This window comes from Grimontia sp. SpTr1, assembly GCF_947387585.1.
Taxonomy (GTDB): domain Bacteria; phylum Pseudomonadota; class Gammaproteobacteria; order Enterobacterales; family Vibrionaceae; genus Enterovibrio; species Enterovibrio indicus.
Map to the genome: position 1 here is coordinate 115,344 of NZ_CANDOD010000003.1, position 57,671 is coordinate 173,014.

The 57,671-nt window shown below is 48.0% G+C and carries 48 protein-coding genes (2 of these 48 cut by a window edge); 31 read left to right on the plus strand and 17 right to left on the minus strand.

Going from position 1 to position 57,671, the window contains the following annotated elements:
• Together rluC and QL223_RS07270 are read left to right on the plus strand one after the other, a co-directional pair.
• Positions 1-897, plus strand: the 3' portion of a protein-coding gene (gene rluC, locus QL223_RS07265; protein ID WP_002540121.1) for a 23S rRNA pseudouridine(955/2504/2580) synthase RluC. It extends 60 nt beyond the left edge of the window; the window shows 897 of its 957 coding nt (coding positions 61-957); its start codon lies off the left edge, out of view; it ends in the stop codon at positions 895-897.
• Positions 887-1,528, plus strand: a complete 642-nt coding sequence (locus QL223_RS07270; RefSeq protein ID WP_002540120.1) for an HAD-IA family hydrolase — start codon at positions 887-889, stop codon at positions 1,526-1,528. Before rluC ends, QL223_RS07270 begins: the two co-directional genes overlap by 11 nt.
• A gap of 320 nt (positions 1,529-1,848) precedes the next feature.
• On the opposite strand, the gene QL223_RS07275 is transcribed toward QL223_RS07270, so the two are convergent.
• The gene (locus QL223_RS07275) at positions 1,849-2,433 is read right to left on the minus strand and encodes a nucleoside triphosphate pyrophosphatase (protein ID WP_002541717.1); all 585 of its coding nucleotides are present in this window, start codon (positions 2,431-2,433) and stop codon (positions 1,849-1,851) included.
• A gap of 244 nt (positions 2,434-2,677) precedes the next feature.
• On the opposite strand from QL223_RS07275, the gene yceD reads away from it, so the two are divergent.
• The 13 genes from yceD to QL223_RS07340 all read left to right on the plus strand — a co-directional run bounded on the left by yceD (position 2,678) and on the right by QL223_RS07340 (position 13,222).
• Positions 2,678-3,208: a 23S rRNA accumulation protein YceD gene (gene yceD / locus QL223_RS07280; protein ID WP_002541719.1), complete on the plus strand. Its 531-nt coding sequence runs from the start codon at positions 2,678-2,680 to the stop codon at positions 3,206-3,208.
• Between the two features lie 5 nt (positions 3,209-3,213).
• The gene (gene rpmF, locus QL223_RS07285) at positions 3,214-3,384 is read left to right on the plus strand and encodes a 50S ribosomal protein L32 (RefSeq protein ID WP_002541721.1); all 171 of its coding nucleotides are present in this window, start codon (positions 3,214-3,216) and stop codon (positions 3,382-3,384) included.
• Between the two features lie 9 nt (positions 3,385-3,393).
• Positions 3,394-4,419, plus strand: coding sequence for a phosphate acyltransferase PlsX (gene plsX, locus QL223_RS07290; protein ID WP_002541722.1), 1,026 nt, complete (start codon positions 3,394-3,396; stop codon positions 4,417-4,419).
• Positions 4,420-4,424: 5 nt separating this feature from the next.
• On the plus strand, positions 4,425-5,390 hold the full coding sequence (locus tag QL223_RS07295; protein ID WP_281544329.1) for a beta-ketoacyl-ACP synthase III: 966 nt from the start codon (positions 4,425-4,427) through the stop codon (positions 5,388-5,390).
• Positions 5,391-5,403: 13 nt separating this feature from the next.
• The gene (gene fabD / locus QL223_RS07300; protein ID WP_002541725.1) at positions 5,404-6,327 is read left to right on the plus strand and encodes an ACP S-malonyltransferase; all 924 of its coding nucleotides are present in this window, start codon (positions 5,404-5,406) and stop codon (positions 6,325-6,327) included.
• Between the two features lie 58 nt (positions 6,328-6,385).
• Positions 6,386-7,120, plus strand: a complete 735-nt coding sequence (fabG, locus tag QL223_RS07305; RefSeq protein WP_281544330.1) for a 3-oxoacyl-ACP reductase FabG — start codon at positions 6,386-6,388, stop codon at positions 7,118-7,120.
• A 157-nt stretch (positions 7,121-7,277) separates the two neighbouring features.
• Positions 7,278-7,514: an acyl carrier protein gene (gene acpP, locus QL223_RS07310; protein ID WP_002541727.1), complete on the plus strand. Its 237-nt coding sequence runs from the start codon at positions 7,278-7,280 to the stop codon at positions 7,512-7,514.
• Positions 7,515-7,612: 98 nt separating this feature from the next.
• Positions 7,613-8,851, plus strand: coding sequence for a beta-ketoacyl-ACP synthase II (gene fabF, locus QL223_RS07315; protein WP_046305623.1), 1,239 nt, complete (start codon positions 7,613-7,615; stop codon positions 8,849-8,851).
• A 103-nt stretch (positions 8,852-8,954) separates the two neighbouring features.
• Positions 8,955-9,764 (plus strand): aminodeoxychorismate lyase, encoded by an 810-nt coding sequence (gene pabC, locus QL223_RS07320; protein ID WP_002541729.1) that lies wholly within the window; start codon positions 8,955-8,957, stop codon positions 9,762-9,764.
• Entirely contained in the window at positions 9,761-10,774 is a 1,014-nt protein-coding gene (mltG, locus tag QL223_RS07325; RefSeq protein ID WP_281544331.1) for an endolytic transglycosylase MltG, read from the plus strand. Before pabC ends, mltG begins: the two co-directional genes overlap by 4 nt.
• Positions 10,771-11,406, plus strand: coding sequence for a dTMP kinase (gene tmk, locus QL223_RS07330; RefSeq protein ID WP_281544332.1), 636 nt, complete (start codon positions 10,771-10,773; stop codon positions 11,404-11,406). The genes mltG and tmk overlap by 4 nt, the downstream gene beginning before the upstream one ends.
• A complete protein-coding gene (gene holB, locus QL223_RS07335) occupies positions 11,396-12,364 on the plus strand; it encodes a DNA polymerase III subunit delta' (protein ID WP_002541734.1) in 969 nt (322 codons plus the stop codon). Before tmk ends, holB begins: the two co-directional genes overlap by 11 nt.
• 81 nt (positions 12,365-12,445) lie before the next feature.
• A complete protein-coding gene (locus QL223_RS07340) occupies positions 12,446-13,222 on the plus strand; it encodes a YchF/TatD family DNA exonuclease (RefSeq protein WP_002541735.1) in 777 nt (258 codons plus the stop codon).
• Between the two features lie 54 nt (positions 13,223-13,276).
• Here QL223_RS07340 and QL223_RS07345 read toward each other — a convergent pair whose 3' ends face one another.
• Positions 13,277-16,057, minus strand: coding sequence for a M16 family metallopeptidase (locus QL223_RS07345; protein WP_002541736.1), 2,781 nt, complete (start codon positions 16,055-16,057; stop codon positions 13,277-13,279).
• A 479-nt stretch (positions 16,058-16,536) separates the two neighbouring features.
• Here QL223_RS07345 and ptsG point away from each other — a divergent pair, with 479 nt between their 5' ends.
• Positions 16,537-17,970, plus strand: a complete 1,434-nt coding sequence (ptsG, locus tag QL223_RS07350) for a PTS glucose transporter subunit IIBC (protein WP_281544333.1) — start codon at positions 16,537-16,539, stop codon at positions 17,968-17,970.
• 81 nt (positions 17,971-18,051) lie between these two features.
• Here the strand turns inward: ptsG and QL223_RS07355 are convergent, their stop codons facing one another.
• Together QL223_RS07355 and QL223_RS07360 are read right to left on the minus strand one after the other, a co-directional pair.
• Complete coding sequence (locus QL223_RS07355; RefSeq protein ID WP_281544334.1) at positions 18,052-18,951, minus strand: lysine exporter LysO family protein; 900 nt, start codon at positions 18,949-18,951, stop codon at positions 18,052-18,054.
• Positions 18,952-19,070: 119 nt separating this feature from the next.
• Positions 19,071-19,991, minus strand: a complete 921-nt coding sequence (locus QL223_RS07360) for an HDOD domain-containing protein (protein WP_281544335.1) — start codon at positions 19,989-19,991, stop codon at positions 19,071-19,073.
• A 454-nt stretch (positions 19,992-20,445) separates the two neighbouring features.
• On the opposite strand from QL223_RS07360, the gene QL223_RS07365 reads away from it, so the two are divergent.
• From QL223_RS07365 to QL223_RS07380, 4 genes are all read left to right on the plus strand, one after another.
• On the plus strand, positions 20,446-21,030 hold the full coding sequence (locus tag QL223_RS07365; protein WP_002541741.1) for a TfoX/Sxy family DNA transformation protein: 585 nt from the start codon (positions 20,446-20,448) through the stop codon (positions 21,028-21,030).
• A 132-nt stretch (positions 21,031-21,162) separates the two neighbouring features.
• On the plus strand, positions 21,163-22,134 hold the full coding sequence (gene dsdC / locus QL223_RS07370; RefSeq protein WP_002541742.1) for a DNA-binding transcriptional regulator DsdC: 972 nt from the start codon (positions 21,163-21,165) through the stop codon (positions 22,132-22,134).
• A 233-nt stretch (positions 22,135-22,367) separates the two neighbouring features.
• On the plus strand, positions 22,368-22,817 hold the full coding sequence (locus QL223_RS07375; protein ID WP_002541743.1) for a TetR family transcriptional regulator: 450 nt from the start codon (positions 22,368-22,370) through the stop codon (positions 22,815-22,817).
• 19 nt (positions 22,818-22,836) lie between these two features.
• Positions 22,837-23,214 (plus strand): hypothetical protein, encoded by a 378-nt coding sequence (locus QL223_RS07380; RefSeq protein ID WP_002541745.1) that lies wholly within the window; start codon positions 22,837-22,839, stop codon positions 23,212-23,214.
• Positions 23,215-23,288: 74 nt separating this feature from the next.
• Here the strand turns inward: QL223_RS07380 and QL223_RS07385 are convergent, their stop codons facing one another.
• The 3 genes from QL223_RS07385 to QL223_RS07395 form a co-directional block, all read right to left on the minus strand.
• Positions 23,289-23,846, minus strand: a complete 558-nt coding sequence (locus QL223_RS07385) for an outer membrane beta-barrel protein (protein WP_002541746.1) — start codon at positions 23,844-23,846, stop codon at positions 23,289-23,291.
• A 181-nt stretch (positions 23,847-24,027) separates the two neighbouring features.
• Positions 24,028-24,528, minus strand: coding sequence for a response regulator (locus QL223_RS07390; protein ID WP_046305613.1), 501 nt, complete (start codon positions 24,526-24,528; stop codon positions 24,028-24,030).
• On the minus strand, positions 24,525-26,480 hold the full coding sequence (locus tag QL223_RS07395; protein ID WP_281544336.1) for an ATP-binding protein: 1,956 nt from the start codon (positions 26,478-26,480) through the stop codon (positions 24,525-24,527). Before QL223_RS07395 ends, QL223_RS07390 begins: the two co-directional genes overlap by 4 nt.
• Before the next feature lie 174 nt (positions 26,481-26,654).
• Here QL223_RS07395 and QL223_RS07400 point away from each other — a divergent pair, with 174 nt between their 5' ends.
• The 7 genes from QL223_RS07400 to udp all read left to right on the plus strand — a co-directional run bounded on the left by QL223_RS07400 (position 26,655) and on the right by udp (position 35,744).
• Positions 26,655-27,968, plus strand: a complete 1,314-nt coding sequence (locus QL223_RS07400) for a DUF945 family protein (protein WP_281544337.1) — start codon at positions 26,655-26,657, stop codon at positions 27,966-27,968.
• Between the two features lie 220 nt (positions 27,969-28,188).
• Positions 28,189-28,608: a CBS domain-containing protein gene (locus QL223_RS07405; RefSeq protein WP_002541752.1), complete on the plus strand. Its 420-nt coding sequence runs from the start codon at positions 28,189-28,191 to the stop codon at positions 28,606-28,608.
• A gap of 121 nt (positions 28,609-28,729) precedes the next feature.
• Positions 28,730-30,205, plus strand: a complete 1,476-nt coding sequence (locus QL223_RS07410) for an MATE family efflux transporter (protein WP_281544338.1) — start codon at positions 28,730-28,732, stop codon at positions 30,203-30,205.
• A 204-nt stretch (positions 30,206-30,409) separates the two neighbouring features.
• Positions 30,410-31,825: an SLC13 family permease gene (locus QL223_RS07415; RefSeq protein WP_281544339.1), complete on the plus strand. Its 1,416-nt coding sequence runs from the start codon at positions 30,410-30,412 to the stop codon at positions 31,823-31,825.
• A 12-nt stretch (positions 31,826-31,837) separates the two neighbouring features.
• The gene (locus QL223_RS07420) at positions 31,838-32,311 is read left to right on the plus strand and encodes a response regulator (RefSeq protein ID WP_002541755.1); all 474 of its coding nucleotides are present in this window, start codon (positions 31,838-31,840) and stop codon (positions 32,309-32,311) included.
• A gap of 78 nt (positions 32,312-32,389) precedes the next feature.
• The gene (locus QL223_RS07425) at positions 32,390-34,729 is read left to right on the plus strand and encodes a zinc/cadmium/mercury/lead-transporting ATPase (RefSeq protein ID WP_281544340.1); all 2,340 of its coding nucleotides are present in this window, start codon (positions 32,390-32,392) and stop codon (positions 34,727-34,729) included.
• A 247-nt stretch (positions 34,730-34,976) separates the two neighbouring features.
• A complete protein-coding gene (gene udp / locus QL223_RS07430) occupies positions 34,977-35,744 on the plus strand; it encodes a uridine phosphorylase (RefSeq protein ID WP_281544341.1) in 768 nt (255 codons plus the stop codon).
• 76 nt (positions 35,745-35,820) lie between these two features.
• Here udp and QL223_RS07435 read toward each other — a convergent pair whose 3' ends face one another.
• Positions 35,821-36,990, minus strand: coding sequence for a DUF1887 family CARF protein (locus tag QL223_RS07435; protein ID WP_002541761.1), 1,170 nt, complete (start codon positions 36,988-36,990; stop codon positions 35,821-35,823).
• Positions 36,991-37,377: 387 nt separating this feature from the next.
• Between QL223_RS07435 and QL223_RS07440 the strand changes: the two genes are divergently transcribed.
• The 3 genes from QL223_RS07440 to QL223_RS07450 all read left to right on the plus strand — a co-directional run bounded on the left by QL223_RS07440 (position 37,378) and on the right by QL223_RS07450 (position 48,094).
• Positions 37,378-46,587, plus strand: coding sequence for a retention module-containing protein (locus tag QL223_RS07440; RefSeq protein WP_281544342.1), 9,210 nt, complete (start codon positions 37,378-37,380; stop codon positions 46,585-46,587).
• Positions 46,588-46,721: 134 nt separating this feature from the next.
• Positions 46,722-47,459, plus strand: coding sequence for a glycerophosphoryl diester phosphodiesterase (locus tag QL223_RS07445; RefSeq protein ID WP_281544343.1), 738 nt, complete (start codon positions 46,722-46,724; stop codon positions 47,457-47,459).
• A gap of 158 nt (positions 47,460-47,617) precedes the next feature.
• Positions 47,618-48,094 (plus strand): Dps family protein, encoded by a 477-nt coding sequence (locus QL223_RS07450; RefSeq protein WP_062713198.1) that lies wholly within the window; start codon positions 47,618-47,620, stop codon positions 48,092-48,094.
• Positions 48,095-48,385: 291 nt separating this feature from the next.
• Here QL223_RS07450 and QL223_RS07455 read toward each other — a convergent pair whose 3' ends face one another.
• The 4 genes from QL223_RS07455 to QL223_RS07470 all read right to left on the minus strand — a co-directional run bounded on the left by QL223_RS07455 (position 48,386) and on the right by QL223_RS07470 (position 53,574).
• On the minus strand, positions 48,386-49,000 hold the full coding sequence (locus QL223_RS07455; RefSeq protein ID WP_281544344.1) for a DUF2971 domain-containing protein: 615 nt from the start codon (positions 48,998-49,000) through the stop codon (positions 48,386-48,388).
• Between the two features lie 58 nt (positions 49,001-49,058).
• Positions 49,059-51,599, minus strand: coding sequence for a DEAD/DEAH box helicase (locus QL223_RS07460; RefSeq protein ID WP_281544345.1), 2,541 nt, complete (start codon positions 51,597-51,599; stop codon positions 49,059-49,061).
• Between the two features lie 5 nt (positions 51,600-51,604).
• Positions 51,605-52,531, minus strand: a complete 927-nt coding sequence (locus tag QL223_RS07465) for a DUF1837 domain-containing protein (protein WP_281544346.1) — start codon at positions 52,529-52,531, stop codon at positions 51,605-51,607.
• A gap of 518 nt (positions 52,532-53,049) precedes the next feature.
• The gene (locus QL223_RS07470) at positions 53,050-53,574 is read right to left on the minus strand and encodes an RNA methyltransferase (protein WP_281544347.1); all 525 of its coding nucleotides are present in this window, start codon (positions 53,572-53,574) and stop codon (positions 53,050-53,052) included.
• 295 nt (positions 53,575-53,869) lie between these two features.
• Here QL223_RS07470 and QL223_RS07475 point away from each other — a divergent pair, with 295 nt between their 5' ends.
• Positions 53,870-54,313: a VOC family protein gene (locus QL223_RS07475; protein ID WP_281544348.1), complete on the plus strand. Its 444-nt coding sequence runs from the start codon at positions 53,870-53,872 to the stop codon at positions 54,311-54,313.
• Positions 54,314-54,481: 168 nt separating this feature from the next.
• Here the strand turns inward: QL223_RS07475 and QL223_RS07480 are convergent, their stop codons facing one another.
• From QL223_RS07480 to uvrB, 5 genes are all read right to left on the minus strand, one after another.
• A complete protein-coding gene (locus tag QL223_RS07480; RefSeq protein WP_039850493.1) occupies positions 54,482-54,664 on the minus strand; it encodes a hypothetical protein in 183 nt (60 codons plus the stop codon).
• A 9-nt stretch (positions 54,665-54,673) separates the two neighbouring features.
• Positions 54,674-55,660: a hypothetical protein gene (locus QL223_RS07485; RefSeq protein WP_281544349.1), complete on the minus strand. Its 987-nt coding sequence runs from the start codon at positions 55,658-55,660 to the stop codon at positions 54,674-54,676.
• A 34-nt stretch (positions 55,661-55,694) separates the two neighbouring features.
• Complete coding sequence (locus tag QL223_RS07490; protein WP_281544350.1) at positions 55,695-56,003, minus strand: hypothetical protein; 309 nt, start codon at positions 56,001-56,003, stop codon at positions 55,695-55,697.
• Between the two features lie 383 nt (positions 56,004-56,386).
• Complete coding sequence (locus QL223_RS07495) at positions 56,387-56,617, minus strand: hypothetical protein (protein ID WP_281544351.1); 231 nt, start codon at positions 56,615-56,617, stop codon at positions 56,387-56,389.
• 20 nt (positions 56,618-56,637) lie between these two features.
• Positions 56,638-57,671 carry the 3' portion of an excinuclease ABC subunit UvrB gene (gene uvrB / locus QL223_RS07500; RefSeq protein ID WP_281544352.1) on the minus strand. It continues 949 nt past the right edge of the window, so 1,034 of the gene's 1,983 nt are visible here — the last part of the coding sequence; its start codon lies off the right edge, out of view; the stop codon is at positions 56,638-56,640.

A 57,671-nucleotide genomic window follows, 5' to 3' on the forward strand; every position in this document is an offset into this window, starting at 1 on the left:
CGGATCGATAACTTTCTCCGAAATAGGCTTAAAAACGTACCTAAAAGTATGATTTATCGCGTTCTGCGTAAAGGAGAGGTGCGAGTTAATAAAAAACGCATAAAACCTGAATATAAGCTTCAGGCGGGCGATGTTATTCGCGTGCCACCTATCAAGATCCCAGAGACAGCGCAGGCTGAGGCACCCAGTACCAAACTGAATCGTGTTGCAGAGTTGGAAAAATGTGTGATTTATGAAGACGATCACATGTTAGTACTCAACAAACCGTCAGGCACTGCGGTTCACGGCGGAAGTGGTCTGCACTTCGGCGCCATTGAAGCGATGCGCGCATTGCGCCCAGACGCACGCTTTCTAGAATTGGTGCATCGTATCGACCGCGATACCTCAGGCATCTTGCTAATTGCTAAAAAGCGTTCAGCATTGCGTCATTTGCAGGCGCAATTCCGTGAGAAGACGGTGCAGAAATACTACTTTGCTTTAGCCATGGGTAACTGGAAGCCTTCCATGAAGAAGGTAACAGCGCCACTTCTTAAAAACGAAGTGAACAGCATTGTTCGTGTAAACCCGAATGGTAAGCCGTCTGAAACCCGCTTTAAAGTGATGGAACAGTTCGAGCAAGCGACTTTGGTACAAGCTAGCCCAATAACAGGTCGCACTCACCAAATCCGTGTGCATGCGCAATATGTGGGACATCCACTGGCGTGGGACGATCGCTATGGCGATCCAAGGTTTGATGCTTACACCAAGAAGTTTGGTTTGAGCCGTCTTTTCCTGCACGCAGCCAATATCAAGTTTACCCACCCGGGAACCGAAGAACTGATGGATATCTCCGCCCCGATGGATAAGCAATTAGAAAGAGCACTGGAAGGTTTAAGGAAAGCGCCACGTGTTAGCTAACTATAAGTTGGTCATTTTTGATTGGGATGGCACCGTGATGGATTCTGTCGCGCGTATTGTTTCCAGTCTGGAAGCTGCTGCCCATCTCACGGGTGGTTTGCCAGAGTTGTCTGGTGATGAGCTCAAACAGATGATTGGCCTGAGCCTAGACAAAGGGTATGAATTTCTCTATCCCGGGGCGCCTTTAGAAAAACTGGATGAGTGGAAACGCCATTACGGGCAACAGTTTCGTGTCGATAACGATACGCCGATAGACCTGTATCCTTCTACTTTTGCGTTTTTGGAAACGCTAAAGCAAAGAGGGCATTTGCTCGCGGTTGCGACAGGCAAATCCCGCCCGGGCTTAGATAAGGCCATTGCTGATACCGGCACGTCAGCATTTTTTGTGGCGACTCGCACTGCGGATGAAACGGCTTCAAAACCTGACCCATTGATGCTCAATGAGCTTTTGGCTCAGCTTGGTGTTGAGGCAAAAGAGGCTGTGATGGTGGGGGACACAACGCACGACATGCATTTAGCGCAAAATGCTGGCGTGGATGCTATCGGTATTACATGGGGTGTCCATGACAGGACGACGCTGGCAGCTTACCATCCTGTCGCGATTGTAGATTCTCTGGAAGCACTTCTTTAATCGTCGACGAAAGATAAGTAGAAAGTGGGGCGATAGCCCCATTTGCAGATATACCCAAACGACCTGAAGATGCAGGATTCAGCGAGATTGACTGGCGTTGTGATCGCGGCGTTCCTTTGTAGGTGTAGTCACCTCCATCAAAAAGGAACAACAACGAGCACGGCGTCAGTCAACTCGCCCGAAGGGAGGCCCTCAATGCGCCCACTTCATCGTTAAATTCCACGGAAATAGAATGACTATTACTCATAAAATTTTCCTCGAATTGAACGCATTGATGCCCTCTGAATGCGAGCATCTTCAGGTTGTTTGGGTATAAAAGGCTAAAGGACTTCGATTCCTTCCTGTCGGAGCATTTCGCATAGGCGAATCAAAGGCAATCCAACCAGAGTGTTTGGGTCTCGTCCTTCTAGCTTATCGAATAAAGCTATGCCAAGGCTTTCGCATTTAAAGCTACCTGCACAATCAAGCGGTTGTTCTCTTTGCACATAGCGCGTGATTTCCTCTTTACTCAATTCTCTGAAGTGAACATGAAAAGGCTCTAGATCTGTTTGTGCTTTTCCGGAGTCAGCATTCAACAAAGTTAATCCCGTATAGAAGGTGACATGCTTTCCCGATGCCGCCATTAGTTGCTCAATGGCCTTTGCTTCTGTATGGGGTTTGCCCAAAATCTTTCCATCGATCACACAAACTTGATCAGATCCTATGATGATCGATCCTGGATGTGCATCTCGACATGCCTGTGCTTTTTCCAATGAGAGTCGCTTCACTAAATCAGCCGGAGGCTCATTTTCTTTAGCAGATTCATCAATATCCGGTGAGTGGGCAACGAAAGGTAAGCCAAGTTTTTGAAGTAATGCCTGGCGGTACTTGGATCCAGAAGCCAGCACAATTGTTTGTTTATTCATCTAACGATGATCCTTTACCAGAATATTCGTATACGTGGGCAAGTGTAATGTTTTAAACTTGCGGAGGCGAGTGGGCTTGGGTGTCGTTTCATACCAATGTCCATTCGATGTTCTCAATTGCTAAGTACCTGTTGAACAGAAAATAACCTTTTTTCTTTTTCTCGGGCTTTTGAAGCGCTTGAATAGAAGTAAAGGCATAAATTTCTTTGACTCAGGCTACATTGGAGGCTAGAATTCGCGCCCTATGCAAAAGGTAAAGCTACCACTAACGGTTGACCCGTTTAGAAGTGCGCAAAAGCGACTTGACTACGATGGCATCATCGCTGTGAAGCAACTGGAGCGTATTGCTGAGGCAACTGAAGGTGTAATCAGTGATGCTGAAGTGAAGCTTTCGTTTGACATTGATGCTCAAGGGCTGAAGATTGTACGCGGAAACGCCAAGGTCGACGTCAATTTAGAGTGTCAGCGTTGTTGGAAAGCCTTCCCGCATCATTGTGAAGTCGAATTTATTTACAGCCCGGTTTTCAATGAAGATCAGGTTGGCAATTTACCGGATGCTTATGAGCCGGCATTAGTCGACGAAAATGGTGAGATTAACCTGCTTCAACTTATCGAAGATGAGTTGATTGTGGCTCTGCCACAGGTTGCCATGCACGACGAAGTAGACTGCGAAGTCGATTCTGATGGCATGGTATTCGGGGAAATCCCGCTTGCTGATGAGCGTCCGAATCCATTTGCCGTTTTGAAAAACTTAAAGCAAAGTAACGAGGAGTAGGGTCAATGGCCGTACAACAGAACCGTAAAACCCGTTCTAAGCGTGGTATGCGTCGTTCACACGATGCGCTGGGCACTTCAGCTCTGTCTGTAGATGCAACTTCTGGTGAAACTCACCTGCGTCACAACGTGACTGCTGACGGTTTCTACCGTGGCCGCAAGGTAATCAACAAGTAAGGTTGAGCCTTGACAGGTCTAACCATTGCACTTGATGCGATGGGCGGGGATTTCGGTCCTCAAGTAACAGTGCCTGCCTCCGTGCAGGCATTGTTGCATTTCCCCTCGTTAAAAGTGGTACTCGTCGGTGATCAATCCGAGATCACCCGCCAGCTCGTATCGCTGGATCAAAAAAATAATCCCCGCATTTCGATTGTTCATGCGGAATCTTCTATCGCCAATGACACACGTCCTTCGCAAGCTTTGCGCTCAAGCAAGGGCAGCTCGATGCGTATCGCACTCGAACTGGTTGCAGAAGGCAAGGCAGATGCCTGTGTGAGCGCAGGAAACACTGGCGCGTTAATGGCACTTTCCCGTTCTCTTCTTAAATTGCTTCCGGGCATTGATCGTCCTGCTCTGATATCCGAGTTGCCAACCATGGGCAACCAGCAAAGCTGGCTATTGGATTTGGGCGCAAATGTCTCGGTTGATGCTGATACCTTATTTCAGTTTGCCGTGATGGGTTCAGTACTGGCTGAAGAGCAGCTGGGCTATCAGCCATCAGTGGGTTTGCTGAATATCGGCGAAGAAGAGATCAAAGGAAATGATTTAGTTAAGCGCTGTGCAGAGATGCTGCAGCAGTGCTCTGCAGTGAATTACATCGGTTATGTAGAAGGCGATCAGCTTTATACCGGAAAAGCCGATGTGATTGTCTGCGATGGATTTGTCGGCAATGTAAGCCTGAAAACCAGTGAAGGTGTCGCCAGACTGTTTTTAGAAAGCCTAAAAATGCATGTTTTGGCGAATCCGTTTAAGAAACTGGTGGCTAAATGGTTATTTGGTGGGCTGTTTAATCGGCTCAAACACCTGAACCCCGACCAGTACAATGGCGCAAGTCTGTTAGGATTGCGCGGCATTGTAGTTAAAAGCCACGGACGTGCTGATATTTCCGCTTTCCAACATGCTATCGGAGAAGCGGTACACGAAGTCGAACGGCAACTACCTAATAAAATATGTGACCGTTTGGAAGCCGTACTACTCGAGAGGCATTATTAGTCTTCATGTTCAGTAAGATTTTAGGCACAGGCAGCTATCTGCCTGCGCAAATCCGCACCAATGCGGATCTCGAAAAAATGGTAGATACCAGCGACGAGTGGATCACTGCGCGTACTGGTATTAAAGAGCGTCGTATTGCCAACGAGCAAGAAACTGTTGCGACCATGGGTTATCACGCTGCGTGTCAGGCTATCGACATGGCGGGCATTGATAAGCAGGACATCGACCTGATTATTGTTGCCACTACCAGTGGTGAGAGTGCATTCCCTGCAGCAGCTTGTGATGTGCAGGCCATGTTGGAGATCAGTGGCTGCCCTGCATTTGATATTGCTGCGGCCTGTTCTGGTTTTGTCTATGCGCTGAGCGTGGCTGATCAATATGTGAAATCAGGAATGGCGCGCAACGCTTTGGTGATCGGCGCAGATCGTCTATCACACCTTTGCGATCCAGAAGACCGTTCAACCATCATCCTGTTTGGTGATGGTGCCGGTGCGGCTGTGATTGGGGCCAGCGAAGAGCCAAGCATCATTTCAACGCACCTTCGTGCAGATGGTAAATTTGGTGACCTGTTGAAAGTCAAATTTCCTCAGCGTGCGAAAGCGGGTAGCCCTGTAGAAGCTGACTCTTGGCTTCACATGGCGGGTAACGATGTGTTTAAAGTGGCAGTGACCCAACTGGCAAACATCGTTGCAGAGACGCTGGATGAAAATCAAATGGACAAGTCAGAAATCGACTGGCTTGTTCCTCACCAAGCCAACTACCGCATTATCAAGGCAACGGCGAAGAAACTCGCGATGTCGATGGATCAGGTAGTGATCACGCTTGATAAGCATGGCAATACGTCGGCCGCTTCCGTCCCTACTGCGCTTGATGAAGCAGTACGAGACGGACGCATTCAGCGCGGCCAAACGATTTTGCTTGAGGCCTTTGGCGGTGGTTTCGCCTGGGGTTCAGCTTTGATCAAATTTTAATAAGGAATACGCTATGTCTAACTTTGCTGTGGTTTTTCCAGGCCAGGGTTCACAAGCTGTGGGCATGCTGGCAGAACTTGGCGAACAGTTTGCCGTTGTTAAAGAAACATTTGCAGAAGCATCTGAAGTGCTCGGCTATGACCTTTGGGCTTTGGTTCAAAACGGTCCTGCGGAAGACTTAAACCAAACTCACCGTACTCAGCCAGCATTGCTGACGGCTTCTGTCGCTATTTGGCGAGTGTGGCAACAAGAGGGTGGTGCACAACCATCAGTGATGGCAGGTCACAGCCTGGGTGAATACTCTGCACTGGTTTGTGCAGGCGTGATTGACTTCAAGGAAGCCGTGAAGCTGGTTGAACTACGCGGACAACTGATGCAAGAAGCGGTTCCTGCAGGTGTTGGTGCCATGTCTGCGATTATTGGCCTTGATAACGACGCGATCGCGAAAGCCTGTGAAGAAGCGGCAGAAGGGCAGGTAGTTTCTCCGGTTAACTTCAACTCACCTGGCCAGGTTGTTATCGCAGGTAATAAAGAAGCGGTTGAGCGAGCAAATGCGCTGTGTAAAGCCGCGGGTGCAAAACGTGCACTACCGCTGCCAGTGTCTGTACCTTCGCATTGTGCATTGATGAAGCCCGCTGCAGATAAACTGGCGGTAGCTTTGGAAGAGCTTACGTTCTCAGCGCCTTCCATTCCAGTGATCAACAATGCCGATGTGGCAACCGAAACGGATCCTGCAGCGATCAAAGACGCGTTGGTTCGACAGCTTTATGGTCCAGTTCGTTGGACTGAAGGTTGTGAAAAAATGGCGAATGAAGGTGTTGAATTACTGCTGGAAATGGGCCCAGGCAAGGTACTGACCGGTCTGGCTAAGCGTATCGACAAACGTCTGAGCGCGGCAGCGGTAAATGATTCAGCTTCTCTGGAAGCAGCTAAGTAATAAATTCTGGGATTCACAGCCAGCGAGAGCTGGCTGTTTAATAAAGGAACGATAACTGATGAACCTGAACGGTAAAATTGCTCTTGTAACAGGTGCGAGCCGCGGTATCGGCCGTGCAATTGCTGAACTTCTGGTTGAGCGTGGCGCAACTGTTGTAGGTACTGCAACTTCTGAGAGCGGTGCCTCAGCAATTAGTGAGTATCTGGGTGAAAATGGCAAAGGTTATGCACTTAACGTAACCTCCGCTGAATCCATTGAGGCAGTGCTGAAAGCAATTAAAGAAGAGTTTGGTGACATTGATATTCTGGTAAATAACGCAGGTATTACTCGTGACAACCTTCTGATGCGAATGAAAGACGATGAGTGGCAGGACATTATGGACACCAACTTGACGTCTATCTTCCGCATGTCGAAAGCCGTGCTTCGCGCGATGATGAAAAAGCGTAAAGGCCGCATCATCAACGTAGGCTCAGTGGTGGGCACCATGGGTAACGCTGGTCAGGCAAACTACGCTGCAGCGAAAGCTGGAGTTGTGGGCTTCACCAAATCTATGGCACGTGAAGTTGCATCACGTGGGATTACTGTAAATACTGTGGCCCCAGGTTTCATCGAAACCGATATGACTAAAGCGCTGAACGATGATCAGCGTGCAGCGACATTGGCTCAGGTACCGGCAGGTCGTCTGGGTGATCCACGTGAAATTGCGGCGACTGTCGCATTCCTTGCATCAGATGATGCAGCGTATATCACGGGTGAAACACTGCATGTCAACGGCGGCATGTACATGATTTAAACAATAAAGTTGCACCTCTAAATGATTCAGGTCAAAATCCGATGGTTTATCAGCCAAATCGTGGTTTGACCAGCATTTCGGGTGTTGCAACTTCCACGTTATTGAATAAACTACTGCACATATCGCATCTGCGAATCTTGTAAGGAATAGTATTAATATGAGCAACATCGAAGAACGCGTAAAAAAAATCATCGTTGAGCAACTGGGCGTAGACGAAGCAGAAGTTAAAAACGAAGCATCTTTCGTTGACGATCTGGGCGCAGACTCACTGGATACCGTTGAGCTGGTAATGGCTCTGGAAGAAGAATTCGATACCGAGATTCCAGACGAAGAAGCAGAGAAGATTACTACTGTACAAGCGGCTATCGACTACGTTGTTAGCGCTTCTGAGTAATCGGAACAAGATCCTCCCAGGCGGTCACCTTGACCGCCTGAGTTTTTTATACCACCCCCGAAATTTCGTAATAACACCTTTCTCCGGAGAATATCATCGTGTCTAAGCGTCGTGTTGTTGTCACTGGCATGGGGATGTTATCGCCTGTAGGTAACACCGTTGAATCATCTTGGAAAGCGCTGCTGGCTGGCCAGAGCGGTATCCAGAGTATCACTCATTTCGATACCACCGACTTTGCAACTAAATTTGCTGGTTTGGTCAATGATTTCAACAGTGAAGATTACATCTCTAAGAAAGATGCCAAAAAAATGGACCTGTTCATCCAGTACGGCATCGCAGCAAGTGTGCAAGCACTTAAAGATTCTGGTCTGGAGATCACAGAACAAAATGCAGACCGAATTGGTGTAGCCATCGGCTCTGGTATTGGTGGTCTTGGTTTGATTGAGACTAACCACCGTGCGTATGTCGAAAAAGGCCCACGCAAAATCAGCCCATTTTTTGTACCGTCGACCATCGTAAATATGATCGCCGGTCACGTTTCTATTAATTACGGTCTTCGCGGTCCAAACATCGCGATCTCGACCGCATGTACCACTGGCCTGCACAACATTGGCCACGCAGCTCGCATGATTGCATACGGCGATGCTGACGCAATGGTTGCAGGTGGTGCAGAAAAAGCATCGACCGAACTGGGTATTGGCGGCTTCGCAGCAGCGAAAGCACTGTCTACCCGTAATGATGACCCACAAGCAGCATCACGCCCTTGGGACAAAGACCGCGACGGTTTTGTTCTGGGTGACGGTGCAGGCATGATGATTCTCGAAGAGTACGAGCATGCTAAAGCGCGTGGCGCGAAAATCTACTGTGAGCTGGTTGGCTTCGGTATGAGTGGCGATGCTTACCACATGACCTCGCCAAGTGCAGACGGTTCAGGTGGCGCTCTGGCGATGACCGCCGCTATCCGCGACGCGGGCATTTCTCCAGAAGAAATTGGTTACGTCAACGCACACGGTACATCAACGCCTGCTGGTGACGTTGCTGAAACCAAAGGTATTCGTTTGGCGCTTGGCGCTGCTGCGGACAAGGCGCTGGTATCTTCTACCAAGTCTATGACGGGTCACCTTCTGGGCGCAGCGGGTTCAGTTGAAGCGATCATTACTGCAATGTCTCTGGTTGACCAAGCAGTACCGCCAACGATCAACCTGGACAACGTAGACGAAGGCTGTGACCTTGACTACGTTCCGCATGAAGCACGTCAAGTGAAAATGGATTACGCGCTGTGTAACTCATTTGGCTTCGGTGGCACCAACGGTTCACTTATCTTCAAGAAAATCTAAGTCTTTTTGTTCGCCGGATTTTTTGGCGAAGAAGGTTTTTTTGATAGAATGCAACGGCTCGGGACTTGTGACCGAGCCGTTTTTTATTGTGCAGGGAATACGGATGATCCTCATAAATGGACAGCAAGTAGATACCGTAGCTTTCAGTGACCGGGCATTTCAGTATGGTGATGGTGTGTTCACCACTGTCTTGGTGAAAAATGGTCAGGCTTGTGACTGGGGTCGACATAAAGCGCGCCTCGAGCAAAACGTTTCTGCGCTGCACATTGAAGGCGTAGATTGGTCATCGTTATATCAGTGGGTCGACACTGTTGCTGATTCACTTAAAGGTACTGAAAGGGCAATACTGAAAGTCATTGTGTCCAGAGGCTCTGGCGGTCGTGGCTATAGTGCGGCGGGTTGCAACAAGCCAACAGTGACGGTTTCATCTCATCCATTTCCAACACAGTATCTGTCCTGGCGGAAAACGGGCATTTCACTGTCTCTATTGGAACAACGTATTGGCCAATCTCCATTAGCAGGCCTCAAACACCTTAACCGCCTAGAGCAAGTCATGCTCAAGCGAGAGGTCGAAAACTGTGGCACAGAGGATGGTATAGCCTGTGACATGAACGGACATGTCATTGAAACCTCAGCCTCAAATATTTTTTGGCGAATTGACCAAACCTTGTACACACCTTTACTTACTACTTCCGGTGTTGCTGGTACTATGCGGGCTCAGGTTATCTCAGTGGCCCAAGCGCTGGGTTACGCCACCAAGGAAGTATTGGAAACGCCTGACAGTTTGCTGAAAGCAGACGAGATATTCATAACAAACGCAGTAATGGGTGTCGTGCCTGTTCACTGTCTTGAAGGGAAAAACTACCGCGACTTCGATGCTTCTAGCGCGATCGCCTTAAGGTTGGATGTGTGATTAAGAAACTTGCGCTGATTGTATTGTTTTTAGCGCTGGCGGCTGCCGGCAGCGCATATTGGGCTTACACCCAAATCGAAAATTACGTTAACAGTGATATTAAACCGACAGAAACCTTGTTGGTGAATGTACCTGAAGGGTCAAACTATCACTCATTCACGCGCAAACTGGTTTCAGATGGCGTTATTGATGCCTCTCAATGGTCGCGTTGGGCAGCGAAAACCCATCCGGAATTGACCAAACTGAAAGCGGGCACTTTTCAGGTTCAGCCTGGTATCAGTCTTGCTGAGCTTTTTGCTTTAGTGCGTACTGGAAAAGAACACCAGTTCACCATTACCTTTGTAGAGGGCAGCACCTTTAAAGAGTGGCGTGAGCAACTGGCGGAAACAGATTACCTGACCCATGACACTGCCGATCTGACTGAAGCACAAATTGCAGAAAAACTAGGGTTGGAAGGTGAGAAAGTAGAAGGTCTGCTTTTACCTGAGACCTATCACTATGTGGCCGGTCAAAGTGAGCTTTCCATCCTGAAACGTGCCGCGACCCAGTTACAAGCTGCACTGGATGAAGCTTGGGGTTCGCGTCAGGAAGGGTTACCCATCAAGTCGGCTTACGATTTGTTGACGCTCGCTTCTATTATCGAGAAAGAAACAGCAGTTGATAAAGAGCGTGGAAAAGTCGCTTCTGTTTTTGTTAACCGCCTAAATAAGAGAATGCGTCTGCAAACTGACCCAACAGTCATTTACGGCATGGGTGACAGCTATGACGGCAACATACGTAAGAAAGATTTACGCACCCCAACGCCATACAACACCTACGTAATTTTCGGCTTGCCACCAACGCCAATCGCAATGCCGGGTAAAGCGTCTATTATTGCTGCAGCAAACCCTGCAGATACCCCATATTTCTATTTTGTGGCCGACGGTTATGGTGGCCATACGTTTTCCAAAACACTCGCACAGCATAACCGCGCAGTGAGAGAGTATTTAAAAGTATTAAGAAGCCAATGAGTAACGGAAAATTTATCGTCGTTGAAGGTCTGGAAGGCGCGGGTAAAACCACAGCAATCCGCAACGTTATCGAGACACTGAAAACCCAAGGTATTTCAGACATTGAAACCACCCGCGAGCCAGGTGGAACGCCACTCGCAGAGCAAATGCGTGCATTGGTGAAAGAGGGGCACCCCGATGAACCTTTAACCGACATGGCGGAGCTGTTGCTGCTTTACGCGGCGCGCATTCAATTGGTTGATAACGTTATCAAGCCAGCACTTGCCAGAGGCGCCTGCGTGGTGGGCGATCGCCATGATATGTCATCACAAGCTTATCAAGGCGGTGGTCGCGGCTTCGATCAGGATCTGATGCAGAACCTTCGCGACACCGTATTGGGCGACTTCCGTCCTGACTTTACGCTGTATCTTGACCTTGATCCTGAAATTGGCCTTCAACGTGCAAAAGCACGTGGCGAATTGGATCGGATTGAAAAGATGAAGCTGGACTTCTTCCATCGTACCCGTGCTCGTTACCTTGAGCTGGCAGAGTCCGACGACAGCGTTGTGATTATCGATGCTTCGCAGGACATTGACGCGGTATCGGCAGATATTCGTAAGGCACTGGAGAACTGGCTGAATCATGCAGGCTAAGCTCTATCCTTGGCATCAGGAAATCTGGCAAAACTGGCAGCAATTGCTCGGTCAGGATCGCTTGCATCACGCTGTGCTTCTGAGCGCACCAAAAGGAAGTGGCAAGATAGAACTTGCTGCCATCCTGGCGAAAACCATTCTTTGTAAGAATGGGGTCACTGAGCCTTGCGGCATGTGCCATAGCTGCCAATTGTTTGATGCTGATACGCACCCAGACTTCCACTGGTTGAAACCAGAATCTGAAGGCAAACAACTGGGTGTCGATGCGGTTCGTGCAGGCAATCAATACGCGTGGGAAACCTCTCAGCTTGGAGGCCAACGTGTTATTTTGATTCAAAATGCGGACCGAATGGGTGAAGCGGCCGCCAACGCACTGCTGAAAACACTGGAAGAGCCACCATCGCACTGTCACTTCATTCTCCTATCACAATCGATGGACACCATGTTACCGACGGTTGTCAGCCGCTGTAATAAGTGGAAACCCAAACTGCCGGAAGAATCAGTGGTGAAGCGTTGGGTTGAAGGCGAGTTGTTTGAGTCTGTTCCTCTGCAAGTGCTGCGTATTAACCGCGGGGCACCTTTAGCGGCAAAAGCATTTATTGAAGATGGTAGCGTCGGTAAGCACAAGGCATTAATCGATGCGTTTGCTGAGTTTGTAACTAAGAAGCAGGGCCTTTTTTCTGTCACTGACCTTATCGTCAAGGCGCAACAGGAAGGACTGCAATGGTTGAGCTTCTTTATGCTGGATATCATCAAGGTGCAGCAAGGCTCAGATGAAGCGATTGTCCACTGTGATGATATGAAAACTGTCCAGAACTTAGCGTCGGCCTTACCACAGGCAAAAGTCATGTCACAACTGATGGCCCTGAACCGCTTGAAAGCCGAGCTTTCAAAGCATACCGGCCTCAACAGTGAGCTCCTTATCAGCCGCTGGCTGACAGAATTTACTGCTTCCTAAATAGCGCGGGATGGTGAGCTATCCCGCTTCAAATATCGTATAATCGTCCGCTTTAGTCAGAAACCTATCGGAGAAAAAGACGTGCTAGTCGACTCGCATTGTCACCTCGACAAACTCAACTACGAAGATTTACACGCTGATGTAGGCGCAGTGGTGGATAACGCCAAACAGCGCGGCGTAGATTATCTGCTGTCTGTGGGTGTGACGCTGAAAAGTTTCCCAAAAATGATGGAGTTGATTCGCCCGTTCGATAATGTGTTCGCGTCATGTGGTGTTCATCCACTGGATATCGAAGAAGGCTTTGATTACGACACACTGAAAGCGCTGGCTTCAGATGATCGCGTGGTCGCGATTGGTGAAACAGGTCTGGATTATCACTACCAGCCTGAACTGGCTGAAAAGCAGAAAGACGCTTTCCGTCAGCACGTTCGTTTGGCAGTGGAGTTGAACAAACCTCTGATTATCCATACCCGTATGGCACGTGAAGACACGCTGCAAATTCTACGTGAAGAAAATGCGCAGAAAGTCGGTGGTGTTCTCCATTGCTTTACCGAAAGCTACGAAATGGCAGAAGCAGCGATTGAGCTGGGCTTCTACATTTCTATTTCAGGCATTGTTACCTTTAACAAAGCCTCTGAACTGAAAGACGTAGTGCGTCGCCTGCCATTGGAAAGACTGCTGGTAGAAACGGACTCGCCTTATCTGGCACCAGTTCCATTCCGTGGCAAGGAAAACCAGCCTGCGTATGTGCGTGAAGTCGCAGAATATGTGGGACTGCTGAAAGGCGTATCTGGCGATGAAGTGGCCAAGGTCACCACAGAGAACTTCTTTAAGCTGTTTTCTCAGGCGAAAAAGTGATAATAGGTAAATATAACGAAAAGCCGGGGATTATATATCCCCGGCTTTTCGCATTTATGGTGCTGACGGCAAATTTGTCACGTCTATCCGGATGGCGGATTTTGACGTAAATGCTTTCAGATATTGGTTTATATCTTCTTGTGTTAATGCGTCAATGACGCTGTCAGGGTTAACCACTGCCAGAGGGTCCGCATCTGCGAGCACATAATTAAACATCATCCGCGCCTGCTCTTGTGGTTGTGATAATCCATCTTGTAGAGCATGAGATAACTGCTTGGAGGTACTGCTGAATTCCTCTGGTGTCGCTCCATGTCCAATAGAGTCGGCTATCTTATTCAGCGCATCTCGTGCCTCTTTTCGTTTTATGATTGAAGAGCTCATGACAATAAGTAATTGCTGAGTATCTGCACCTTCAGGCCACACCACAAACGAGTAGGGAGAATAATCTAAACTCCCTGTCTCTCGGACTTGTTCTGTCAGGCGAGTGGTAAGAATGCGTCCCGCAATATCAGCCAGGAAATAGTCTTTGGTGGTTTTTTTCTCCGCATCCCGGGCGAACATGGTAAACAGCTCCACATTGTTACCTTTGGGACCAAAAGCAATGGTGAGTTCGTCTTTTTTCGGCTCTAACTTCACGTCATAGAGGCCTTCAGACGGCAAGTCTTTGAACGTCATGCCAGCGAGATAAGTTCGGGCAAGGGGTTTGAATTCATCGACAGCGATATCTCCAGCGATGACATATACAATCCCTCGATTGGTTTTCATCAGGTTGTCGTAAGCCTTTACCACATCATTAGCACCGACTTTTTCGTAATCCTCAGGCGTTAAAGTGTGGCGAACTGAATTCTCATCATAGATTTCATTTGAGACGGCCATCAGTGCTTTACCATCGACGGACTCAAGATATTGACGGTTATTCTTGATGAATTGCGCTTTATGGCGTTCGAACATCTCTTCGTCCAGCATGGCGTGCTGGAAGCCTTGGAACATGGAAGCAAGCACTAAGGGTAAAGAGGCTTTGGTGGAGCTACCATAAAATCCATGTAGGTGTTCCCATACCATAGGCTCTATATAGGCATTCTCTTTGACCATCAGTCGGTTGTAGTCATTGAACGAGAGCCCGCCAAGACCACTTTCAGAATAAGCGCCCGGCATCAACAGACCCGCAGGGCGCAAGGAGGGCGGAAGTGCTGCCAGGCCACCTTTAGAACCGGCATATACATGAACATCATCGCCTGAGTTTGGCATGTGTCTCAGGTACACAGTAACGCCATTACTGAGTTGCCATTCGGTGGTGTTGGCATCGAGATCTTGTATCGCCACAATCTCACCGGTTTTGTCAGGCTGAGGGAAGTCCGAAACCACGTCTGGCAGAACTAACACATTACCGGTCTGCTTGAACGCCTTTTGCATATCAGCAATTAAAGCCAGTTGTTCCTGCTTTACTTGCTCAGTAGGGTCGATGTGATGTTCTAATGCAACGAGCGATTGTACATCCTTAGTCGAGAGCAATGATTTGAGTTCTTTATTGAACCAGGCTTTATCTGCACGGTTGACGAAGACGGTCGACAATGACTTGTAGGTCTCCGGTGACAAAGTCTGCCTGCCTATCATGCGGAAAAAGACATGGTCTTCGGCATAATTACGTGCGGTATAGTTGTCAGCGAATGTTGACTCAAGCTTCAGGAAATCACTGGTTTGAGCCTCAATTTCTGGCGTACTCAGTCCCTGATCACGCAAGGTGGCCAGTTCTTGGCCAAGAAACAGCATTGCTTCCAGTTGATTCGACGTTTCGTAAGAAACCTGAATGCTAAGAATCGTTCGCTCAACCCACTGAATCAATTGTGCATGAGTGCTTTGTACAGGAGCATCAAGATCTCTGGCACGGTCATTCAAGCGTGTGCTGATAGCATTCGACAAAATACTAGCGGCAGCAAAGTTTTCAAAGTCAGCTGCGGTCTCCATTGGGTTTTCGCCCAAATCAAACAGCAAGGTCGTGGAGGGGAATGAAACATCATTCACCTGAACGAAACTGTTTTCTCCACGGCTTAGCGGAGAGACTTTATGGATTGGAGCCTGTTGATCTGTCGCCGTCCAGGTCGCGAAGAGTGCGCTGATCTCTTTGAGGGTTGAAGCTGCATCGACATCACCTGCAATGAAAATTTCGCTGCGGCTTGGTGTGTAGTGGGTTTGATAGAAATCTCTTAATCGATTTTCAGAGACATTTCGGATGCTATCTTCGGTACCAAGGACATCCTCGTCGACGTTATATAGCTGTTCGGCAATCAGTCGATAGATTTCAAAATCGGCGCTGCTTGCGTCGCTGTGACCCTGAAAAGAAAAGCGAAACTCCCCTAACACTACCCCTTGTTCCTTGGTGATCTCTTCGGGGTCCAACGTCAGTGAAGTCGCGATTTCCCGATACCAAGCCAAAGTATCAGAGAGCTTCTCATTTGAAGGAAGGTCTACCTCGTAGACGGTATGAGTGTATGAAGTAAACGCGTTGAGATGTTGACCAAAAGCCACACCTTCGTCGCCAAACAGCGAGACAATTTCATTCTTAGGGAAGGCTTCGCTGCCATTGAACGCCATATGTTCCAGGAAGTGGGCGTAACCTTTCTGATCTTCAGCCTCGTCTCTTGAACCTGTGCGAACCATGAAGCGTGTGGATACGGCTTGGTTGGGCAACTCCTTAATGTGAACAATCAATCCATTCTCTAATGTCTGGGTCTGCCAACTGCTATCGGCACTGAATGGCTGATCAATCAAAGTGCTTTGACAGCCGGTGACAAGAGCCACCAACATCAAGCAAGCAAAGCGTTTTATTATTTTCATCTTTATTCCTGTCTAGCCAGAACTGAACTGAAAATATACGGCAAAGCAGAGATCGGACTGAAAGTAACTGACTGGGTTTGCGAGCTATACATGGTGTAAATGTATAGCAATGAAAGATTAACAAATACATAGGGTTAAGTGATAAGTCCCACTGTAACGGAGAGAGGTTACTTAGTACTAATTTCGTTACATTAAATAACTTAAAGTGAAACAAAATTTTGTTGAACGAAGATCAATCAATCTCAGCTCGATATTTATTTAAATCCATTTAAATCATAAACTTACAGAGTATCAAAAGTGCTAACCAGACTGTTTTGTGTGTGATCTATATTTACTTTCTGAACAACAAAATCGTGTTACGTAGTCACTGTAACTGAGCAGTCTTATATTACTCAGCGAATTACATAAGTTACTGGGTTGTCGAGAACTCGCATCGGTTTGAGTTTAAAAGCAACTCAATATTAATCAGGAGCGTTTTTATGTTTAAAAACCTGTTTGCGAACATGCAAAAAGTCGGTAAGGCGCTGATGCTGCCTGTATCGGTTTTGCCGGTTGCGGGTATCTTGCTGGGTGTTGGTGCTGCCGACTTTAGCTGGCTGCCTTCTGTTGTTTCACAAATCATGGAAAGTGCCGGTGGTTCGGTATTTGGCCAAATGCCACTGCTGTTTGCAGTAGGTGTTGCACTTGGCTTTACCAATAACGACGGTGTTGCAGGTCTAGCTGCAATCGTTGGTTACGGCATCATGGCTGCCACGCTGGGCGTGATGGCACAAGTGATGGGTGTAGAGAAGATCGATACTGGTGTGCTTGGTGGCATTCTGGTTGGTGGTGTGGCCGCTTGGGCATTCAACCGCTTCTTCCGTATCCAACTGCCTGACTACCTTGGCTTCTTTGCGGGTAAGCGCTTTGTTCCAATCATGACCGGCTTCTGTGCTATCGGTCTGGCACTGCTGCTTTCTGTTATCTGGCCACCAATCGGCGCTGCAATCGGTGCATTCTCACACTGGGCAGCTAACCAGAACCCAGTAGCAGCATTCGGTATCTACGGTATCGTTGAACGTTCTCTTATCCCATTTGGTCTGCACCACGTTTGGAACGTACCTTTCTTCTTCGAAGCAGGCTCATGTGTGAACGCTGCAGGCGAAGCGCGTACTGGTGTACTGACTTGTTATCTGGAAGCAGACGCGGCGTCTCGCGCAGCGGGTAATGGCTTCGGTCAGCTGGCTGGTGGCTTCATGTTCAAGATGTATGGTCTGCCTGCAGCAGCGATTGCAATGTGGCACACCGCGAAACCAGAAAACCGCGCGAAAGTGGGTGGTATCATGGTTTCAGCAGCGCTGACTTCATTCCTGACAGGTATCACCGAACCAATTGAGTTTGCATTCCTGTTCGTTGCACCAGTTCTGTACGTTATCCACGCAATTCTGGCAGGTACTGCATTCGTACTGACCAACATGCTGGGTATGGTTCACGGTACGTCATTCTCACACGGTCTGATTGACTTTGTGGTGCTGTCTGCGAACTCTCAGAAAATGTGGCTGTTCCCAATCTTGGGCCTGTGCTACGCAGTGTTCTACTACATCGTATTCCGTGTTGCTATCGTGAAGCTGGACCTGAAAACTCCAGGTCGTGAAGACGAAGATGAGACTGCGACAGCGGCTGCGGGTTCAGAATCTGAAATGGCGAAGAACCTGGTTATGGCATTCGGTGGTAAAGACAACATCACGGGTCTGGACGCATGTATCACACGTCTGCGTGTCGCTGTAGCAAGCGTTGATAAAGTTGACCAAGACCAACTGAAGAAACTGGGTGCGGCTGGCGTAGTAATGGCTGGTGGCGGTGTTCAGGCTATCTTCGGTACCAAGTCTGACAACCTGAAATCAGACATGGACGAGTGGATCCGTAACAACTAATTGATAATAGCGTTCCCCCTCGCTATTAAAAAAGGAGAGCTTCGGCTCTCCTTTTTCTTTGTCATCTCGTCGCGTTATTCATCATAGAGCGACAAAGAACAACATGAGTATCGGAACCAGTAAGCTCAGGATAAACCCACTGACGATAGCAATAGGTACACACTTCACGCCGCCCGTGGTTTGAATGATTGGAAGGGTAAAGTCCATTGAGGTCGCGCCGCCGTAACCGATAGCGGTGAGAGGGTAACGGGCAATAAGCAGAGGAATAAGAATAATCGCGACAAGCTCGCGAGAAAGTTCCAGCATAAATGAGGCGCCACCATAAACAGGGCCAAGCGCATCACCCATCAAAATCCCCGCCAGAGAATACCAACCAAATCCGGAAGCCATCGCCAAACCATAGTTGTAGGGAAGGTCGAGAATCCAAGCAGCGAGAAGCCCACCCAGCCAGGAAGTAACGATGACAATCAGCGCAACACTCAGCCCTTTCTTATTCAGAATAATTTGTTTTAGTGTCATGCCACTGTTGCGAAGCTGAATGCCAATCAGGAAAAGAAGGATAAGCAGAATACCTTCGCTGGCAGGATCTACCCAATCCAAAGGAATTGGAAGAACTAATCCGAGGATGAGGCCACCACCCACGACAAACACCAGTTTGATGGACTCCTTTGCCATAGCAGTAATCGGTACTTCACGTTTGTGCTGTTCGGTTTTAGTTTTGAGTACCTTATCTAAAAGCGGCAGCGCTAAAAGGTTAAAGACTCCGATACAAAAGAAGAAGGTGACTGCAAGAAGTAGGATCTGATTGAGGTTGCTGGAAAGGTTATCCAGCGCAGCAAGGCTGAGCCCCATTAAGCCAAGAATAACAAAGACAAGATGGGACGTGGAACGATTGATTTTTTCGAGCAAGGATGCCTTTTTGATCGTAATGAAATAGCCAACGACCAGAGGCAGGAAGATATAAAGCATGCCGGGAAGCATTCGCGTAAGACCTTATTGATAAAAAAGAAATCGCGATGAGAGTATCAGTCGCGATCCAATCAGGTCAATCTGTGTGCGAAAACTAGGTCAAAATTTCAGTGGGAGCTGGAATGCCGGCATTAAAAACCACAGTTATCGATGATGTTATTCAGTTGACTTCGGAAGTCTCTTTCATTCAAATTCGACAGCTCATAGAGCGCTTCAGCGCCTGCCAACGTGATTTCTACTTCATGCTCATCAATGTCTTCATCTTTGGCTCTGAACATCAACAAATGATTCGCCATCTTAGCGACATCCAGATAAGAAACGTCTTCGCTGGCTTTTCTGATCCGGCGGTTGAGCGACACTTCCACAAAGTCTAAATCGAAGCCCCAGCTTTTAAGGATGAAACGACTGGCTTCACGACTGACAGTGAAAAAGACGTGGCTGGCGATTTCAAAATCCAGATAGTTACCTTCTTCTGTGTAGTCGTGAAACGCCTTCACCGCGCTGTAAATACCAATGTCAGCCAATAGGCCAATTAACAGGGACTTTTCGACTTCGAGATGGAGGTTTTCTTCATCATAACCACGCACCTTTTGGCATAGCAGTGCCATGGTGGAGCCAAACTCCCGAGACGACGTCGCGCTTTTTTTCAGAAGGGCATTACATTCCTTGCTGAAAGGGGAGTTGGTTTTCAAGGTTTGAATCGCATGAGCGGTTGCAATGCCGAGTACGCGTTGAATGCCTAAACGGGATACAGCCATGTTGATGTCATGGCAAGGACGATTGGTGCGTGGGCTAAATACCGCTGAGTTTGCAGAGCGAATCACAGCCGCGGTTAATGTGGCATCATCCAGGAGGAGCGTTGCAACATCACGAACGGTTGTATTGGGCTGATTACAGGCGCGCTGGAGCTTAACGACGACGTCAGGAATGGGAGGAAGCTCAAGAGTGCCATCTTTCAGCTTGCAATAAACACGCTGGAAAAAATCAGTTTCTATGGCTCTGAGGTATTTTTCACGGTCAGGGGAGACCCAGAATAACGATAGATGATCCATCTTTTTAGACTCGAAAGAACGCTGAGTTAATAGTAATTGTCTCGTGTTTTAATTGAAATACATCTGTTGATAAATTTGAACGAAAGGCACTTTATCCCCTTTCTTGTATAGCTATCCATGCAGTGTGCTGGCTGACAATCTTATTAGTAGATAAAACGCAAGATTGATCAGCTGTAAGTGCCAGTTTTTGAAGTAATCTAACGTTTGTGAAGAAATATCCCTGCAAAAAAACGTAACAATTTGCGAGTGTAACCGCTCAATTAACATGATATAAACATAAAAATTACATCCAATAACCGTGACGGATGTTGCAAAATGGCTACAGTTTTCGGTGTTGGGTGATCTGGTGCATGGTTTTCTATGCCCTAATGCGTCATCATTAATTCGCGTTGAGAAATTACGATATTTAAACCGAAACTTTTTGGTTTATTTTTTGGGGAGAAAGGAGGCACACGTGTTGGAAGTTAAAAGTGGCTTTGTAGAGTACTTGTCGCAGTTTGGCGAGACTGAAAAACGTTCAATGTTCGGTGGAACTGGCTTCTTCGTGAGCGGAGCTATGTTCGCACTGGTTAAGGAAGACCGTATTTACCTGCGTGGTGGTAACGACCTAACGCAAAATCTCATCGACAAAGAGTGCAAGAAATTCGTTCACGTTAAGAAAAGCTCTACCGCTATCGTGAACTACTATGACATCACTGATCTTTACGAAACGGAGGATCAGGGGTTAGATGTGATGGTAAAAAAGTCCGTAGAGAATTCGGTAGCAGAGAAAGAATACCGCGACTCCAAGCTCAACAAGCGTCTGCGCGATTTACCCAACTTGCGTTTGACCATTGAGCGTATGCTTAAAAAAGCGGGCGTAGAAGATGTAGATACCTTCTTCTCAATGAGCCCGGAAGAATTGTTCCGTAAAGTGCAGGAAGCACACGGTTACGATGTCGACGTGAAATTACTTTGGATGTTCGCTGGTGCCCAAAACGGTACTCACTGGACATTGCTGAGCGAAGAAACCAAACAACAACTACTTCGCGCAATCTAACTTATATCTCAATGCCCAAAAAGCCGCTTAAAGCGGCTTTTTTTATGCCTGTATCTTAGAGTTTTAGGGTTAAAACCAGATCTGTTATTTCAAGTGATGAATCTCGCCTGTTGATTGGCTAGGTGTACCCAAATGGTGATTATTGCTAAAGTCTCGGTATCACCCAAAAAACAAAATAAAACAATGAAATTGCCTCAGCTTTCTTCTTCCTTACTTGCCGGGTTGCACTGTTTCTCTGTCGTGGCTGAAACCATGAGCTTCACACGCGCAGCTGAAGAGCTCCACCTGACACAGAGTGCGGTTAGTCACCGGATTAAGAAACTAGAACAGCGACTGGAAGTGTCATTGTTTGTTCGAAGACCCCGCCATTTATCCCTTACCAACGAAGGTGAGCAGCTAAAGTTGGTGGTAACCGAACAGTTTTCTGCCATCAGCTTTAAACTCCTTGAACTCAATCGGGCCAAGCCTTTTGGCGATTTCATTATTTCAGCCCCGCCGACGTTTTCACAAAAGTGGTTAGTGCCAAAACTTGCCCAATTTTCGGAGGCTTTCCCAGATGTCACCTTACATCTCAGAACCCGAAACGATCTTATCGATTTCAAAGCCGAAGCTTTTGATTGTGCAATTTACTTTGGCCATGGACGCTATAACGGTCTAATCAGCCATCACCTGATGGATGATGCCATCGTGCCGGTTTGCAGCCCTGAATATGCAGAGCGCCATTCGCTTTTCGACAACCCAGAGAAACTGGCTCAGTGCCAGCTTTTGCATGATGCGGCCCCTTGGGCAAGCGCCAGTCTCAGCGACGAGTGGCTTTATTGGGCCAATGCTAACGGGCTTGAACTCAATGGCACCAACCATAGTTTTGATCGGGCAGATCTTGCTTTGGATGCAGCAACATGCGGTATGGGCGTTGCGATAGGCCGCATGGCTTACATACAGGATTATCTGATGTCCGGAAGATTGGTTGCACCGGTAGATCGACCTGTTAAGTCACCCTACAGCTTCTATCTGGTCTATCGGGAAGAACATCAGGGAAACGCAAAGATACTGGCATTCAAACAATGGTTGGACAGCCAGTTAAGCGTGCTGAATGACGCCTAACTTCACTTATCAATTGGGCAGTGCTGCATGGTTATCCTGTCATCAGGTTAAGTCACGTCGGCGTAAACTTGGATTCGCCACATAAAGTGACGGCTAAATATAAAAAACCGCTGCGAAATCAGGTAACATTTGCGATTAGGGATGTGAGCTATCTGAAGATAAACGCGCGAGCAACAGCGCGATGGCTATGTAACCCAGCGCTGAGCGCTGATTTGGGTGGGTTTAAGGGAATAATGGCGAAGAACACCAAGCAAGGCGCTTTAGAAACAGAGGCGCTTATCTATCGCACCATCGTTGAAATCTTTATGGAACAAGGTTGGGATGCTGTCACTTACGGCTCTATCGCCAAAAGAACCGGACTGAGCCGAAGCGGTATCCAACGTGTCGTGCCGACAAAAGAGGATATGGTGAGTGCATTTCAAGGGCAGGTACTGGCTTACGTCACCAGCCAAATCGACACGACTGACAGTGATTCTATTAAACGAACCTGGATTGAAGCGCTCTCTGAAACCCAATTCTCTAACTGCATCCGTTATCTATTGGGTGCGGTGAATGGTGGTGACCAAGGCAAACAAAAAGTTGCCTTTGGTGTTTCCAAACTGATTGAGCAATTTGGCCAGCCCATGGTCATTGAGCTTATCGGCTTATCAGCAATTTACTTATTAGAAATCGACATTGAATAATCATTTCAGGAGCTAGGTAATGAGAAAAACCGGTCTGAGAGGATTGGCGTCAGGAGCTGCTCTCGCAGTTATCTTGACAGGTTGTGCCATCAAGCCCGCAGAAGAAATCACAGTGTATAAAACCAAGGGTGCGGTTCAGTGTGAATCGTCAGGCATGAGTATCTTTGAAAGTGAGAGCTTGCTGAGAAATAGCGGCGTTGATCTTATCTCTTCACAATGTGGAGTGTTGGAAGGGATGGGATTTGCCCAGATGTGTGGTGGAAAAACCGGTGATATTTTGGTTCACACCATCAATGCACGTTATGAAGACTTGGCCGCTTCCATGGGTTATGAGCCTGTCGCAACGCTGATCACTGAAGACACACCTCAGGGTTTCAATGTGGTGGATTGCCAATAGAGTTATCACCTAAGGTCAACAGAACCTAGAAAAAAGGCCTCTCATTTGAGAGGCCTTTTTAAATGTTCCGTCGCTTAGAACTTGAAGCGGGTGGTGAACATGAACTGGTCACCGTAAGCTTCATTGAAGCGCAGCTGAGAACCGATAGAGAAAAGCTCAGTCGCGTGGAAACGAGCATTCACAGAACCGAAAATGTCATCATCGTCTGAGATAGAAAGGTGACCAATTTCAGCACCTACTTCCAGTTGTGGAGTCAGCCACTGACGAAGACCCAGGTTTACTTCCACACCAAACTCTGTGTCGTGGTTGTATTTTCCGCGCTGCTTCATGGTGCGAAGACCCAGCTCACCATAGACGTCTGCCCAGTTGTTTACTGGCGCATGGAAACCGATTGCTGCAGTGGTATCGAAATCAGATTCGAACTCAGTGTCGACTTCGGCGCGGATGTGCGCATTCGGGTGAATCGAAGTGCTGAAACCAACACCGTAAGTGACTGGGCTGATACCAACGCGAGCTTCAAAGTAGTCGTAGCTGAAGTTGCTCATGGTTGTGTCGTTAGCAGCACTTGCAGCAGAGAAGCCAGCAGAAGTCGCGGCAGCCAGCAAAATACCGGCAATCTTGGTTTTGCGCATCAAAAGGGTCTCGTGAAGAAAATATTGTGTGCGTATTCTAATAGAAGTCGCTTTTGCGAAACAACAGCATAGCACCTTAATCTGGCGCTATGACCGTTATTTTGTACTAAAAAGGCTGGTTTTTTGACCACTCACGACATTGAATGTCAGGAATTCGGGTCTGGTCACCCTAAGTGTCGATTCAGTTGTCAGAGTAGCTCAGACGGTTATTGCTGATAGCTTCCATAATGCGTTCCGCATCCAACGCACTTACCCAAGGGAGCAGATTACTATCGTTCTCAATAACAAAGGTGGTGAGCTGGTCAATCACCACTTGTTGCAACGTATCGCCGCTCCAAGGTTTGGCGATAAAGTAATCAAGGCTGGCATGATTGACCGCCTGAACGGTTTCTTCCAACCCAGCTTGTCCGGTTAGTAACAGCTTTCTGGCCTTTTGGGTTTCCGCCGAGCTATTCAGCTCAATCAGGAAATCCACGCCAAGATCTTCCGGCATAATGTGGTCACAGAGAATGAGAGCTAACCGCAACTCATCGGCGCTGGCTTCGGCCAAAATCTCTTTGGCTTCTGCGACAGACTCTGCCGCTTCAATGACAAAATGGCTTTCCAGCGATGAAATGTCGTTTACCACGCTATCCAGAACATCGCGTTCATCGTCTACACATAAAATAAGGTACTTACTCATTTGTCCTCCATGTATGGCGCGATAAGGGGAGAATAGGGAAGGGTCACTGTCATCGCTGTAAATTCGCCCGGTGACGAACTGACGTTAATGGCACCGCCATGATGCTCAACAATCTGGCGACAGACAGAAAGCCCAATACCAAGCCCGAAATGGCCTTCACGCTTGGTGGTGTAATTGAGTTCGAAGACTTTATCTTTGATCCCTTCAGGAATACCGACGCCGTTATCCATCACAGTGACTTTGACGGCTTTGCGGCTGCGATAAACGGTTTCACGGGTTCTGACTTCGACCTCGCCATTTTGCCCCACAGCATCCAGCGCATTGGAAATCAGGTTGGTCCATACCTGTTGCAATGCAATTGGCATGCAGCGAATAGGGCGTAACTCGCCATAATCTTTCACCAGTGTAATGCGCTTTAGCTGGTTCTCGAACATCACCAAGGTGTCTTCAATGCCTTCGTGAATGTCGACTTCATGCATGGTTTCGTCGTCCTGACGGGCATAGGTTTTCAGGCTTTTCACCATATCGGCGATACGTCTTGCGCAGACATTGGTCGAGCGAAGCAAGCTGCCTGCTTGATAGAACATGTCCCATTGATTGAGGGTGTGCTGGAACTCATTGCCCAATGCCTTCGTCCAGAACGCCACATCATCAGGATTATCCAATCCCATATTGACGGCTTTTCTGGCTAGGTTGCGGTTACCTACAAGCGGCTCAATGTCTTTGGCGAGTTTGCGGGCATCGGCTGTCGACATCGGGCGAGAGAGCAGAGCTTCCGCCATGATTTGATTCGCTTTCTCGCGCGCTTGGGTATTGAGCTCAACATTAATGAGGGTGCCAATGTTATCGCGAAGGGTTTCGCTATTGCGTAAAATCGCAGAAACCGGGTTATTGAGCTCATGGGCGACACCGGCGACCAGTTGCCCAAGCATCGCCATCTTTTCTTTCTCGATAAGTTGCTTGTGCGCCAATTCCAGCGATTGCAGTGTTTGCTGCAGTTTCACTTCAGTTGTAATACTGCGTTTCAGGCGACGGTTAAAGTGGCGAAGCAGATAATTAGAAAACAGAGGCAATAAGTCATTGCGGGCCTGCATCACTTGAGAAAACAGATTTCTGTTGAGCTTCAACACTTTGGTTGGCTGAAGCGTAATGCCCGTAGAGAAAGAGACATCGCCAGTAACGAAAGACATACCGCCGATCAAGCTGCCTTGGCCAAGCCTTGCCACTTCATGTGATGCGCCAGTTTCATCGCGTTTGAGCAGCGCGACTTCACCTTCCACCACAAACCAAAGGAATGAGTTGGGTTTGTCTTCATGGGTAAGAATATGGTCTTCGCTGTAAAGACGACTAACGTTGTGCTCACTGCTTTGCTCGAAGTAATCCGATATGCCATCAATCAGCTGCTTCGACAGTTCTTCGTCCGAGACGCCCAGTGAAGATTCGATAAAGCCGCTGCGATAGGAAGCCAGTTTCTTCTCGATGTGAGCATCCAACAACCGGCGTTGATCCAGTGTGTTGCAGTACTGCAGAAGATCGTCTGTATTAAATTCCAACACGAATTGCGTGAGTTCTTTTTTTGCCAACTCACTGATTTCATTGTCCGCCCAAGGCTTGGTGAGACAATAGTTCAATCGCCCTTCGTTGACGGCCTGCATGATTTTTTCCAAATCCGGCTGGTCGTTAAGCAGCACGGTTCGGGCACCATGAGAGGCAGGATGATTATCGATATTAATCAGAAGGTTGATACCTTCATCTTCTCCCAGTGTGTGGTCGCAAATGAAAAGGGAGACCCGGCGATCTTCCCGATGGAGTTGCTCTAATATTTCACTGGCGGCCGCAGCATTGTCGGCACAGATAAGGTCGAAGGTTTCGGTAAAACCAGCCAATTCGCGTTCAATTCGCGCCAATACAGAAGGGTCGTCGTCCAGACATAGGATGACATTGGAATTCATGCGTTTACCGTTAAATCTCTATTTTTTGTGAGTGTATCGCTTTGCCCGTCTTTAAGCTGAGAAGAGCGCTGCAAACTGACACATAATTTAAGAAAACGCAGCCGCCTAATAGGGTTATGAGAACCAATGGGTTACACTCGTAAGCACTAGAAAGTCGAGTCAGTTGGAGTGAAAATGATTTTTGGAAAATATGCGGCTGTAGCAGGTGCGGTAGCGATTGCTGTCTTATGGCCGTTTGCGACGGGACAAATTGGTCAGTCTCAATATGAAGCTGAGGTTGAGAAAGCCAAATCCCCTTACATGGCGGTTGAAAACGTTTCTTACGATCGTGGTTACTTATCTTCAAATGTAGTGACCAAGTTTTCGCTGACAGGCTCTACCAAAACCGTTTATGAAGAAGAAGGCCTACCAACGTCTTTCACTGTCCTGAGTGAAATCGATCATGGCTTCCTTAGCATCAGTTCAATTTCCATCATTGATATGACCCCAGAACTTAAAGCATTGTCTGAAGTGCTTTGGCCGTCAGGTGAGTCACCAATCACTCTGGTCAGTGAAACGTCGATTTTTGGGGACACGCAGTTTGACCTGACCGTTCGTGCGATGGATGGCGGCGACGAAGAGATCAAGATTGTCACCTCACCAGCCAATGTCTCAGGTTCAGCGGACAAAGACGGCAACATCGTTTATCAGATGGAAATGCCTTCTGTTGAGCTCTCTGGTGTCGAGGGTGAGAAGTTTACCTTTACTGAAATTACCGGCTCTGGCCAAGGTAAAATGGTCGATGAAATGTGGGTTGGTCAACAACTCATGAATGCCAAGACAGTGAGCCTGACTGACGTCACTGGTATGGCTGCGACCGTGACCAACCTTGGACTTGATGTCCGAAATGAAATGGATGCCACTAATGGTGACGTCGCGACGGCAACGCCTGAAGAACTGCGTATTACAAGCAAAAATACCGTTTCATTCCAGAATCTTGATGTGCCAGAAACCATCGAGCTGAATAACTTCAAGCTGGGCGTAAACTTCAAAGATCTGGATTACACCGCCATGCTGACGCTGGCAGAAAAAGCAGATAGCTTAAATGCAGAGCCAACAGACGAAGATATGATGCAGCTGGCGACGTCTCTGGATGAGTTGGTAGAAAGTGGTATGACTTTTGAATTATTGCCATTAGAAGTGGATACACCTGAAGGCCGCGTAGATGCCAAGTTTGATCTAACGGTTGAGCCGGGCCTTGGCAGTGTGACCCAAAACTTTGGCGCGCTGATGTCCAAGCTGAAAGGTAACCTGTTGGTGAATGTTCCAGCGGCTTATGTTCATGGTGTACCGCCAGTTTCTGCTTCACTGAACAACCTTGAACCTTATGGTTTTATCAGCGAAAGCGAAAATGGCGTGACGCTTGAAGCAAAGATTGAAGGCGACCAAGCAGTTTCCCCAACGGGTGAGCGCATTCCAATTGGTCTACTCATGATGATGTTTATGTAACGTCTTGCATTTGCAAGTAAATAAAGCCGGTCCATTGTGACCGGCTTTTCTGTTTCAGTTACGTGAAAAAATGAACGAAAACCGCCTTCCATTTGTGACAAAGCGTAAAAATACCCTTGTGGCAGCTAGTAATTTTTTCAGGTTGGTCAACACTGTTAGTACAAGCTACAGAGATTTGTCCCTGTTTCTAACAACGTATCAAACAAAACTAGGGGGATGCATGGAATCGATCAAAGTGAAAGATTACATGAACAAAAGACCGGTTACCTTCACCGCTTCCATGCCGCTTTCCAGGGCGTTGGAGAAAATGCTCAGTGCCAACCAGACGGGTGGCCCCGTCGTTGATGACAGAAACAAAGTGGTTGGATTCTTATCCGAACAAGACTTGATTCACAAACTGCTGAAAGCGGGTTATTACTGTCAGGACAGCAACAACGTTGCAGATTGTATGCACAGTGATGTGAAGGCTGTTCTTCCTGATGACAGCATCATCCGCCTTGCAGAAGAAATGCTGCCAGCCAAGCCAAAGGTCTATCCGGTGATTGACGAAGATGAAAGGCTGGTCGGTTGTATTTCACGACGCGATATCCTGCGTGCGATAGCAGCGCAAATTGACGATTCGTTCCACCATCCAGTTTAACTGTTAAAAGAAATAGAACGTGCTGTATCAAAGAAGGTGCTTGAGGCACCTTTTTTTCGTGGCATCATAGTCTGTTAGCCGTAAAACGGTAGATATAACCATATAGAAAACAGGACTTTTCATGCCAAACCAATCTCAGGCCAAGTTTGTTAATGGCTCTATCATGCGCCATATCACCGTGATGTCGACGTCCGGTGCTGTGGGTTTGATGGCGCTGTTTTTAGTCGACTTGGCTGACATGTTCTTCATCAGTCTGCTTGGGCAAGTCGAGCTGGCTGCTGCCGTAGGCTTTGCCGGTACCATCATCTTCTTCTCGACGTCAGTTTCTATTGGTACCTCCATTGCCATGGGCGCTTTGGTGAGTCGTGCGCTAGGTGCAGGTCAACGCGAAGAAGCCCGTAAAATTACTGGCAGCGTCATGGTGTTTTCAGCCTTGGTCAGCATCATCACCGCAGGGATTATTCTGGTTTTCCTTGACCCTATCCTTGCATCTATTGGCGCTGAAGGGGAAGCAGCACAGAAAGCGGCTGACTTCCTCTGGATTTTGCTTCCTGGCGCACCGTTAATGGCGATGGGTATGGCTGGTGGTGCGGCGTTAAGAGGCGTGGGAGATGCCAAACGTTCCATGTCAGCAACTTTGGCAGCAGGTGCTGCAAATGCCGTATTGGATCCTATCTTTATCTTTGCCTTGTCCATGGGCGTGGAAGGTGCAGCAACCGCTTCCTTAATTTCTCGCTTCGTCATGTTCGGTGTGGCGTTCCAAGCCGTACACCGAAAGCACGATTTGGTCACCATGCCGACGTTGGAAGATTTGAAAACTCACTTCAAAGCCATCACCAATATCGCGGGCCCTGCCATCATCACTAACACGGCGACGCCTATCGGCAATGCGATCGTGACTGCTCAGATTGCGAAATTTGGTGCAGATTATGTTGCAGGCTATGCGGTGATGGGGCGTTTATTGCCTGTGTCCTTTGCACTGATTTTCTCCCTCTCTGGCGCGGTAGGCCCGATCCTCGGACAGAACTATGGTGCGCTTCGGTTTGATCGGGTGCGATTGACCTTAAGCGACTCAGTGAAGTTCGTGACAGCGTATTGTGTTGGCGTCGCGATTATCCTTTATTTCTCGCAAGGGTTAATCATTGATGCCTTTAGCCTGAATGGGGATGCCGCTTCCATGGTGGCTCTGTTCTGTACCTATATCGCCATTACCTTCATCTTCAACGGTACCTTGTTTGTTTCCAATGCCGCGTTTAACAACCTTAACCGACCAACATGGTCGACCATGCTTAACGTGGGCAAAGCGACACTCGGTACCATTCCATTTGTGTATGTGGGTGGTCATTACGCAGGTGCTGAAGGGGTGCTGATTGGTCAGGCTGTGGGTTCGGTGTTGTTTGGTATCGCGGGCTACTTCCTGGTTAAACGTCTTATCAACCAGTTGGCAGATGATCACGAGGAAAAAGAAGAAGATCTTGTTCCCGTGGAGCCTAATGTTCCGGCGGCAGGGCTGACAAGCTGTCGGGAAGTGATGGCGGAAGATGCTGATGAGTTGCTATCAGACGAGGATATCTCCAAGAACACATCACGCTCTTAGCCAAAACGATGACTTTACCAAAGGACGCCATTGAGCGTCCTTTTTTATTTGAAAATTCGGAATGCAGACTATTGAAAATACACCGCATTTTATTGATCTAATTCAGTAACTGATCATGACATTGCGCGCAAAATAATCCAGTTGCCCACGGATTCGGCAGGTTACGAAGTGGGCGTTTTAGCTTTTAAGGGACTACAAGCGATTATGCGCATTCACGCTAAATACATACTTCCAATTCTTATCCCCTTGCTGGTGCTGATACTTCCGGCATCTGCGTTTCCCTTTGAAACCCTCACCGTGATGCAGCAGCGAGCCATTGCCTTGTTCTTGCTGGCAGCGCTGTGTTGGGTGCTAGAGCCTATTCCCATCTACGCTACGTCTGTGGTGGTGATTGTGCTTGAACTCCTGTTCCTGTCAGACAAAGGGTTAATCTGGTTTCGCAGCAACGCGGGAAGCGCCGAATTTGGTGACTTGCTGCAATACAACACCATCATGGCGACGTTCGCGAGCCCGATTATCATGCTGTTCCTGGGCGGGTTTTTCCTTGCCATGGCAGCAACAAAATACCGTTTGGACATCAACCTTGCGCGGGTGTTATTGAAGCCTTTTGGTAACAAACCACAAATGGTAATGGCTGGCCTGATGATGATCACTGCCATCTTCTCCATGTTTATGTCCAACACCGCTACCACGGCGATGATGCTAGCGATTCTCACACCAATCCTCGCACTGTTTAAACCCAATGACCCTGGCAAAATTGCCTTTGCACTGTCAATTCCGGTCGCGGCAAACATTGGTGGTATTGGTACGCCTATCGGCACGCCTCCCAATGCGATTGCCTTGAAATACCTGACAGGCGAAAACCTGATCACTTTCGGCGAATGGATGGCGTTTGGTGTGCCGTTTGTTATCGTCATGCTCCTTCTTGCTTGGGTATTACTCAGCTTCCTGTTTCCGGCAGACGAAAAACACATCAATCTGGCTATCAAAGGGCGCTTCCTTAAAACCCCGAAAGCCATCACCGTGTATGTCACCTTTGCGGTCACCGTGCTTCTCTGGCTGATGGGTTCAAGCCATGGCATGAACTCCTACACGGTGGCATTAATCCCTGTTGCTGTCTTTTCGATGACAGGCATCATCAACAAAGAAGATCTGAAAAAAGTCTCTTGGGATGTGCTTTGGCTGGTGTCAGGTGGTTTCGCATTGGGTCTGGCACTGGATAAAACCGGACTGGCGGCGTTGCTGGTAAACAGCATCCCATTTGAAAACTACGCACCGGAAATCGTGCTTCTTGGCGCTGCGGCACTTTGTTTGTTGATGGCGAACTTTATGTCTCACACAGCAACGGCCAACTTGCTCATGCCGATCATGGCGGCGCTGGGTGTGTCTATGGTTTCGCTGTCACCACTTGGTGGTGAAACCACACTGATTCTTGTCGTGACTTTTGCTGCTTCACTGGGTATGTCTCTGCCAATCAGTACACCACCGAATGCGTTGGCGCATGCGACTGGTCATGTCAGTAGCAACCAGATGGCGAAAGTAGGCGTTATTTTGGGCGTGGTGGGTGTCGCGCTCAGTTTTGTAATGGTATGGATTCTACGCATGGTGGAATTCCTGTAATGAGGGAAACAGATGGAAAAAGTAAACATCATTTGTGTTGATGACCAACGCGAGGTGCTGAGTGCCGTACTGAAAGATCTCTCTTCTCTGGCGGTGGCTTTTCATATCGAAGACTGTGAGTCAGCAGATGAAGCACTGGATCTGATTGATGAGTTAGATGCAGAAGGCGAGCATGTAGCGCTGATCATCTCTGACCACGTGATGCCAGAGAAAACCGGTGTAGAACTGTTAACCGAAGTTTCGCTGGACCCACGTTTTCGCTTTACCCGTAAAGTCCTACTGACAGGGCAGGCCACCCATGCTGATACCATTGAAGCGATCAACAATGCGAGCATTGAACGCTACTTTGAAAAACCATGGGATGCCGAAGCATTGCTTGGCGCAGCCAAAAAGCTGGTGACTCAGTATGTATTTGATGCAGGACTGGATTATAGAGACTTCCCTGATGTGCTCGATACGCAGGTAGTGTTGGACAGATTGAAGTAATTTCACAGATTTGGGTTGACCTTGGAGTAGGCTCCAAGGTTTACACTGATAATGAAACTTGGTTAAGGAGATAAACCTATGTGCCATTCATGTCATTCAGTGAAATGCCAAAATCCGATTCAACACACAAGCAAGCCGGAAACCCAACCGAAGGCTTGCTGTTCATCGCATACCGTGAGTGAGAGCAGTTGTTCTACCACAGAAATATCTGATGGAGGCACTGACGATCCATCGTCCCAAGGCTGTTGCAGCAGTCAAACATGCAGCAGCCAAACACAGAATAACGATACACCTTCTGAACCCGTCCTTTTCAGTGACAGTCTGCAATGGCGCGTGACCAATATGGACTGCCCAAGCTGCGCCAATAAGCTCGAAACCGCACTCAAAGGCATCGCCGGCGTTGAATCCGCACAGGTGCGCTTTGCGACCGAAAAGCTCATCGTGAACCTTAACCAAGCTGACAGCGATGCGCTGAAAGCAACGATTGAAGCCAAGGCCGCCAAAACCGGTTTTCCTCTGCTTAGCCTGACAGAACCCAAAGCCCCAGAAAACGAATCTGGCTGGCTTGCTACCTTCAAAAAAGACGGCTTACTGATTTCATTGATTGCCGTGATGACGTTTGCCGCCGTGTTGTCGCAGTGGATGCCAGAAGCAGGCTCCGCCTTGTTTACCTTGGCGACTGTGCTCGGCCTTATCCCCATCGTGAAAAAAGCCATCACCCTTGGGCGCTCCGGCTCACCGTTTTCCATCGAAACCCTGATGTCCATTGCGGCGTTTGGTGCCCTTTACCTTGGAGAAACGGTTGAAGCCGCCATGGTGCTAGTCCTGTTTCTGATTGGTGAGCGGTTGGAAGGTTACGCTTCAGCAAAAGCGCGTGCCGGGATCCAAGCTTTGATGGCGTTAGTGCCAGAAACCGTCACCCGTATTTTTGAAGACGGCAGAAAAGAGTCTGTCTCCGTGTCCTCTTTGCAACCGGGACACGCCATCGAAATCGCACCGGGGGGCAGGTTGCCAGCGGATGCGGTTTTGAAAAATGAGATTGCTGCTTTTGATATGAGCGCACTCACCGGCGAGTCCATACCTGTTGAAAAACAGCAGGGCGATAAAGTGTTGGCCGGTGCCTTGGCCGTCGATCGACTTGTCTCATTGGAAGTTGTGTCAAAGCAAGGTGAGAGCGCCATCGACCGTATCTTGAATTTGATTGAAGATGCAGAGTCGCGTCGAGCACCGGTAGAAAGGTTCATTGACAGATTCAGCCGCTGGTACACACCACTGATGATTGTGCTCGCCGCGCTGGTGGTCACTATTCCACCGCTGATGTTCGGTGAGAGCTGGGATACGTGGATTTATCGCGGTCTGGCATTGTTGCTGATTGCCTGTCCGTGTGCATTGGTGATTTCGACACCTGCCGCAATGACTTCCGGTCTCGCAACAGCGGCAAGGCAAGGCGCACTCATTAAAGGCGGTGCCGCGCTCGAAGCCTTGAGCAAAGTAGAGTGGGTCGCCTTTGATAAAACCGGCACACTCACGGAAGGTAAGCCTGTCGTGACTGACGTACTGGTTTGGGAAGGCGATGACAACGCGCTTCTTGCACAGGCAGCGGCGGTAGAGCAGGGTTCTCATCACCCCTTGGCAAAAGCCGTAGTGGAAGCTGCCAACGCGAGAGGACTAGCCAGCTTGACGGCCGAGAATGTTATCGCCACAGCAGGTAAAGGCGTCTCCGGTGAAGTAGAAGGCAAACACCTCGAAGTGTTGGCACTCGACAAGCTGGATGAGAAATACACTGTCAGTGCCGAGCGGCAGAATGCTGCGCAGACTATTGCCGACCAAGGCAAAACCGTGGCCATTGTGTTCATTGATGGTATTGCCTCTGGCGCGCTTGCCTGGCGTGACGAGCTGAGAGCAACCGCCAAAGCCACCGTTGATGCTTTGAACAAAGCTGGTGTGCGTTCAGTGATGCTGACAGGGGACAACCCCCATGCCGCTGGAGGATTAGCAGGAAGTCTGAATATGGACTTCAGGGCAGGTCTGATGCCTGAAGGCAAAGTGGAAGCTATTCATGACATCGCACTGAAACACCGCGTGGCGATGGTCGGGGATGGTATTAACGATGCGCCGGCAATGAAATCCGCCACTATTGGTATTGCCATGGGCGGAGGCACAGATGTCGCGCTGGAGACGGCAGACATTGCACTCAGCCAAAATCGCATAGAGCAGATTCCATCAGTGATAGCCTTGTCCCGCGCCACCATGCGCAATGTCAGACAAAACGTTGCTTTGGCGGTCGGTTTAAAAGCCGTGTTCCTGGTGACCAGTGTGCTTGGCTTTACAGGGCTCTGGGTTGCAGTCTTAGCAGACAGTGGTGCCACTGCTATCGTTACTCTGAATGCTCTGAGGTTACTTCGCTTTAAAGCTTGAGTGGGGTTCTAAGCGCTCAAAAACCGTCTCTGGATAGAGTGCACTTTGTTTCACTGTTTAAAGTGATTAATGTCACTAAAAACTGAAATGTAATGAAATGAAACTTTATCAAAAGTGAGGTTTGTCACTTTATTTTCCTCCGTGATTGGTATGGTGGGAGCATGAAATAGCAGCTCCCACTGAGAGGAGCTCATACCCTACGTTTAGATGTGTCGACCCTTTGTGTCGATGACTGAGGAGCTAAATAATGACCGAACAAACCGTATTCCACTTAGGCGTGAACCAATCTGATCTTGAAGGCGCAACCATGGCGATTATTCCGGGTGATCCGGCGCGCGTGGAAAAAATTGCAGCGCTGATGGACTCGCCAAAGTTTCTGGCCAGCCACCGCGAATATACCCTGTTCCTCGGTAAGCTGGACGGTCACTCAGTGGTGGTTTGTTCAACCGGCATTGGTGGTCCTTCAACGTCGATTGCGGTAGAAGAACTGGCGCAATTGGGTGTTCGCTCTTTCCTGCGTGTTGGCACCACCGGCGCTATCCAGCCGCACATTAATGTGGGTGATATCATCGTGACGACCGGCTCTGTCCGTCTTGACGGTGCGAGCCTGCACTTTGCACCACTGGAATTCCCAGCCGTTTCTGACTTCGACGTGACCACGGCGATGAAACAAGCGGCAGATGAGTCTGGTGCAGCAGTTCACACCGGTGTGACAGCTTCAAGCGATACCTTCTACCCAGGTCAAGAGCGCTATGACACCTTCAGCGGTCGTGTTACACGTCGCTTCCAGGGTTCAATGGAAGAGTGGCAGGCGATGGGTGTTCTGAACTTCGAAATGGAATCAGCAACGCTGTTGACCATGTGTGCAAGTTCAGGCCTGAAAGCCGGCTGTGTAGCGGGTGTTATCGTTAACCGCACACAGAAAGAAATCCCGAATGCAGAAACCATGGCAGCGACCGAAGCGCGTTCTATCAAAGTGGTTGTAGAGTCTGCTCGTAAGATGCTTAACGCATAACCACAGATACAGCGAAACCCAAAAGAAAGCCGACGCATCCGCGTCGGCTTTTTTGTTTGTTTTGTCGCTGAAGGAATCAGTCAAACAGACCTTTGTCATGGCCGCCCGCGCGGAGGAACCATTGGTATAGGTGCGTTTTCAAATCACCCAACTGATCGGGACCAATCAATGCCAGCCCTAAATCTGTCGCACGGGTAATGTCGTGATGACGAAGAGGGCGGAAGCTCACCAGCATAGCGCGTGCTTGCAGGCCACCCAACAGATCGCGAATCGATTCCAGCTTGTAAAGCGTGTCATCACCGTCGCTAGACATACCTTTGGTCTTACACTCGATAATGTGAAGTTTATTGTTCACCACTGTCGCGACATCCAGCTCATTGCGCACTTCCTTATCGCCAATCTGGCGGTAAACCTGCACACCAAGCGACAAATCCTGAATCGTCAGCAGCTCGCGCTTAATTTCTTCAACAATATGGTGAACGTACCACTCCAGCCATTCACCGTTTGCAAATCGGCGCGCCGCTTCGCTTGAGAAAGTCAGCACACCGTTTTGATAGGTTGAAAGACCCGCGTCGTTCAAATCATCAATCAACATGCCGAGTTCGCGATAGCCCTGTTGCTTGTCGCTAAGCTCAACATCCAGCTTTTGCTCTTTGCGACAGGTGGTCGCCAAATAGTTCAAGGTTGCCAAGCCTGGGCCCAACTCATAGGCGTTGCTTGCCCATTTGTGGCCGACGCTTTCAATCGTGGTGTCCAACACACTGCGAATATCATCTTCTGGCAGCTCGCAGCGCGCACCAAAGATGGTCAGGTAATCGCTGATGTTGATGTGGTCTTCAACTTGCTCCTGCTCTTTGCCGTAAGGGTACAACCAGCAAAGCTCGTCACTGAAAGGCTCAATCACGTAAATCGGCCAGTGGTAGGTGCGGAAAATTTCGTAAGCAGTCAAAAGGCGATGACGCAACCCGCAACTGGCGTTGAAGAAGACTTCTGTCCCTTCATCTTTCAAACGACGGGCAAGCTCTTCAATTTTGCCCTTGATAAGAGGAATGTTGATGTCTGAAGGGATCTGGAAAAATTCGGTTTCGAAGCCTTTCGGCGTGAGAACCTGACTCAGCTGCTCATACTGCGGAAGCTGACATTCAACGCCAATGAAAATCACTTTTTCGGCCTTGAACTTTCGGTGCAGCAAGGCAGTGACCAATCGGACCGGATCCTGGTCAATAATACCGACATGTGTGGCCATATATTCTCCATTAGGATGACGTTTTGACTTTATTTCATACCCATCCTTCATTGTTCTTTAAGACAATATCTGGGCTATGAGCGGAATATTCAAGTAGTTACTGCTCAGATTCTTATGAAAAGTACGGCTGTTTTGTGCATACATGGGACTTCACTAAGAAAAGTTCCCACGAATAGCCCTCATTTCCTAATCTTAAAAGTGTCATTTGTGTCAGTAAGGAGATGGAATTGCATGAAATTCTGTCTCACCAATTCTCAATGTTGAGCAAGAAATGAAACTAGCTGGGTAACGGAAAGACACTGCGCATCTAGCTGGTTAAACTCTCAGCACAACAGTTAAAGACATGGATTCGCGTGAAAAAATGCGAACGAAAGTTGGGAAAGAATTATGATTGGTCATGAGTTCGATGTCGGTTTAAACGTCGACAAGGTGGATGGACAAGCGTATTTGGTTGCCGGTGATGCACGCATCATCACTCTTCGCGCGGGCATGCAAATTGCGCCCAACCAAGTCGTACTAACAAATGAAAACAGTTCTGTACTGGTTAGCCAAGCTGACCAACGCTTTGTATTTGATGGAAAATGTGCGTCCTGCTTGGTGCCTTTAAGCGATAGTGAATTTGCACAATACTCCGCGACTCATAGCCTCACATTTAACGGAGATGCTTTAAACGCCGATGTTCCTCTTGATATCGATGTTGCCCAACTACAACAGCTGATTGTTGATGGTGTCGACCCAACAGAAGTCTTTGAAGAAACTGCAGCAGGCGAGGGCGGTGATGGCTCCGCGAATGCAGGCTTTATTGTGGTCGATTACGGTTATGCCGCTACGTTGACAGAAGCAGGCTTTGACACATTAGGGCCACTGGGCGGTCTGGATGACACCCAAGACTTCCTTGGTGGCGACGACGGCACTGGCAGCATCACAGGTGATGATGACGGAGATGGCGGACCAACGCCTCCGGACATTAATGCGACCGGTGGGCAGCGCGCGTCTTTGTCAGTTACAGAAGGTAATTTAGGCGACAGCCCATACGGCGCGCCAGATACCACCAGTTTCGTGATTGAAGCCGGTACAGAAGCGCTCGTTGCCAGCTCACTGCAAATTGCCCCAAGCGATCTGGCGGCTGTAGAAGCCGAACTTGCACAAATTACCGCGAACGGTGAAGCGGTTGTTTTCACCCGCCAGACCAGTGTGGACGGCAGTGGTGTTGCAACCTTTACCCTGACAGGCACCGTAGATGGTGAAACCGTTGTCGAACTGGTGGTCACAGCAACGCAAAGCGGTAACGATCTCAATATCAATGCCACGCTCACTCAAAACGGCCCGCTTGATCACACCACTGGTTCAGGGACTTACGTCAATATTGATGGCGACAGAATTTCTATCAATCTGCCGCTTCAAGTCGCGGATACAGGCGGCGATTTGATGCAAAACCCAGCGCAACTGACGCTGGAAAGCAATGATGGTGCAGCACCAGTCATCGGCGAAGCCACCGTCGAGCTGACGGAAGTAGCTGCATCAGCGACCGATAATACAGCCACCACCACAGACGGTGTTGATCTTGGCAGTGACAACATTGCCAGCGTGAACTTTGATGCTGCGGCAGCAGAAGCGCAGTTTGCCGGCATTACCAGTCATGGTCAGCCAACCGTGGTTGATACCTCAGTGTCTGGTGTGATTACGCTCTACACCGATAACGGTGGCACGCCAGAAAAAGTCCTCGAGATTTCGCTCAAACCTTCTGATACCCCGGGAGAGCCAGCGGAATATTCAGTCACCCAGTATCATCCGTTTGACCAACACGGCGACAGCGACGGTGATGGGGATGACGACAGCACCACCTTCACCTTCCCATTTACCGTCACTGATGCTGACGGAGATGTCAGTAACGAATCAGAAGTGTCGTTCAAGCTCATCGATGGTGAAGTTGCGCAAGGTGGAGAGCGCACAGATGACGACGGTAATCCGCTCGACCTCATTGAGCTGCAAGAACAGAATACCCCGATGGATTCGGCAACGTCGCACTCGCAATCTGGCACCATCACCATTGATGCAGCGACTGACCGACTCGATCCAACGACCGTTAGGCTGGAACAGCTCGACGCATTGAAATCCGAGCTGGAAGAGCTCACTAACAATGATGGTGATCCGATCGACAATGTGGCGGTGACTGAAACCACAGATGCGAACGGAAACCCAACCTTTGTAATTACTGCCAGCATTAACGGCGCACCAGCGCTGGAAATTGAAGTTTCAGCCAAGCAAGGCGCTGATGGATTGGATGTCGATCTTGATACGCAAATTACCCAGTATCAGCCACTGATTCACCCGCAGGACCCAGGCACAGAGAATACGTCTGGCCTCGTGACGGCGGATGGTGACCAAATCATGATCAAAGTGCCTGTGCAGGTGGCAGACACGGATGGCGATCTACTTGTCGACCCAACGGATCCAAACACCGAAGCACCGCGTGTTATCAGCTTCGTAGTCACAGATGACAACTCAACCACCTTCGGTTTCGGCACCAGTGATGGTGTGACTGTCCAAGAAAGCAGTATTGATGATGGCACCGGTTCCAACCAAGGCTCAAAAGCAAGCGGTACGCTCAATATCGACACTACAGATGAAGACGGTAATCCGCTTTCACTGGAAGTCGATAAAGACAACGGTGATGTGGTTGAAGACTTCAGACTGGAAACGGATTACGTCGTTTACCCAGACGGCACGCCTGTGCAAGCAAGTGGTCACCCGATTCTTCTGGAACAACGCCCGGTTAGCGATGCGTATCCGAAAACCTATTTCGGTACCGCAGATGACGGAACGGGCGATGAGCGCGACGTATTCAAAGTCACCCTCAATCAGGATGGTACTTTTGAGTTCGAATTGCTGTCTGCGATCGACCATGCACCAGGTGATGGCAATAACGAAGCTGTGTTTGGCCTTAAGGCTTACACGGTTGATGCTGATGGGGATGAGTCGCCACGCATCAATGTACCCATTACCGTGATTGATGACGTACCAACAGCGCAAGGCACCATCAATATGGAGCTAGATGATGCGCCGTCTGGTGAAATCACAGCAACGGTTGATGTATTTGCCCTTACAGACCCTAGCTCTGTACCGGGTATTGAAGATTTGAGTGGGGCAGATGGCACTACCCTCATTACTGAAATCTTCAACGGTAAAGAATGGGAGCCCGTATCCACAACGGCTCCCTCAAGCGTGGATATCTATTCTGTCGATGATCCAACCCTCATGTTGGGTACCGTGGAAATTAACCCACGTAACGAGCCAGTGGGTGAAATCACCTTCGTGATGCAGCCAAACCTCGCAAACCCTCAAGAAGTGCTGCAACAAGGTTTGCAATACAAGGTGACTGACTTTGATGGCGATACTACCGAAGGTGAAATCACCCTCACCATCAATGACCAAGCGCCAACCCTGTCCTTTACCAATGTAACGGGTACAGAGGACAAAGGTCAGGCCGACACCAATACAGAATCAGCCGGCGTTGATGGTACCGCAGGCATTCCAATCAACATGCAGCTGAACGTCGGTGACAACGACCTTGGCGAAGCATTGGAAGAGGGTGGCCGACTGGTATTGAACGGCGAAGTGACCCTTACCACCCGCGATGATGCGGGTGATATTGGCGGTACTTTCTACTTCAACGGCGTCGAAATCATGCCAGATGCAGACGGCAACATTGTCCTCAACTCGGACATGTTTGAAGCGTCCAGCACCGACGAACCCATCATCTTCGACCTTACGGGCGTGACCTTCGTACCGGATCCGGATTACTCCTCTTACGACGGCACAGATCTGATCCAATTCGATGTTGAGTTGGAAGTGAATGGCCATACGCCAGTAACCTCAACATCGCCGCTTGAAATCACCGTAGAAGGCGTGGCAGATGTGCCAAGCCTCAGCTTGATTGGTGACGCGGCAGACGGCGTATATGAAGTCGATGAAGACCACGAGCGCTTTGGTGCCGACGACTTCACGCTGGCAGACTTGTCTGAAGGTGCGCTGCAAGATACCGATGGCTCAGAAACGCTCAGATATGAATTTACCCTTACGCCAGATATGGGCGAACTGCTGGGCGGTTCTATTACTGGCAGCGACGGTTCATATGTACTGACAGATCCATCCCGTCTTAATCAGGTGCGTTTCGTGCCAGATGCCGACTTCAGTGGTGACATTACGCTGACCATCAAAGCGATTTCGACGGAATCTTCACCATCAAGCGTGGAAGAGGCATCGACGGAAACGTCACTCATCCTGCGCGTTGAACCACAGGCAGATGATGCCCGTTTGACGGTTCAACGTGTGTTCGATAACGAGGATGCGGGTAACCCAGATCCAGAAATCGCTGAAGGCGGCGCTATTTCTCTGGCAGGCAAGATTTCCCTCACCACGTTAGGCACTGATGATGATGGTTCAGAATCCCTGTTCGTGCGCATCTTCGATTTGCCAGACGGTGCAGTGCTGCAACTCAACGATGGCGGCACCATTACCACGCTGACAGACACAGACCGCATTTCGGTGGACGATATCGACAAGATCGAAATTATCCCGCCTGTGCACAGCAATGAAAACTTCAGCATTCAGGTTGAAGGTATCGTGGTAGATAGTTCACCAACGTCGCCAGATGACGAGCGCATTATCCCAGCCACGTCGCTGAATGTGATTGTCACGGGTGTGGCTGATACACCGGAATTCAGCGTTGAAAATCCGGGTACAGATGCAGGCCAGTGGCAGGTGGATGAAACCACGGGCAATGTCTCGACCACAGTGCCGGAAGATGGCGTTGATGGTGACGGTCTGGTGGCGATTGACTTCAATGTGGTTTCGGGCGAGAAAGCCGAAGCGCCGACTGATAACTCAGAAAGCCTATCGCTGATCATCATTGACCTGCCAGAAGGCGTGAGCTTCGTGATCAAAAACGGTGATGGCTCGCTCACTGAAGTGGAACTGGCATTCGCAGGTTGGGAAACCAACGATGCAGGCATGTCCGTTGCCACTTACTCCGTCGATTTGGCGGCGCTGGAAGGGCAGGACGTTTATCTGAAACTGCCACCACACTCGACAGAAGATATTCAAATCAACACGCGTCTGATTGCCACCGAGAATGATGGCGATTCGAAAGCGGTTGAAAACATCATTGAAGTGAAAATCGATCCGCCAGTTATCGACGCGGCGGACACCTACACCAATAGCGAATCTTCTGGCTTCGAAGACCAGTGGATCAACATTGATTGGCAGCCGGATCTCACCATTGCAGGCGCACCGGATTCAACTGCGCAAGGCGTGGCAGAAACCGTGGTTGGTGCGACTATTTCCGGCTTTGCGGACGATGATAGCGTGCAGCTTGTAAAAGGCAGCGATGTTATCACCCTGACGCCAGTCGGCGGTGAAGTCACCCTGACCGAAGCGCAAATTGCAGACGGTTACCAACTGCAGGTGAAACGTGGCCCACACAGTGATGTGGACCTGACATTGAACACCGAAGTGACTGTTCGACAGGAAGACTTCGAAGGTGAAAGTCAGGCAGAGAAAACCATCACTGGCGTTGTGAATGTCAACGTGGTTGCTACCGTCGAAGAAGAAGACGGCGAACTGCAACTGCTGCAAGGCACCTCATCAGTCACAGAAATTACCACTGACAGCGAAGGCCGAATTGATCTAACCGATGGTGTTGTGTTTGTTCACCCAGACGATTCGAGCGACGAAACCGTCATCCGCATTGTTATCACGGATCTGGCAGAAGGTTTCTACGTGGAAAATGGCGTCGCCGATGGCGAAGGTGGTTGGGTAATCAGCGATCCAAACAACTTCAGCATCATTGCGCCACCAAACTCCTCAGGCCAAACCACCTTTACAATCAGCGCCATGGTGCAGGATGAAGGTGATGCAGGCGAGGGAGATGCAAGTGCACTGACGCCGGTTTCAAGTTCAGTGATCACCCTGAACTACACAAACAACAGCACAGACGTTGAGCAGGCGCACCAAATCGTTGCGCCTACCAGTCCGGTTGTGATTGAAGGCGATGAAGATAATCCAATTTCGCTGGAAACCCTGGGTGATGCAATTTCTTACCCAACGGGCACTGCTGATGACGTCGAGTTTGACCAAATCACCGTTGTCATCAATGGTGCAGACGTGCCCGCGGGTACAGTGATTTCCGGTGCGCTTTACCACATAGATAATGATACCTACGTGTTTGAAGTGCCGGGAAGACAAGATGGCGGTGCACCTTATCCAGGGGGCATCGACCTTTCCGGTCTTTCTATCACAGCGCCGGATGACTTCGCCGGTGAGCTCAACATTCCACTGACCTTCGTGAGTGTCGATACCCGAAGCGGCGACACAGAAACTACAGATGTCACGGTGCAGTTCAACGTGAAACCGCTGGTTGATTTACCGCCACCGGATGGGGCGGAGCAACCGGGCGACAACTCAACCGACTTCTCGTTCAGCGTGACTGTGAACGGCACCAATGGGTTGAACGACCAAACGCCACCGCAGCCGGTAGAGCCAGGAGATACAGAGCAGTTCTACCCAGATGAAGCGCTGGAAGACGGCATTATCTCATTGAGCATTGCCGGTTCTCTGGCAGATGTAGACAGTGCCAACGGTCTGGAAGCTATCTCTTCCGCAGTACTGACCGTACCGGCATCCGTGGGTGTGTTTGTCGCGGCTGATGGCACCGAGTCGTCAACGATTACGCTCACTGGCGCAGATCTGTCTGACTTCTCCTTCAAACCCGCGGCAGATTTCAGTGGCACGGTTGAGATATCTGCGGAGCTCACCATCACCGACACGGCGACAACAGGTGTCGACAGTCGCACCACATCAACCAGCTTCTCGTTTGACGTGTTGCCGGTTCATGATGAAGTGACCTTCACCAAAGACGGTGTAGAAATTGAAGACGACGCCACCGTAGAACTGACCATGACAGAAGATGCCACTGGCGGGCTCTCGTTGGCCGCGCTCGGTGCGTCTTTCTCCGATATTGACGGCTCTGAATCACTGTCATCGGTTTCTATTTCCAACGTGCCGGAAGGATTTACCTTTGCGGCACCTGCGGTGAATGCAGGCAGCGGTATTTGGGTCATTGCCGGAAGTAACGTGACCGATCTTTCTTCACTGTCACAGTTGCAGATTATCCCTCCGGCCAACTTCAGTGGTGAAGTCGACCTGATGATGACGGTTTACACCAAAGAAGCGGGCGCAAACTTCGTCGTTGGTCAAAGCCAGGAGCTTTCACTGACGGTTGAGCCAGAGGGCGACGGCGCAAACGTGTTTGCGGCGGGCTCTGCCTCGACCACCGAAGATATTGCCGTCGATTTAGATATCGAAATCAGCGCCAAAGATGACCGCGAAAGCTTACCCGCAGGCCCAGGCTTCATTGAGAACGAGCCGGAAACCTTGCTGGTCACTGTAACCAACGTACCAGAAGGTGCGCAGCTGGTGTTGCCAGACGGTGTAACAGGTACAGTTACCATAGACCCTCTGGATAGCAGCAAAGTGGTTATCACAGTGGCAGCGACCGAACTCAATGGCCTGACCTTCGTGCCACCACAGGATGGCAACGGTATTTACACGCTGGATCTGGCGATACAGACCGTGGATAACGGCGCAGTCTCTGATGATGTGGTGAACAAGCAAGTCAACGTCAACGTCAGCGCAGTGAACGATGCCCCTGTCAACATCCTGTCTGACAGCTATGAAGCAGAAGAAGATGTGGTGCTGACCATCACGGATCTTCAGGTAGAGGATGTTGATGTTCGTGACGGCAACGGTATTGTTAAAGTTGAGCTGTCTGTTGGGGCTGGTAGCAGTTTGACACTACCGGATATGTCTGACACCACTGATATTACAGTCACGGGTGATGGCACAGGTTCTCTGATCTTAAGGGGTAATATTGACTTGATTAACACACTGCTGGCAGGCGGTGTGGAATACAGGTTTGCTGGCGAGAATACTTCTGGTGAAGATAGCCTCACCATGAAAACTCTTGACGAGGCAACAGCAGGAGAGCAAGGTTCTGGAGGCAAGAAATTTGACCTCGATACCGTTTCCATCATTGTTGCACCGAAATCGGATTTACCAGAACTCACTGCCGCGACGCAACTGGCGTCAGTGCGCGCAGCCACTGGCGTACTGGTACCTCTGCTGGGCTTGATGACGTCGCTGGTTGACCCTATCGACAACGAGTTCAGTCTCACTTTCAGTGGCATGGGCACAGCAGCTGAAATCGTGGATGCAGCAGGCACGCCAGTCGGCACCAATAATGGCGACGGCACCTGGACATTCAGCCAGACAGAACTCGAAACCCTGACCCTGAGCGACCTTAACCTTCGCTTCAGCGATCAGCCACCGAGCGACATTACCGTCACGGCGCTCTCTGATGTGGGCGATGGCGATCCGCAACAAGCCACACTCACCATCAACGCGAACGTGGTGGATACCGAAACCACAGGCGAGCTGAACACCGCACCGGCCGACAGCAGCGCAGGCAATCTGGTGATTGATGGCGATGCTGACACCGAAATCCATGGCGGTGACGGAGAAGATATTGTGGTCGGCGGCCTCGGCGAAGACATTCTCGTTGGCGGCGCAGGCGACGACGAAATGTGGGGCGGCGAACTCGGCGGCACAGGCGACAGCACCAAAGACACCTTCAAATGGCAGTCTGGTGATTTCGGCAACGCCGCAGCAGCCGCGACCGACACCATCAAAGACTTCGAATCAGGTATTGATGTTATCGACATCTCTGACGCATTTGATTCGACGGGCATTGTCACCTTCACCGATCTGGCGAACCGCTTGGATATCCAGACCGTAGACGGTAACACCCGCATTCAGGTGTTGGATGACACCAGCGCGCCAATTCAGAACATCATTGTCGAAGGCGTTACGCTCAATGACCTTTTAGGCATGGATGCAACAGGACTCACGCAAGATGAAATCCTCGAATCCATGATGATGACGGGTCAGCTGGTGGTATTTGACCCAGCAACCACACAGTTCGGCTCCGAAGCGGATGAAACCCTCACCGCAGATGACGACGGCGAGCGTATCTACGCCGGTGAGGGTGATGACACCGTCACAGGTGGGCTCGGCGAAGACATTCTCGTCGGTGGAGATGGCGAAGACATCCTCAGCGGTGGCGATGGAGACGACCTCCTGATGGGCGGGGCAGGGAACGACACCCTGACCGGCGGCGCAGGCGATGACACCTATACCTGGGCGGAGTCAGATTTGGACGTGGCAACGCTCACGGTAGACACCATTACCGACTTTGATGTCGGTACAGAAACCACTGGCGACAAGCTGGACATCTCCGGCTTGCTGCCAGAAGCCGTGGGCAGTGGTTCCAGCATTGAAGAGCTGTTGGATTACATTCGCCCAGAAGCAGGCGCAGATGGCAGCTTAACCCTGCATATCTCGCAAACCGCGGGCAGCATGGAAGCGCAGGATATCGTGTTGGACTCTGTCGGCCTGACCGATCTTGGCCTTGCAGACGGTGCAACCACCACGCAAATCCTGACCGAGTTGGTTCAACTGCAAACGCTCAAGCTGGATTAAGCGCGGCATCACAGATAACGGCGTTTAATTCTTGAAGCAAATAACAAAAGCACTGCAATAAGCAGTGCTTTTTTATGTCGTAAACACAAAACTTGATGTAAGTTTTAGTCACTCAAACAAAACAGAAAAAAACCATGAAAACCCTTTACGCCCACAGGGGGATGTCAGCCCTAGCCCCTGAAAATACACTGGCTGCTTTTTCACTTTGTGCGGAGCACGGATTGAAATGGGTCGAATGCGACGTGGATATCCTCGCCGATGGCACTATCGTGCTTTGCCATGACGATACCCTCGACCGCTGCACCGATCATTCAGGAAGTCTCTACGACTTCACCCGCGAAGATTTGGAAGACATTGACGCCGGAAGCTGGTTCGGAGACGAGTTTATCGGTGAAAAGCTGCCAACCTTTGATCAGTTCATCACCCTGATCAACATTCTCAAGCTCAATGCGAACATAGAAATCAAAGCCTGCACCAGCAGTTGGGAAAACACCGAGAAGCTCATCAGCGGCGTGATTGAAGGCATGAAAAACCTCAACAAAGACGCCAGCGTGCTGATTTCCTGCTTCAACCCACTGGTATTGGCCGAATTCAAACGCCGTTGCCCAGACATTCCCGTCGCATGCCTGTTCGAAGCAGAGATGCCAACAGATTGGCTTGCCATTATGCAGGCCTGTCAGTCAGACACCATCCATGTCGCCGATGAAGGCCTGACCAAAGCCAAAGTGGAAGAGTTCAAAGGGCTTGGCTTGGAAGTGAACGTGTACACGGTAAACAGCTTGATGCGCGCCAATCAGCTCTTTAACTGGGGCGTCGACGGTGTATTCACCGACATCGGCCACCAATTTCCATCGCGTTACCGCAACAGCTAAAAACCCACACTCAGTGATAGGTATGACAGATTGAATCTATAATCATCAACGATTATACCTATCACCTCTACTGCAATAAGCTATCCCCATAGACATTAAGGCAAAGCGCCAATCGCTAGCGCCTATTTTGAAAGCAAAAGACAAGTGGGGAAGGGGTTATGACAAGCATCAATATCGGTATTCAAGAACAAGACAGAATCGCGATCGCAGAAGGTCTGAAACGCCTATTGGCGGACTCATACACCCTGTACCTGCAAACGCACAATTTCCACTGGAATGTTACCGGTAAACAATTCCGCGAACTGCACCTGCTGTTTGAAGAGCACTACAACGCACTGGCGCTGGCCGTCGATGAAATCGCAGAACGTATCCGCACTTTGGGCGTTGCAGCACCGGGCACGTACAAAGCCTTTGCTGAACTGAGCGCGATTGAAGAAGTAGAAGGTGTACCAAGCGCTGATGACATGGTAGATATTCTCACCAAAGGTCACGAGCAAGTGGTGCGTACCGCACGGGAAGTGCTGAAAGTTGCGCAGGCCGCTGACGATGAATCTTCTGCATCACTGGTATCAGACCGTATGCGAGAGCACGAGAAAACCGCCTGGATGCTCCGCGCCATGCGTGAAAACGGCTAAGCCGTAAAGATTAAAAGCAAGCAATGTTCCGTAGGACAAAAGACCGCCGTGAGGCGGTCTTTGTGTTTTTGGCTTTTGAGGTCCTCCCCCCTTTTTAAGGGAGAGTTTAGGAAGGGGTTAGGCTTTGGTTTTTGAACAGAAGTCAGTTGGAACTTAGGATCTGAAGTGATCACTTTGGATAACTTCAGATTGGGGAATGTGGAGTAGACGACTTTGTTGTTCGAGAGCATTGGCTGCTTACACAGCCAAAAGAATGTTATTGCCTATTGACCGTAGAAGGGCTCATATTTGTTAGGTTTCTGGTACCAATGTGTAAGATTTTGGTTTCTGTGTTATTTTGGTTAACGGGATACCATGCCTACTAAACAAATCTCTTTCTTCTCGAGTCAGCTCGCTACGTAAACCACTATAAGCTTTGACTAGCTTCAAATCTTCCGCGAACGGTACGAAAAAGAGCCCATTCTCTTTTTGCACTTCCTCAGAACGTAGATCTAGAGATACGCGATACTCACGCTCATAGCGCCAACTTTTATATTTGCATAATGTGACAGATGGAATTTGTTCTTTCCATCGAGCACTATTTCTAGAGATATACACAGGAGAATCTACGTATTTGATCTTTTGGAGGTACTTTCGGGGAATTTCAAACTCAAAGCAAATACCACTATGATTCTGTGCATAATGCGCCCATTGAACAGGATCTCCTAGCTTTTTACTGAAACATAGAAAGCCAAGAATTCCATCATAATGATGCCTGAATTTTTCTAAGTCTTCGTTTGAAGCCCCTGATACATTCGGGAAAAATTCGTAAGGATCATTCAAATTTTCTAAAGTCGCTACTTTAAGCCTCGACTTCTCTAAATTCTGTAGTGCAAAGTTTTTTGGCATAAAATGATAGACTTTCATGCTTCCTCCGATTGAAACCTAACGCCTAAATCAGATGCGCACTAGGCGTCACCTGGATTTAATTGTTAGCAGCAGCTAGGCGCACACTCTTGCCTTGCATTCTTAGAATTTCTTGTTTGCATAAACTAGGCATTTGTAGATTCCTAACATCCATTACTTTGATCTTATTAAAGTATTCATCAATATCTGATGCTTCAGGAATAGAGTCGAAAACGTTCGAAAGATTAAGTGCAGTAAATCGGGAAAGACCCATAGCCATAATATTCAGAGCTACCTTATTGCAGGATCCAAATTCTAAATATATATGATAAGATTCCAGATCAGTTTCTTCGAAATCGATTTCTTTTCGTGTTAAAATAAGCTTTAATACATCATTGTATGCTGAGAAATATTTAACCATCTTGAACCTGATGTCGTGTTCCAAAATATTCAAGTAATCTCTAATTATTGTTGATGCCTTTTTGCTCGGCTGTCTTTCTCTAACAAAGTTAACGCGTTTTTCAAGAAGTTCACCCAAGGACTTACCCCATATCCAATTATATGCTAGATGGCTAATTAGATTTTTATAGCTTTGGGATAAATCCCACTCAAAGTGATCAATGAAAATATCAATGACATTTTCCATTTTCCTTTTAGCCCCTGCGGTATAGGGGCTAATAAGTAAATATTCATTAAGGTCTTCAGTCGTTGATAAGAAATTGTATATTCTCTGCAAGTAGTCAGGTCTTATTCCTTTGTTTTTTTCAATGATATCTGAAGGCAGGTCAACAATTATTTTAGAGATGGCTGATATTGTTCTGTCAAGATTTTCAGAGTTTTCATCTGTTCTATAGACTTCAATGGAAGAATGATTTTCAGAGTAATGATAATCTTGGTATAGCTTACTAAATGCCATCTCTGCTTCATCAATCGTTTTTCCAGAACCGATCTTCTCAGAAAGAAGATTTTGGATTAGTGACCCACCATCTGTCATAACTGAGCTTATTGCAGAGGATATCTCTTGTAATTTTTCACCCTCGTAAGAATTATCATCCCATGTTGATGGTCTTATACACCAAATGTTCCCATGAAACTCTTTTAGAAGCCTACCGGCACGTCCGGATAGGTTTAAAAAATCAGACCGTGACATTGGACTGTCACCAGATTTAGGGTTCTCGATTATTATATGCTTAGCGGGTAAGTTGACCCCTTGCAAAAGAGTGCTAGTACAGCAGATATATTTTATTTCATCATTCTTAAAAAGAGTTTCTATGCCAGACCTAACAATAGAAGGCATTTTACCATAGTGAAATCCCACACCAGATTCTAAGCATCTTATTAAAGGATATTCGGGATGTATTTCTTTTTTAAGAAAATCAATAAATAGTTTTATGTCTGGACTTGGTACGTAACCTTTTATGGTTTCACTGATTTCTTTTGCTACTGATTCAGCATCAGATGGCCCGTTTGAAAAAATTATAACAGATTCATTATTCTTTGAAATGTCAGATGCTAAGTTGGCTTTTTGAATTGATTTACTGCCTCTGAACTTGAAATCGACACTCCTATTCCCAAGCGATATTCTTTTCCCTTCACTCAATAACTGGAAATTTATTTCTTTCGTTTTTCCGACAACATCGGATGCAAGGATTATATTTTGAGATACTGGGGATATTGTCTCAGTAAAAAACTTACCGCTATCTGCTATGTTGAAAATATTAAAGAAATACCCTGGATTTTTGATAAGTGGGCTAGCAAATAATATTTCTGTTGTAGGATACTTTTTCAAAAGGTAATCGATAGCGCTCTGCAAAAGCATACCTCGTTTTCCGTTTTGAATCTCATGAGCCTCATCAACTATTAGAGATGTTATTATAGGCATTTCATCTGTAGTATCACTCAAATAATTCAATAAACGTTCTTGAGTGAGAACATAAACAACACCGTTCTGAGATTTTTCTTTAGAAATAGAAAATGGTGCTGTTCTAATGATTACATTGTCAAGTTTGTATTGTCTCAGTGAATCCCTAATCCTACTAGAGACTTCAGTAATTAATGCTCTAGTCGGTACTATATAGACAATACATTGGTTCTCCTTTTCTCTCAGTTTTTTAATGAGGTTTATTCCAAGTACAAAAGACTTTCCTGCCGATGTTGGTGCAGATATACTTAAAGCCTTTTCTTCTTGCAGTGAACTATAGAAGTTATACTGAAAGTCAGTGAGCTGTATTGATTCATCGTCTATAAAAACAGAATTTTCCACCTCCCTACTTAAACATTCCAGCTTCAAAAAACTTGGTATTTTTTTACCTGAAAAATTAAAACGTTCTCTTAGAAGTTGCCGACCCGGGAAATTACCTAGCCTAGACATTATTACTTCTGCTGAACTTAATAGTTTGGAATCATCACCTGACCTAACCTCTAGAAGTCTTGTAATAACTTCATATGCAATTATTTTTTCTTTAGCCTCTTCAGATAGGGATAAAATAGATGCATACCCCAATAACTGATTAATTTCAGTTAGTTCAAGAGGTTTTTCTTTGCATGTTGGGCTTCCTGGTAGCTGACTTTGTGTGCTATGGATCTGCAGCTTTTCTATTAAATTTTCTATATTATTCATAGCAATCAATCTAGCGCCTCATTGAATGCATTTCTAAAATCGACAACGGAGGGGAATGGAAGGAAAAATACATCGAACACTAGGTGTTTTTTCTCGAATTTGTCGAGTTTTTCTTGTAATTTTCTCACTAAGCTTTCTGCGTTAGACAAAAGTTCATCTTCAAATCTACTTATCAAGTTACTACGGGGTTCTGACAATACGTCATCATAACCTTTATAGTCATAGCCAATAAGACAAGCATGATTAACTCTTACATCTGCACCAGGGTTCCCATTAATAAAGAGTTGTGAAATTTCATGCTTTACTGCCTCATCAGCGTACTTAAAGTGCTTAGTTACCATGTTAAATTCATGCTCATACATTTTTATATCATGGAAATCATTAATACTTTTTAACGCAGAAGTTAGTGCATCAGAAACATTCTTATATAGTTTTGACTCCCCGAAATAGAAATCAACAACTTCTAATTCATCGTTCCATCTTGCATGAATACCATCTGACCCTTTCACTTCATCTTTGTGATTTGTTTTAAGCTCCATCTTTGACACAATTTGTGGAGCTTTTAGGACTGCTTCCATAAGAAAGTACAGCAATGTTTCTCCAGCCTCACCTGTTTTATCAGGGGATTCATCTGATATCTCTGGATGTCTGAACAAACTTCTTGCTTCTTTAGTTAAAAGAGTTGATTGCCTAGCAGTTAAAGTCTCATCTCTATTTTTAGCCGATAGACAATAGTCGATGATGTATGCATATAAGGTATCAGCTAAGGCTTTAACCATTGGCTGCTTGTTTCCATCAAATTTCAAGTAATGAAATCTAACCGTAGTTTCAATGCCGGTTATTTCTAGATTATGCTCAACTACATTTATACAATTTGAAAAATCTGGAGATTCAACCGATATATTTTCTGCAATATTTTTTACTAATTCCATTCAACTTAGATTCCATATCATTAAAGTTGTACTACACTTTCGGCATACTCAAGCTGCTAAAAATTTATTAGATCCCAAAGCGGGGTATTTCTACTCAGATCACGACTGGTATTAGAAAATCTATCGAAAGTTCTCGGGAAGAGTTGGATTCCGCTAGCTTTCGTTAGCACGAAAGGGGGCACTATTGATTTACAGACTTAACGCCAAGTTCTCAAAAAGCGCTTGGCTTAATCACGGAATACATCACCTAAGTCCCTACCTGCCTCAACACCCAAACACTTCAAAAAACCATGTCCATAAACATGGACGATATTCTATCCATAAGCCCGTACAAATATTGCGACATTCATCAATAAAACCAACAAGTTGCATATTGAGAGGTTGGTTCAGGAAAGGCATAAGCAGGCGAGGGCATAAAGAGCGAACCCCCATCCTAGCCTTCCTTTGGAAAGGGGGAGGGGCGAAGAACAAAAGAAAGGCCGTCAAATGACGGCCTTATTGGTTTCTGAGCGGTTGGTTTATGCCGTTTCGGTGGAGGCTTTTACGGTAAGGCGATTGCGGCTATCACGGCTTTGGCGAATCAAGTCATCGCCAGCGAGTGAGGTTTCAGCCTTTGCAAGACGGTCATACAGCACCACGTTTACTGTCGCGGCGAGGTTCATGCATCCAACCGTCGGCACATACACAACGTGATCCGCTTTGTCTGCCACCGCTTGAGGCAGTGAGTGGTCTTCAGGGCCGAAGATGTAAATCGCCTTCTCCGGGTGTTCAAAATGCGGAAGTGGTGTCGCGCCGACGGCCAGTTCCACACACACCACTTTCATGTCAGACGGCAGGTTATCCACCAGACTTTCGACATTGGTCAGCGGAATGGTTTCCATCGCGTCTTGGGTGTCTGTGTAGAACTTGGCTGCGCGGTCATATCGCGTACCGGTATAGACGACACTGTCTGCCTGATAGCATCCGGCGGCACGCATCACGCCTCCCACATTGGTTGGGCTTTTTGGGTTAAATAGGCCAATGATTACGCGCGGTTCTGTCATGGAATGCATCTCTCTGTGCAAGTTTGTATTGCTGGTAAAGTCTGAAAGGGCAGCATTCTAGCAAATATTTGAGAAGGATGGCGAAGAGGGGTTAATCAGTGATTAAACCAAGCAAAGCCAAATATCGTTACCAAAAGTTACGATCTGGCAGGATGACAAAAAGGCGTGCTACAGACTCTGCAACAGGCACAGTGATTGTGAAGTCCGCATCGCATCATGGTCTGGCTAAGTTGTGAGGACAGGGCGATTTCCTATGATTAATGAGCTATCACTCAATATCGAAAGGAGCTGTACGATGATCCAAGTGTTGGCCATCGACCACATTGTTTTGCGAACCACCAAACTGGAAGAGATGTTGCGGTTTTATACCGAGGTGTTGGGCTGTGCGATTGAACGTGAAACCCCACCGGAAACGGGCTTAACGCAATTGCGTGCGGGCAATGCACTGATCGATATCGTGGTGGTAGACAGCAGGCTGGGTAAGATGGGTGGCGGCGCGCCCACTCAATCAGAGCGCAACGTGGATCATTTCTGTCTTCAGATTAAAGCAGTGTCTGAACAAAGCATTCTCGACCACTTCGACGCACACGGGATTGCCCATGAAGACTTTGCCAGCCGATATGGCGCGCAAGGTTATGGTAATTCCATCTATCTAGAAGACCCAGAAGGAAACGTGGTGGAGCTGAGATGTCAGCTTGACCAGTTCAATCCTGCACCTCTCGGCTTCCCTCAAGTTTAGTGTTGAAGCTGACGCCTTAACAAGCTCAGTAACGAACCACTGCACTTAGGATTGTGATTATTGGCAACGCTTATTGAGCGGCTTCCAACACTCTTTTAAGTGCAGTTATTCGTTCTTATCGGTACACCCAATGTTATTTGGACATTTTTTCAGATGGCAGGCGAAAGGTCAGATTTTAACTTTGAATTCCAATTCGCATAGCTCATATCCATTTTCGTCAACTTGAATCACTTCGTTACCGCTTTCATCAAAAGTCCGAATGGGATTGCAGCTAACTACTTCCAAAACACCTGACTCTTCAATCTCCGCCTTAGCGGTATCACAGTCAACGCATCTCACTGTTTTAGTCATGGGCTATCCTCATGTATTTCCTCTAGAAAGCATACAAACGGCATCTTTGTGGCGAGCAAGATTTTTGGCTCGCTCTATGTCTGGCTTCTCACCGTCTTTGTTTCTCTGATTTAAACCTTGTTCGATGTTTATAATAACTAGGCTGGAATAAATTCTATCCGCCTTATCGATCTCGTTTTCACCATGTAATTTCTCAAGGTCTTTTAACGTGGTTCCTTTCTTGTCCTCCGCCTCGTGATAAAGATCGAAGTGATCGGCATCTCTCCATACGCTTAGTTTTTGTTCGTCTTTAACCCCAAAGTAACAAGCTAGTAGAGAGGCGGACAAAGCGGATTGATTGAAAGGATTATTGGCACGTTCGATGAACTTACCTTTTAGCTCATTGGCAATGTTTTCGGCAGACACCCCAGTGGCGATATACTGCTTGTTCTTTACAGAAGGTGTTAATTGGCTGTAGGAGCCATCTTTTTCGATTGTTTGGATATTGGTTTCTATTGATGCGAAAACTGATGGATAGGTATCAACTTTGTTTTGGGGGTCAGTTCCAAGTGGAATATAGCTTAGTGTTTTTCTTTTGTATCCGATTGAAATACTGTTAGGCACGTTATTAAGTGCGTTAACAGAAAGCCCCAATGAGGTAGACGTACCAAAAAACATTAGTTCTTTATTACCACTTAAAGGTGGTGAGGAGGAAGGTTGATAATTCTCGTCTGTTGCTGCTATGGCTGCCCCTCCTGTGGCATAAAGCTCGCTAACGGTAGGGTTTATGATTTCAGCGTTTGATTCAACGGAAGCAATGACAGGTGGGACTGCGCCATTCTCGTATCTTGGTCCGATAAAGCCTTCATCACGCTCATAACCAATGCTCACACCAACCGGAGCAGTATCGGCATCCAGTATGCTGATAGATGTTTTTGTGTAGAACATTACGCTATTTGATGTGGCACATGCTGCTAAATTGAGGGTGACTAAAAAGATCAATATGTTCTTTTTCATGTTGCCGCCTTACATAAATTAATGATTATTTTCATTATTCTTCTATAAGAACGCAGGTATTATCACCAACAGCAACGATCGACTCCTCGGTATACCCTACTCCAATACCACCCATCAAAGCCGAGTTAAAAATGGTAATGCCTATGTTTTTCACTGATGTTTTGTGTATAGCCTTGTCTTTAGGCTCTTCTATAACTATGTCAGCGAAACCAATTATTCGTTTACTACCATCCTCTTGCACGTAAGTTACCGTACAAGCCTGTGTTGTAATGAGAAGAACAGCAAAAAATAATAATCTCTTCATACGTTTATATTGATAAATATAAGCAATGCTGACTTCCACTGAATATTCCAAAGGTTTAATTTTATACTGTCATATATATCAGGGGCTAATAGTGACGTCTGTCTAATTTTTAAACAATTCATTGACGGCGCCAATAATGGCGTGCTACGGCTTGATTGAGTGAATATATGCTGTCATACGGTATCTTTATTTTTAATTGGGTTTGAAGGAATTAAAGAGAGTATTAGTAAGATTTTATATTTTCTGGCAGAACCATGGTTATTTGCCAGCCGATATGGCGCGCAAGGTTATGGTAATTCCATCTATCTAGAAGACCCAGAGGGAAACGTGGTGGAGATGAGATGTCAGCTTGACCAGTTCAATCCCGGTCAATCAAAAGGTGGATGATTAACGCCAGCGCTTCCCTTACAAACGCTTTCGTTCTAGGGTGGTTGGCGTTGAGGTGATGACTTTTTAAAGAGATCTGCGTTTAAGCTTGCTAACGAGCTCCCGGCATAGTTGATCAAGAAGAAAATCACGTCAGCCGTATCATCCGTCCAGTCAACATAAAACAGCGAGCGCACGCCATCGATATCGTTGTCGATACTGTTGTGATCATAGATGTTACGTCGGTAGAAAGGCTCAGCGGGTCTGTTCCTTGTTTGTTTATCCATGCTTAAAACGAGCTGTGCCGCTACATAAAAATATATTGTCTATACAGGGCATCAAGCTCTTGTCGCAGCGCATCGGTGTCAGCACGTTTTTCTGCATTTTTTTCCGAGCAAAGCCTGAACAGTTCTCGCTCAGTGTGTGTGATGCGATGGCAAAGCTCTTCAAGCGTGGCGCACATGGACGGGTCTTTGTTTTCCATGGGGGCGTTGATTGTCGGGTCAATCGTCCGGTTTGAGCTCTTAGGCTGAAGTTGATGCGCTTCGTTGTAGGCTATCTGTTTTGCCCGGCGGCGGTTGGATTCATCCATCGCGCTTTTCATGGCTGGGGTGATTTTGTCGGCATAGAGCACGGCTTTACCATTGGCATTGCGGGCCGCGCGGCCAATGATTTGGATGAGCGCCTCTGTGGAACGTAGAAAGCCGGCATGATCCGCTTCGAGTATTGCAACCAAAGACGCTTCCGGAATATCCAGTCCCTCTCTCAGTAGGTTGATACCAATCAGCACATCCAATTCGCCGCGTCGCAGCTGGCGAATAATCTCTACGCGCTCTTCGGTTTTAACGTCACTGTGTATGTACTGGCAGCGAATCCCCTCATCTGTGTATTGCTGATAAAGGGCTTCTGCACTCCGCTTACTGAGGGTAGTCACTAATACCCGCTCTTTGCGTTCAATACAGCTTCGAATGCGGCGCAGCAGGTCTTCCTGAGTCTGTGCCAATGGCACTATCTCGATTTCAGGATCCAGCAATCCGGTTGGGCGGATCACCTGATCGACGACGACACCACCGGAGCGTTTTACTTCATAGTCGCCGGGTGTTGCTGACACAAAAATGGTCTGTGGTTTTATCTTCTCAAACTCTTCAAAGGCGAGAGGGCGGTTGAATTTGGCAGAAGGCAGGCGGAAGCCGTAATCAATCAGTGTGTCTTTGCGGCTTTGGTCACCTTTATACATGGCGTGGATCTGCGGCACCATGACATGGGATTCATCAATAAACAGCAGACCCCCCTTGGGGAGATAGTCCATCAGGGTGGTGGGAGGAAGGCTGGGGTCACGGC

What these genes read in the sequence shown, in the direction of transcription:
- QL223_RS07465 (WP_281544346.1), bottom strand. Translation starts at nt 52,531, where the DNA reads ATGGAATTAGTAAAAAATATTGCAGAAAATATATCGGTTGAATCTCCA.
- QL223_RS07475 (WP_281544348.1), top strand. Translation starts at nt 53,870, where the DNA reads ATGATCCAAGTGTTGGCCATCGACCACATTGTTTTGCGAACCACCAAA.
- fabD (WP_002541725.1), top strand. Translation starts at nt 5,404, where the DNA reads ATGTCTAACTTTGCTGTGGTTTTTCCAGGCCAGGGTTCACAAGCTGTG.
- QL223_RS07395 (WP_281544336.1), bottom strand. Translation starts at nt 26,480, where the DNA reads ATGAATTCCAATGTCATCCTATGTCTGGACGACGACCCTTCTGTATTG.
- QL223_RS07345 (WP_002541736.1), bottom strand. Translation starts at nt 16,057, where the DNA reads ATGAAAATAATAAAACGCTTTGCTTGCTTGATGTTGGTGGCTCTTGTC.
- QL223_RS07410 (WP_281544338.1), top strand. Translation starts at nt 28,730, where the DNA reads ATGCCAAACCAATCTCAGGCCAAGTTTGTTAATGGCTCTATCATGCGC.
- QL223_RS07275 (WP_002541717.1), bottom strand. Translation starts at nt 2,433, where the DNA reads ATGAATAAACAAACAATTGTGCTGGCTTCTGGATCCAAGTACCGCCAG.
- tmk (WP_281544332.1), top strand. Translation starts at nt 10,771, where the DNA reads ATGAGTAACGGAAAATTTATCGTCGTTGAAGGTCTGGAAGGCGCGGGT.
- QL223_RS07435 (WP_002541761.1), bottom strand. Translation starts at nt 36,990, where the DNA reads ATGGCCACACATGTCGGTATTATTGACCAGGATCCGGTCCGATTGGTC.
- QL223_RS07455 (WP_281544344.1), bottom strand. Translation starts at nt 49,000, where the DNA reads ATGAAAGTCTATCATTTTATGCCAAAAAACTTTGCACTACAGAATTTA.
- QL223_RS07440 (WP_281544342.1), top strand. Translation starts at nt 37,378, where the DNA reads ATGATTGGTCATGAGTTCGATGTCGGTTTAAACGTCGACAAGGTGGAT.
- yceD (WP_002541719.1), top strand. Translation starts at nt 2,678, where the DNA reads ATGCAAAAGGTAAAGCTACCACTAACGGTTGACCCGTTTAGAAGTGCG.
- QL223_RS07400 (WP_281544337.1), top strand. Translation starts at nt 26,655, where the DNA reads ATGATTTTTGGAAAATATGCGGCTGTAGCAGGTGCGGTAGCGATTGCT.
- QL223_RS07460 (WP_281544345.1), bottom strand. Translation starts at nt 51,599, where the DNA reads ATGAATAATATAGAAAATTTAATAGAAAAGCTGCAGATCCATAGCACA.
- QL223_RS07295 (WP_281544329.1), top strand. Translation starts at nt 4,425, where the DNA reads ATGTTCAGTAAGATTTTAGGCACAGGCAGCTATCTGCCTGCGCAAATC.
- pabC (WP_002541729.1), top strand. Translation starts at nt 8,955, where the DNA reads ATGATCCTCATAAATGGACAGCAAGTAGATACCGTAGCTTTCAGTGAC.
- QL223_RS07355 (WP_281544334.1), bottom strand. Translation starts at nt 18,951, where the DNA reads ATGCTTCCCGGCATGCTTTATATCTTCCTGCCTCTGGTCGTTGGCTAT.
- QL223_RS07415 (WP_281544339.1), top strand. Translation starts at nt 30,410, where the DNA reads ATGCGCATTCACGCTAAATACATACTTCCAATTCTTATCCCCTTGCTG.
- QL223_RS07380 (WP_002541745.1), top strand. Translation starts at nt 22,837, where the DNA reads ATGAGAAAAACCGGTCTGAGAGGATTGGCGTCAGGAGCTGCTCTCGCA.
- acpP (WP_002541727.1), top strand. Translation starts at nt 7,278, where the DNA reads ATGAGCAACATCGAAGAACGCGTAAAAAAAATCATCGTTGAGCAACTG.
- QL223_RS07445 (WP_281544343.1), top strand. Translation starts at nt 46,722, where the DNA reads ATGAAAACCCTTTACGCCCACAGGGGGATGTCAGCCCTAGCCCCTGAA.
- QL223_RS07425 (WP_281544340.1), top strand. Translation starts at nt 32,390, where the DNA reads ATGTGCCATTCATGTCATTCAGTGAAATGCCAAAATCCGATTCAACAC.
- QL223_RS07480 (WP_039850493.1), bottom strand. Translation starts at nt 54,664, where the DNA reads ATGACTAAAACAGTGAGATGCGTTGACTGTGATACCGCTAAGGCGGAG.
- rpmF (WP_002541721.1), top strand. Translation starts at nt 3,214, where the DNA reads ATGGCCGTACAACAGAACCGTAAAACCCGTTCTAAGCGTGGTATGCGT.
- QL223_RS07485 (WP_281544349.1), bottom strand. Translation starts at nt 55,660, where the DNA reads ATGAAAAAGAACATATTGATCTTTTTAGTCACCCTCAATTTAGCAGCA.
- fabG (WP_281544330.1), top strand. Translation starts at nt 6,386, where the DNA reads ATGAACCTGAACGGTAAAATTGCTCTTGTAACAGGTGCGAGCCGCGGT.
- udp (WP_281544341.1), top strand. Translation starts at nt 34,977, where the DNA reads ATGACCGAACAAACCGTATTCCACTTAGGCGTGAACCAATCTGATCTT.
- holB (WP_002541734.1), top strand. Translation starts at nt 11,396, where the DNA reads ATGCAGGCTAAGCTCTATCCTTGGCATCAGGAAATCTGGCAAAACTGG.
- QL223_RS07375 (WP_002541743.1), top strand. Translation starts at nt 22,368, where the DNA reads ATGGCGAAGAACACCAAGCAAGGCGCTTTAGAAACAGAGGCGCTTATC.
- QL223_RS07405 (WP_002541752.1), top strand. Translation starts at nt 28,189, where the DNA reads ATGGAATCGATCAAAGTGAAAGATTACATGAACAAAAGACCGGTTACC.
- dsdC (WP_002541742.1), top strand. Translation starts at nt 21,163, where the DNA reads ATGGTGATTATTGCTAAAGTCTCGGTATCACCCAAAAAACAAAATAAA.
- QL223_RS07385 (WP_002541746.1), bottom strand. Translation starts at nt 23,846, where the DNA reads ATGCGCAAAACCAAGATTGCCGGTATTTTGCTGGCTGCCGCGACTTCT.
- QL223_RS07360 (WP_281544335.1), bottom strand. Translation starts at nt 19,991, where the DNA reads ATGGATCATCTATCGTTATTCTGGGTCTCCCCTGACCGTGAAAAATAC.
- QL223_RS07450 (WP_062713198.1), top strand. Translation starts at nt 47,618, where the DNA reads ATGACAAGCATCAATATCGGTATTCAAGAACAAGACAGAATCGCGATC.
- QL223_RS07390 (WP_046305613.1), bottom strand. Translation starts at nt 24,528, where the DNA reads ATGAGTAAGTACCTTATTTTATGTGTAGACGATGAACGCGATGTTCTG.
- QL223_RS07470 (WP_281544347.1), bottom strand. Translation starts at nt 53,574, where the DNA reads ATGACAGAACCGCGCGTAATCATTGGCCTATTTAACCCAAAAAGCCCA.
- ptsG (WP_281544333.1), top strand. Translation starts at nt 16,537, where the DNA reads ATGTTTAAAAACCTGTTTGCGAACATGCAAAAAGTCGGTAAGGCGCTG.
- QL223_RS07420 (WP_002541755.1), top strand. Translation starts at nt 31,838, where the DNA reads ATGGAAAAAGTAAACATCATTTGTGTTGATGACCAACGCGAGGTGCTG.
- QL223_RS07495 (WP_281544351.1), bottom strand. Translation starts at nt 56,617, where the DNA reads ATGGATAAACAAACAAGGAACAGACCCGCTGAGCCTTTCTACCGACGT.